At 64.9% G+C, this 54937-nt stretch carries 60 protein-coding genes (1 of these 60 only partly in view); 46 read left to right on the forward strand and 14 right to left on the reverse strand.

The features are described 5' to 3' along the window. Positions 1-63: 63 nt before the first annotated feature. The 4 genes from AC3WUM_RS15030 to AC3WUM_RS15045 form a co-directional block, all read right to left on the reverse strand. Entirely contained in the window at positions 64-360 is a 297-nt protein-coding gene (locus AC3WUM_RS15030; protein ID WP_492411152.1) for a type II toxin-antitoxin system RelE family toxin, read from the reverse strand. Then, positions 350-607, reverse strand: a complete 258-nt coding sequence (locus AC3WUM_RS15035; protein ID WP_492411404.1) for a type II toxin-antitoxin system prevent-host-death family antitoxin — start codon at positions 605-607, stop codon at positions 350-352. Before AC3WUM_RS15035 ends, AC3WUM_RS15030 begins: the two co-directional genes overlap by 11 nt. Before the next feature lie 600 nt (positions 608-1207). After that, positions 1208-1543: a hypothetical protein gene (locus tag AC3WUM_RS15040; protein ID WP_492411153.1), complete on the reverse strand. Its 336-nt coding sequence runs from the start codon at positions 1541-1543 to the stop codon at positions 1208-1210. A 405-nt stretch (positions 1544-1948) separates the two neighbouring features. Further along, positions 1949-4048 carry a TonB-dependent receptor gene (locus AC3WUM_RS15045; protein ID WP_492411154.1) on the reverse strand — a complete coding sequence of 700 codons (2100 nt, stop codon included), beginning with the start codon at positions 4046-4048 and terminating at the stop codon, positions 1949-1951. 204 nt (positions 4049-4252) lie between these two features. On the opposite strand from AC3WUM_RS15045, the gene nikR reads away from it, so the two are divergent. From nikR to AC3WUM_RS15140, 19 genes are all read left to right on the forward strand, one after another. Next, complete coding sequence (gene nikR / locus AC3WUM_RS15050) at positions 4253-4750, forward strand: nickel-responsive transcriptional regulator NikR (RefSeq protein ID WP_492411155.1); 498 nt, start codon at positions 4253-4255, stop codon at positions 4748-4750. 467 nt (positions 4751-5217) lie between these two features. Then, positions 5218-6237, forward strand: coding sequence for an AAA family ATPase (locus AC3WUM_RS15055; RefSeq protein ID WP_492411156.1), 1020 nt, complete (start codon positions 5218-5220; stop codon positions 6235-6237). Positions 6238-6296: 59 nt separating this feature from the next. Next, positions 6297-7199, forward strand: a complete 903-nt coding sequence (locus AC3WUM_RS15060) for a DUF58 domain-containing protein (RefSeq protein ID WP_492411157.1) — start codon at positions 6297-6299, stop codon at positions 7197-7199. Between the two features lie 15 nt (positions 7200-7214). Continuing rightward, entirely contained in the window at positions 7215-8237 is a 1023-nt protein-coding gene (locus AC3WUM_RS15065; RefSeq protein WP_492411158.1) for a VWA domain-containing protein, read from the forward strand. A 192-nt stretch (positions 8238-8429) separates the two neighbouring features. Further along, the gene (locus AC3WUM_RS15070) at positions 8430-9926 is read left to right on the forward strand and encodes a M81 family metallopeptidase (protein ID WP_492411406.1); all 1497 of its coding nucleotides are present in this window, start codon (positions 8430-8432) and stop codon (positions 9924-9926) included. Between the two features lie 174 nt (positions 9927-10100). After that, positions 10101-11606 carry a M81 family metallopeptidase gene (locus AC3WUM_RS15075; RefSeq protein ID WP_492411408.1) on the forward strand — a complete coding sequence of 502 codons (1506 nt, stop codon included), beginning with the start codon at positions 10101-10103 and terminating at the stop codon, positions 11604-11606. Positions 11607-11783: 177 nt separating this feature from the next. Continuing rightward, positions 11784-12749: a threo-3-hydroxy-L-aspartate ammonia-lyase gene (locus tag AC3WUM_RS15080; RefSeq protein WP_492411409.1), complete on the forward strand. Its 966-nt coding sequence runs from the start codon at positions 11784-11786 to the stop codon at positions 12747-12749. Positions 12750-12975: 226 nt separating this feature from the next. After that, entirely contained in the window at positions 12976-14175 is a 1200-nt protein-coding gene (locus AC3WUM_RS15085; protein WP_492411159.1) for a tyrosine-type recombinase/integrase, read from the forward strand. Positions 14176-14322: 147 nt separating this feature from the next. Next, a complete protein-coding gene (locus tag AC3WUM_RS15090; RefSeq protein WP_492411160.1) occupies positions 14323-14685 on the forward strand; it encodes a type II toxin-antitoxin system RelE/ParE family toxin in 363 nt (120 codons plus the stop codon). Then, positions 14685-15005, forward strand: a complete 321-nt coding sequence (locus tag AC3WUM_RS15095) for a helix-turn-helix domain-containing protein (RefSeq protein ID WP_014646104.1) — start codon at positions 14685-14687, stop codon at positions 15003-15005. The genes AC3WUM_RS15090 and AC3WUM_RS15095 overlap by 1 nt, the downstream gene beginning before the upstream one ends. A 24-nt stretch (positions 15006-15029) precedes the next feature. Continuing rightward, positions 15030-16010, forward strand: a complete 981-nt coding sequence (locus AC3WUM_RS15100) for an ABC-three component system protein (protein WP_492411161.1) — start codon at positions 15030-15032, stop codon at positions 16008-16010. Continuing rightward, the gene (locus AC3WUM_RS15105) at positions 15979-16227 is read left to right on the forward strand and encodes an ABC-three component system middle component 8 (RefSeq protein ID WP_094853047.1); all 249 of its coding nucleotides are present in this window, start codon (positions 15979-15981) and stop codon (positions 16225-16227) included. The genes AC3WUM_RS15100 and AC3WUM_RS15105 overlap by 32 nt, the downstream gene beginning before the upstream one ends. After that, entirely contained in the window at positions 16214-18010 is a 1797-nt protein-coding gene (locus AC3WUM_RS15110; protein ID WP_492411162.1) for a DUF2326 domain-containing protein, read from the forward strand. The genes AC3WUM_RS15105 and AC3WUM_RS15110 overlap by 14 nt, the downstream gene beginning before the upstream one ends. Positions 18011-18023: 13 nt before the next feature. Beyond that, a complete protein-coding gene (locus AC3WUM_RS15115; RefSeq protein WP_492411410.1) occupies positions 18024-18254 on the forward strand; it encodes a helix-turn-helix domain-containing transcriptional regulator in 231 nt (76 codons plus the stop codon). A gap of 6 nt (positions 18255-18260) precedes the next feature. Continuing rightward, a complete protein-coding gene (locus AC3WUM_RS15120; RefSeq protein WP_492411163.1) occupies positions 18261-19202 on the forward strand; it encodes a hypothetical protein in 942 nt (313 codons plus the stop codon). Between the two features lie 17 nt (positions 19203-19219). Then, on the forward strand, positions 19220-20038 hold the full coding sequence (locus AC3WUM_RS15125; protein WP_209672971.1) for a TIGR02391 family protein: 819 nt from the start codon (positions 19220-19222) through the stop codon (positions 20036-20038). Between the two features lie 395 nt (positions 20039-20433). Next, on the forward strand, positions 20434-20826 hold the full coding sequence (locus AC3WUM_RS15130; protein WP_492411164.1) for an ATPase: 393 nt from the start codon (positions 20434-20436) through the stop codon (positions 20824-20826). A 775-nt stretch (positions 20827-21601) separates the two neighbouring features. After that, on the forward strand, positions 21602-22426 hold the full coding sequence (locus AC3WUM_RS15135; RefSeq protein WP_011805831.1) for a DUF932 domain-containing protein: 825 nt from the start codon (positions 21602-21604) through the stop codon (positions 22424-22426). A gap of 78 nt (positions 22427-22504) precedes the next feature. Beyond that, positions 22505-24556: a ParB/RepB/Spo0J family partition protein gene (locus AC3WUM_RS15140; RefSeq protein WP_492411165.1), complete on the forward strand. Its 2052-nt coding sequence runs from the start codon at positions 22505-22507 to the stop codon at positions 24554-24556. Positions 24557-24763: 207 nt separating this feature from the next. Here the strand turns inward: AC3WUM_RS15140 and AC3WUM_RS15145 are convergent, their stop codons facing one another. The 8 genes from AC3WUM_RS15145 to AC3WUM_RS15180 form a co-directional block, all read right to left on the reverse strand. Further along, entirely contained in the window at positions 24764-25294 is a 531-nt protein-coding gene (locus AC3WUM_RS15145; RefSeq protein ID WP_003107230.1) for a GNAT family N-acetyltransferase, read from the reverse strand. Positions 25295-25299: 5 nt separating this feature from the next. Beyond that, positions 25300-26529 (reverse strand): chromate efflux transporter, encoded by a 1230-nt coding sequence (gene chrA / locus AC3WUM_RS15150; RefSeq protein ID WP_003107233.1) that lies wholly within the window; start codon positions 26527-26529, stop codon positions 25300-25302. Further along, the gene (locus AC3WUM_RS15155) at positions 26526-26828 is read right to left on the reverse strand and encodes a PadR family transcriptional regulator (RefSeq protein ID WP_003107234.1); all 303 of its coding nucleotides are present in this window, start codon (positions 26826-26828) and stop codon (positions 26526-26528) included. Before AC3WUM_RS15155 ends, chrA begins: the two co-directional genes overlap by 4 nt. Before the next feature lie 98 nt (positions 26829-26926). After that, positions 26927-27349 (reverse strand): arsenate reductase (glutaredoxin), encoded by a 423-nt coding sequence (arsC, locus tag AC3WUM_RS15160; protein WP_013721779.1) that lies wholly within the window; start codon positions 27347-27349, stop codon positions 26927-26929. A gap of 17 nt (positions 27350-27366) precedes the next feature. Next, positions 27367-28452, reverse strand: coding sequence for an ACR3 family arsenite efflux transporter (arsB, locus tag AC3WUM_RS15165; protein WP_013721778.1), 1086 nt, complete (start codon positions 28450-28452; stop codon positions 27367-27369). Between the two features lie 10 nt (positions 28453-28462). Then, positions 28463-28960: an arsenate reductase ArsC gene (locus AC3WUM_RS15170; protein ID WP_013721777.1), complete on the reverse strand. Its 498-nt coding sequence runs from the start codon at positions 28958-28960 to the stop codon at positions 28463-28465. Between the two features lie 12 nt (positions 28961-28972). Further along, positions 28973-29443, reverse strand: a complete 471-nt coding sequence (locus tag AC3WUM_RS15175; RefSeq protein ID WP_003107243.1) for an ArsI/CadI family heavy metal resistance metalloenzyme — start codon at positions 29441-29443, stop codon at positions 28973-28975. Positions 29444-29456: 13 nt separating this feature from the next. Beyond that, positions 29457-29786, reverse strand: coding sequence for an ArsR/SmtB family transcription factor (locus AC3WUM_RS15180; protein WP_003116799.1), 330 nt, complete (start codon positions 29784-29786; stop codon positions 29457-29459). Between the two features lie 785 nt (positions 29787-30571). On the opposite strand from AC3WUM_RS15180, the gene AC3WUM_RS15185 reads away from it, so the two are divergent. Continuing rightward, a complete protein-coding gene (locus AC3WUM_RS15185; RefSeq protein WP_015014848.1) occupies positions 30572-30886 on the forward strand; it encodes a DUF736 domain-containing protein in 315 nt (104 codons plus the stop codon). A 63-nt stretch (positions 30887-30949) separates the two neighbouring features. Here the strand turns inward: AC3WUM_RS15185 and AC3WUM_RS15190 are convergent, their stop codons facing one another. After that, complete coding sequence (locus AC3WUM_RS15190; RefSeq protein ID WP_013721774.1) at positions 30950-31255, reverse strand: helix-turn-helix domain-containing protein; 306 nt, start codon at positions 31253-31255, stop codon at positions 30950-30952. Positions 31256-31495: 240 nt separating this feature from the next. On the opposite strand from AC3WUM_RS15190, the gene AC3WUM_RS15195 reads away from it, so the two are divergent. The 9 genes from AC3WUM_RS15195 (at position 31496) to AC3WUM_RS15235 (ending at position 38895) form a co-directional block, all read left to right on the forward strand. Then, the gene (locus AC3WUM_RS15195; RefSeq protein WP_036193275.1) at positions 31496-31846 is read left to right on the forward strand and encodes a DUF2958 domain-containing protein; all 351 of its coding nucleotides are present in this window, start codon (positions 31496-31498) and stop codon (positions 31844-31846) included. A gap of 308 nt (positions 31847-32154) precedes the next feature. Beyond that, positions 32155-32928: a DUF2285 domain-containing protein gene (locus AC3WUM_RS15200; RefSeq protein WP_492411166.1), complete on the forward strand. Its 774-nt coding sequence runs from the start codon at positions 32155-32157 to the stop codon at positions 32926-32928. An 83-nt stretch (positions 32929-33011) separates the two neighbouring features. After that, complete coding sequence (locus tag AC3WUM_RS15205; protein ID WP_003107109.1) at positions 33012-33293, forward strand: helix-turn-helix transcriptional regulator; 282 nt, start codon at positions 33012-33014, stop codon at positions 33291-33293. A gap of 26 nt (positions 33294-33319) precedes the next feature. Next, positions 33320-34177 (forward strand): replication initiator protein A, encoded by an 858-nt coding sequence (locus AC3WUM_RS15210; protein WP_492411167.1) that lies wholly within the window; start codon positions 33320-33322, stop codon positions 34175-34177. 253 nt (positions 34178-34430) lie between these two features. Next, entirely contained in the window at positions 34431-35069 is a 639-nt protein-coding gene (gene parA, locus AC3WUM_RS15215) for a ParA family partition ATPase (protein ID WP_492411168.1), read from the forward strand. Then, positions 35066-35338 carry a chromosome partitioning protein ParB gene (locus AC3WUM_RS15220; RefSeq protein WP_121428838.1) on the forward strand — a complete coding sequence of 91 codons (273 nt, stop codon included), beginning with the start codon at positions 35066-35068 and terminating at the stop codon, positions 35336-35338. The genes parA and AC3WUM_RS15220 overlap by 4 nt, the downstream gene beginning before the upstream one ends. Further along, positions 35335-35868, forward strand: coding sequence for a DUF2840 domain-containing protein (locus AC3WUM_RS15225; protein ID WP_121428823.1), 534 nt, complete (start codon positions 35335-35337; stop codon positions 35866-35868). Before AC3WUM_RS15220 ends, AC3WUM_RS15225 begins: the two co-directional genes overlap by 4 nt. Next, positions 35865-36461, forward strand: a complete 597-nt coding sequence (locus tag AC3WUM_RS15230) for a S26 family signal peptidase (protein WP_492411169.1) — start codon at positions 35865-35867, stop codon at positions 36459-36461. The genes AC3WUM_RS15225 and AC3WUM_RS15230 overlap by 4 nt, the downstream gene beginning before the upstream one ends. A gap of 448 nt (positions 36462-36909) precedes the next feature. Then, positions 36910-38895, forward strand: coding sequence for a relaxase/mobilization nuclease domain-containing protein (locus AC3WUM_RS15235; RefSeq protein WP_492411170.1), 1986 nt, complete (start codon positions 36910-36912; stop codon positions 38893-38895). A 29-nt stretch (positions 38896-38924) separates the two neighbouring features. On the opposite strand, the gene AC3WUM_RS15240 is transcribed toward AC3WUM_RS15235, so the two are convergent. Then, complete coding sequence (locus AC3WUM_RS15240; RefSeq protein WP_043211263.1) at positions 38925-39854, reverse strand: LysR family transcriptional regulator; 930 nt, start codon at positions 39852-39854, stop codon at positions 38925-38927. A gap of 116 nt (positions 39855-39970) precedes the next feature. Between AC3WUM_RS15240 and AC3WUM_RS15245 the strand changes: the two genes are divergently transcribed. From AC3WUM_RS15245 to AC3WUM_RS15325, 17 genes are all read left to right on the forward strand, one after another. Continuing rightward, positions 39971-40735, forward strand: coding sequence for a 3-oxoacyl-ACP reductase family protein (locus tag AC3WUM_RS15245; RefSeq protein WP_196694144.1), 765 nt, complete (start codon positions 39971-39973; stop codon positions 40733-40735). 106 nt (positions 40736-40841) lie between these two features. Then, complete coding sequence (locus AC3WUM_RS15250; protein WP_492411171.1) at positions 40842-41456, forward strand: NADPH-dependent F420 reductase; 615 nt, start codon at positions 40842-40844, stop codon at positions 41454-41456. Positions 41457-41490: 34 nt separating this feature from the next. After that, complete coding sequence (locus AC3WUM_RS15255; protein WP_492411172.1) at positions 41491-42261, forward strand: alpha/beta hydrolase; 771 nt, start codon at positions 41491-41493, stop codon at positions 42259-42261. A 63-nt stretch (positions 42262-42324) separates the two neighbouring features. Further along, complete coding sequence (locus AC3WUM_RS15260) at positions 42325-43236, forward strand: LysR family transcriptional regulator (protein WP_043211258.1); 912 nt, start codon at positions 42325-42327, stop codon at positions 43234-43236. 29 nt (positions 43237-43265) lie between these two features. Next, positions 43266-43541, forward strand: coding sequence for an EexN family lipoprotein (locus tag AC3WUM_RS15265; RefSeq protein WP_492411173.1), 276 nt, complete (start codon positions 43266-43268; stop codon positions 43539-43541). Between the two features lie 236 nt (positions 43542-43777). Then, the gene (locus AC3WUM_RS15270) at positions 43778-45781 is read left to right on the forward strand and encodes a conjugal transfer protein TraG (protein ID WP_492411174.1); all 2004 of its coding nucleotides are present in this window, start codon (positions 43778-43780) and stop codon (positions 45779-45781) included. Next, entirely contained in the window at positions 45778-46242 is a 465-nt protein-coding gene (locus AC3WUM_RS15275; RefSeq protein WP_492411175.1) for a CopG family transcriptional regulator, read from the forward strand. Before AC3WUM_RS15270 ends, AC3WUM_RS15275 begins: the two co-directional genes overlap by 4 nt. Then, complete coding sequence (gene trbB / locus AC3WUM_RS15280; protein ID WP_492411176.1) at positions 46239-47276, forward strand: P-type conjugative transfer ATPase TrbB; 1038 nt, start codon at positions 46239-46241, stop codon at positions 47274-47276. Before AC3WUM_RS15275 ends, trbB begins: the two co-directional genes overlap by 4 nt. Further along, positions 47273-47665: a TrbC/VirB2 family type IV secretion system protein gene (locus tag AC3WUM_RS15285; RefSeq protein WP_492411177.1), complete on the forward strand. Its 393-nt coding sequence runs from the start codon at positions 47273-47275 to the stop codon at positions 47663-47665. The genes trbB and AC3WUM_RS15285 overlap by 4 nt, the downstream gene beginning before the upstream one ends. Next, positions 47662-47934, forward strand: coding sequence for a VirB3 family type IV secretion system protein (locus AC3WUM_RS15290; RefSeq protein ID WP_041110926.1), 273 nt, complete (start codon positions 47662-47664; stop codon positions 47932-47934). The genes AC3WUM_RS15285 and AC3WUM_RS15290 overlap by 4 nt, the downstream gene beginning before the upstream one ends. A gap of 15 nt (positions 47935-47949) precedes the next feature. Continuing rightward, the gene (gene trbE / locus AC3WUM_RS15295) at positions 47950-50409 is read left to right on the forward strand and encodes a conjugal transfer protein TrbE (RefSeq protein ID WP_492411178.1); all 2460 of its coding nucleotides are present in this window, start codon (positions 47950-47952) and stop codon (positions 50407-50409) included. Next, complete coding sequence (trbJ, locus tag AC3WUM_RS15300) at positions 50406-51131, forward strand: P-type conjugative transfer protein TrbJ (RefSeq protein WP_492411179.1); 726 nt, start codon at positions 50406-50408, stop codon at positions 51129-51131. The genes trbE and trbJ overlap by 4 nt, the downstream gene beginning before the upstream one ends. Before the next feature lie 12 nt (positions 51132-51143). Then, a complete protein-coding gene (locus AC3WUM_RS15305; protein ID WP_492411180.1) occupies positions 51144-51461 on the forward strand; it encodes a hypothetical protein in 318 nt (105 codons plus the stop codon). Next, positions 51458-52843, forward strand: coding sequence for a P-type conjugative transfer protein TrbL (gene trbL / locus AC3WUM_RS15310; RefSeq protein ID WP_492411181.1), 1386 nt, complete (start codon positions 51458-51460; stop codon positions 52841-52843). Before AC3WUM_RS15305 ends, trbL begins: the two co-directional genes overlap by 4 nt. 12 nt (positions 52844-52855) lie before the next feature. After that, a complete protein-coding gene (gene trbF / locus AC3WUM_RS15315; RefSeq protein ID WP_492411182.1) occupies positions 52856-53560 on the forward strand; it encodes a conjugal transfer protein TrbF in 705 nt (234 codons plus the stop codon). Further along, complete coding sequence (gene trbG / locus AC3WUM_RS15320; RefSeq protein ID WP_492411183.1) at positions 53557-54561, forward strand: P-type conjugative transfer protein TrbG; 1005 nt, start codon at positions 53557-53559, stop codon at positions 54559-54561. Before trbF ends, trbG begins: the two co-directional genes overlap by 4 nt. A gap of 2 nt (positions 54562-54563) precedes the next feature. Further along, positions 54564-54937 carry the 5' portion of a TraB/TrbI/VirB10 family type IV secretion system protein gene (locus AC3WUM_RS15325; RefSeq protein ID WP_492411184.1) on the forward strand. 901 nt of this gene lie beyond the right edge of the window, so 374 of the gene's 1275 nt are visible here — the first part of the coding sequence; it begins with the start codon at positions 54564-54566; its stop codon lies beyond the right edge, outside the window.

The raw sequence follows: 54937 nt of genomic DNA on the forward strand, positions 1-54937 counted from the left end.
GCAACTGTTTCGGGGGCAAACAAAAACAGCCGCTGAAAGGGCGGCTGCTTTTGTTGCGGGATGTCACTTCGATGAGTCATCGTCAAGGCGACCGCTAGCGGCGTCATATGCTGCTAGGCGCTCACGCTTTCCGACTGCCATGACCATCACTACGATCGTCGTGTCGAAAACCCGATAGACCAGACGATACGAGCCGTGTTTGAGCTTGTAGCAATCTGGCATGCCATGCAGCGCAGCCTTTGGATTGCGCGGTTCTTCGAGGCGGGCCTCCAGCTTCTTCTTCAATGGCCCTTTGACGCTTTCATCCAGCTTCTTCCACTCCTTCCATGCATCCGCATGGAACTGCAGCTCATAAGTCACTGAGTTTGACCTTCACCGGCGGCTCTTTGGATTGCATGCGGGATTTGACGACAGCCGCCAGCTGTAGGTCTTCGAGGAGTTCGTCCAGATCGAGCTGTTCGAAGAGTTCGGCGGGGACAAGGTAGGACTGCGGCTTGTTGTGGCTCAACACTGCCACGACACGACCGTTGGCTTCCTTCATGACGCCCGATGGGTTCTTCTTCAGCTCGCTGATCGAAACAGCCAGATCCGCACGGATTGCATTGATGTTCATGGGTTCGATTTTGTCGTCAGATCGGCTTACGGGCTACGGGCTTACGGGCTTACAGAGATAATTGGCACTTACTTAAGTGCCAATTAAAGACCCAAATATAGGTCACAGTCAAGGTGCGGCCACTATCTACTTGGCGCAATCCGAGAGGTAAGTGCTAGAAGGCGGGTGGCGCCAGTATTGCCGCTCCACTCTCATCTGCTGAAAGGTATCCGGTAGATTCGGCACAAAACCTTGCGGGACTTTTTTGGAGTTTTGTGAAGCCTTCTGGAGCTTTCAGTCGAAATTGGCTGCGGTCGCCCCACACGGGTTACGACTCGATTTCTACTGAAATATCAGAATGTTGGGAGTCCGATTCATTGCGAATCGTCGGCTCACGCATTCGGTCAATTTTTGACCACTTCCTCATAATGCTGAGGTCGGTGGTTCGATTCCACTCATCACCACCAGTAACCCTTTGAATATAGAAACGCCTTCGGCAGCTTGCGGAGGTTTCCAGGGTTGCTGGTGATTCGCCGGGTTTGTCCGGCTTCTCTTCCTAATTCCGAGTTTTCCGCATCCGCGCCCAGTCGGTGGTGCCGCGAGCCACGTGAGTTTTCAGCTGGGCGGTGCGGCCGTCAGCCATTCGACCAGTGCCTGGGAATCGTCGCCGCTGCGGTGGACCCGAAGCTTCTTGTGCTGCGTCGTCGCGAGTTCGCTTCCGCGAGCAAGCGCCACGCCGCGCCGGGGACAGAGGTCGAGGCAGCCGCACTCGACGACGCGAATGCGCTTTTTGAGTCCCCGGGATTTGAGCTCGCGCTTGAGCCATTTGCGCAGTGATGCAACTTCGTCATCAGTACTGCGATGCGTGCACTCGGTGCAGATGAAGACGATGTCCTGCCAATCGGACGCTGCTCGAATCGGCAGTCGCGGGTGTTCGTCGATCGTTTGCATGCTTCGATTGTGTTGCAGCGGCATGAGAATCGGATGAAGGAAATTTCATCTGCAGGCCTGCGCAAGCGCCAGTATTGAGTTGTGTAGACAATCGATACAAACCGGCACCGCAATCACGAAAACCCGAGTTAGAATGGCTGTGCGTCGAGGAACTCCCCCAGTCCTCACGCGAGCAGCTCAGGACATCCCCCCTATGTGCTCCTGTCTGCGACAGGACACCTGACTATCTCCCTGACGTCAGTGTCCGCGCCGCGGCGACCGCCCCCACGGTCCCGCGGCTTTTTATTGCGCGGAGTTCAGTCGCACGTGCCCGCTGCGCACAAAAAGAATGCCGCAGCGATGATGCCTGCGGCGAAGTAGCGGGTTTCGTTGCCATGGCCAGCGAGATCGAACGCTGGCGACGACTTAAAGACTCGCGCCGATCGTCAGGCGTATGGCGCGCGGCTCTACCGGATGGAAGTGATAGTCCGATACGCCTTCGGCGGGTTCTCCGGGCAGGCGCGATTCGTAGTAGTAGGTGATGTCGTTGTCGTCACTGTCGAACACGTTGAGCACGGCCAGCGAGACCAGGTAGCGCTTCAGGAAGCGATAGCTGCCTTGCGCGTTGACCACCGTGGTGGGCTTGGAGCGTGCACTGTTGTCTTCGATCAGCGCGGCCTCGCCGAGACGGCGCAAGCGCAGGCCGGCGCTCCAGCCGCGAGTTTCCGGCACGGTGATGCCGAACGAGATCACGTCCTCGATCGAGTTCGGAATGCGATCGCCCTCTGCTGCACGGACCTCGGATGGAACATCGAGCCGGCCGTGTGAATACGCATAGTCGGCGTCGATCGCGAGCCAGGGCAGGGGCTCGTAGTAAGCGGAGAGTTCGACGCCCCGGCGCGTGCTCGGTGGCCCGGCTTCGCTGTTGCCGGCGTCACCGACGTACACCAGTTCGGAGTCCGACTTGAGCTGCCAGAGCGTGGCGGTGAGCTTGGTGTGCGGAACCATTGCGCTGGTCAGCCCGATTTCGGCTCCGCGCACGCGCACCAGTGGAGTGACGCGATCCGCGGGTGTTTGATGGGTCGGGTCGGTGGGGTCGAGCGTGATGGTGGTTCCGCGTGCGTCGTTGCTGTGAAAGCCTTCGCCGTAGTTGAGGTAGAACTCGGTGCGCTCGAACGGGCCGAAGATCATCGCGGCCTTGGGCGCGATCAGATGATCATCGGCCTTGCCGGAGTTCGCGGCCAGATCGCTGCTGACGTCGAAGTCGTAGAAATCCGCTCGTGCGCCAAGCTCGGTTCGATACCACGGGCTCCACTGCTGGCGACTGCTCACGTACCAGCCGATGCTCGCCTCCTTGACCTCGTCCTGGCGGACGGTCTCGGTGCGCTCGCGACGCTGGGTCAGATACAGGCCCACCGGAGAAATGCGGTCATAGCGGCTTTGCAGGCCGGTTTCGATGTCGATCGGAATCTGCGTCGGCAGCTGCCAGTAGCGCAGCAGGCTGGCTCCGAACACTTTGCGATCGTCGTACTGCTCGAACTGATCGTCCGGCAACGCATCGGTGTCGTTTGTGTCGGTGAAGTAGTACGTGAAATCGGAGTACAGCTGCATCTTGTAGCTCAGCGTGTAGGCGGCGGCCTTCCAATGACCGAGCGCGGCGGGCTTGCGCAGCTCGGCGTTGAGGCTGAAGCGGCGCACGTCGCCGCCGTCGGTGGGATCGATGAAGCCGAGCTCATCGATCTGCCCGCTTTGAACCGCACGCAGCGGAATCTGGTCGGGGGCGAAGTAATCGATGGCGTAGGCCTGGAAACCGAGCGTGTAGCCGTCCTCGTCGCTGCCGCGGTTGTAGCGGGCGATGCCCTTGTAGATCTCGGCGTCCTGCTTCAGGTCGTAGGCGCCGTCATAGTGCGTGGCTTCGCCGCCGAGCAGCAGCGTTCCGCCGGCGAGCTTGGGCGAAGCCGCGACGAGTGCGCTGCGATAGCCGTATTCGCCGATCGTCGCGCGCGCCATCGGCGCGGGCAGCTCGTCGACATAACGCAACTGGGCCGAGCCCGCGGCGCCGAAATCACCGACGTCGGCGTAGTAGGGGCCCTTGCGGTATTCGAGCGAGCCGATCAGCTCCGGAATCATGAAATTGATGTCCGCGTAACCCTGACCGTGGCCGTGCGTGCGCATGTTGACGGGCAGTCCGTCGACCTCCGAATAGAAGTCGGTGCCGTGGTCGAGATTGAAGCCGCGCAGGAAATACTGGTTGGCTTTGCCCTCGCCACTGTGCTGGGTGACGATGAGCCCCGGCACGAATTCGAGCAGCTCGCCGGCCCGCGATATCGGGCGCTCGGCGAGCTGATCAGCCGTGACGAAGCCTTCGGTCGACGAGCTTGCCGTGTCTTCGAGCGTGGTTTCGCCGGTGACCTGCAGGGCGGGCAGCTCGACCACGGGAACTCCGCCGGCCCATGCAGCGCTGCAGCAGACCAAATGGGCCAGCGTGAAGCTTGCGACGAGCCGCTGCTGCATGGTGTTTTTCATTGTCGCGATGGTTGTAAGAAGAATTATGCCTTCTTCATATTAAGGGTCCGGTGTCAGTCCTCGCGCCAATGAAAGATGAGGTGGCGGGCATAACCGGGCGTTATCGGTCGACCGCCCGGTCGGCAGCGGTCGCTGCACGTCGGCCGCGCCTCGTGTCTAATTCGTGCTGCCGTCACTTCAACTCCGCCATACGGAAGGCTCTGCATGCAGCGCTACACGATCTCGCTCGAAGATTCTCTGGCCGAGAAGTTCGACGAGTGGATACGCAAGCATCGCTACGAGAATCGCTCCGAAGCGATTCGCGACCTGCTGCGCAACCGTCTCGGCGAGGAAGCGCTGGGCGAGACGATGAGCTCGGGCGAATGCGTGGCCTGCGTGTCATATACCTACGATCATCACCAGCGCGAGCTCGGCCGTCGGCTCACCGAAGACCAGCACGCGCACTACGACCTCGCGGTGTCGACGCTGCACGTGCACCTGGATGCCGATCAGTGCCTCGAAGTCACGCTGCTGCGCGGTGAAGTGGGACGCGTGCGTGAGCAGGCGGAAGGCATGATCGCCGAGCGTGGCGTTCAGCACGGCAAGGTGAACCTGGTGCCGGTGGCCGCGAGCAAGGCTCATCATCATCACGGGCATTCGCATCACCATCACGGCGCCGATCACGTCAACGTCCGTCTTCCTGCCAAGAAGCCGGCGCGCTAGCGCGTTGCTGACGATCCCGTAAGTTTGGAGATCGTCAGCTGACGATCCCGTAAGCCGACTATGCCCGGACCCGATCCGGCGCAGCGTCCGCGCTCCGTAAAGCTACGGAAAAGACGCGCGATTACCTGGCTGGTTTGCTTGTTGCCAGGCTAGTGCCGTGCTTCGGAAAGGTCTTAAAAAAACATTTAAAAACAGGCTTCAGGCCATTTTTGGGATTAGGCTTGCCAGCGAGCGCCGCCGGTCGCCGCCACCCGTCGAGCTCTCGCTACAATCCACATAACTTCCAGTTATGCGGACTCCGGATCAATTCATTAGCTACCGCTGTTTTCGCTTCATTATCTTTAGGATCAGTCCAACCGAAGAAGATCGATGAGCCTTGCTTTCGATCGCTTCTCTCCCGCATGCATGGGCCCTCGTGCCGGTCATGTTCTTGTTCGTGCTTCGCCTCGAAACCACATCAGAAACCGATGAGCGCAACCTCAGTTGATACCGTATCGAACGCTTCCGTCGGAGCGCAGTGGGCCAGCAAGCTGTCGACCGAGATCGGCAAGGCCGTCCTCGGTCAGTTGCACATCGTCGAGCGCTTGCAGATCGCGCTGCTGACCGGCGGCCACGTGCTGCTTGAAGGCATGCCGGGTCTGGCCAAGACGCTGCTCGTGAAATCGCTCGCCGATTCGCTCGGCGTGAACTTCGAGCGCATCCAGTTCACGCCCGATCTGCTGCCGAGCGACATCGTCGGAACGATGGTCTATTCGCCCGGCGACGGTAAGTTCTCGCCGCACCTGGGCCCGATCTTCGCCAACCTCGTGCTCGCGGACGAAATCAACCGTGCGCCGGCCAAGGTGCAGAGCGCCCTGCTCGAAGCGATGCAGGAGCGCCAGGTGACGCTCGGCGGCTCGACGTATGCGCTGCCCAAGCCCTTCCTCGTGATGGCGACGCAGAACCCGGTCGAGCAGGAGGGCACGTACCCGCTGCCCGAAGCGCAGCTCGATCGCTTCCTGTTCAAGCTGCTGCTCGATTACCCGAGCGTCGAGGAAGAAATCGAGATGGTGCGCCGCTGGGGTTACGTGACGAGCAAGCCCGAGCTGTTCGCGGTGTCGAGCGGCGAAGAACTGCTGAGCCTGCGCGGGCAGGTCGACTCCGTGCACGTGGCCGAGTCGGTCCAGGCCTACGTGGTCACGCTGGTGCGCGCCACGCGCGACATCGCGACCGGCAAGGGCGCCGCGGCCGGCGCCCTGCGCACGCTGACCTACGGCGCTTCTCCGCGCGCCTGCCTGGGCCTGTTCCAGGCGAGCAAGGCGCTGGCCTGGCTGCAGGGCTCCGACTTCGTCACGCCAGCGATGGTGCAGGCCGTGTTCGCGGACGTCATGCGCCATCGCATCGGCCTGACCTATGAAGCCGAGGCCAACGGCATGACGGCCGACGCGGTGCTCGCCGAAATCCTCAAGAAGACCCCGGTCCCCGAATCCGCCAAGGCTGCGGCCTGAGCCGCGATCCGGTGATCAATTCCGTGCTTCGCACCGCAAGCCATTCGACGACTCCGGCCGTGGCGCCCGCCTCGTTGCCGAGCGCATCGCCGGCGGTGTTGCGGCGGCTCGAATGGCGCGTGCGCCATGCGGTCAACACGAGCCTGACGGGCGACTATCGCTCGTCGTTCCGTGGCCGCGGCATGGAGTTCGATCAGGTCGTCAAGTATCAGTGGGGCGACGATCTTCGCGACATCGACTGGAACGTCACCGCGCGTCTCGGCGAACCGTATCGCAAGAAGTTCGTCGAAGAGCGCGAGCTCGCGCTGATCTTCATGTTCGAAGATTCGCCGGCGCTGCAGTTCGGCTCGGCGGGCCGCACGCGACGCGATACGCTGCTCGAGATGGCCGCCCTGCTGATGCTGGTCGGCTCGATCAACCGCGACCGCGTCGGACTGCTGTACAGCTCGCCGGTGACGTCCTGGTATCAGAAGCCGCTGCCGGGACACAAAGGCGTGATGCGCACGGCAGCGCGCCTGCTCGGCCAGGAGCCGCCTCCGCTCGACGGTCCGTCTGAATGCAAGCTGCCGTGGCAGTTCCTGCGCACGATCGCGCCCAAGGGCAGCATCCTGCTGTGGTTCGGGCCATTCACCGCGGCCCCTGAACAGCCCACGGGCTGGAAGGGTCTGCAGCAGCGCTATCAGACCGTGGGCGTGCGCGCCGACGATCCCTGGGACAGCAGGCTGCCCGAGCGCGCGAACTTCACGGCCTACGATCCGTTGCAGGGCCGGCTGGTGTCGATCAACACCTCGTCGCCGGCCGAGCAGGCCGCGCATGCGCGCTGGCGCGACAGGCGCGAGACCTATTTCACCGAGTTGTTTCCGCAGCTCGATGATCGCCTGCTCGTCAACAACGCCGACGATTCGCTCGACACGCTGGTCGCTTACTTCCATCGCCATTCGCATCACGGCATCCGAGCCTGAGATTCCGCCAACGCCATGACAGGCTGGACTTTCCACGATCCGCTTTGGCTGTGCCTGCTCGCGCTGCTGCCGCTGATGGCCTTGTTGCGCCGGCGCCGCAGCGTCACCGCGCTCGTCGTTCCGAGTGCGGCCGAATGGCATGCGCCGGGCACCACGCCGACCGCGGCCTGGCCGGTGCTCTGCGTCTACGCGGGCCTGGCGCTGCTGATCGTCGCCATGGCGCGGCCGCAGTTTCTCGAGCCGATGAAGGATCACAAGAAGAGCGGCTACGACTTCATCATCGCCATCGACTTGTCGACGAGCATGTACGCCGAGGATTTCCAGCGCGGCGATGTGTTCGTGAACCGCTTGCAGGCGATCAAGCCGATCATCTCGGCCTTCATCAACGAGCGTCCGGACGATCGCATCGGCATCGTCACGTTCGCGGGCCGCGCTTACACGTTCGCACCGCTGACCTTCGATCACGAATGGCTGCGCAAGCAGACCTCGCGGCTGTCGATCGGCCTGATCGAGGACGGCACGGCCATCGGTGATGCGATCGGCGTTTCGCTCAAGCGTCTGGCCGAAGGCTGGAAGGAAACCGAGCGGCCGCGAGAAGGTGCCTTCATCGTGCTGCTGACCGATGGATCGAGCAACAAGGGGTCTCTCGATCCGCGCCAGGGCGCGAAGTTCGCGGCCGACGAATCGGTGGCCATCTACACGATCGCGGCGGGCGCCGAGGGCAAGGTGCCGATGCCGATCTACGACTACCAGGGCAACCGCACGGGCATCGAGATGCGCGAGTCCGACATCGACGTGCTGCTGCTGCGCGACATCGCCGAAACCACCGGCGGAGCCTTCTTCCGCGCCACCGACCAGAACGGTGTCGCCGAGGCGTTCGAAAAGATCAACCAGGCCGCGAAGGTCGATTTCGATGCGCCGCCTCCGCTCGTGAGCCACGAGGCGTTCTACATGTTCGCCTTGCTCGGGATCGCGCTGATGGGCCTGGGGCTTTATGCCGCCAACTATCGGCCGGGTCAGGAGCAGGCGGTTGCCTGAGGCCAAGTGCCATCACGGGTGTCGCCTCCCGGCGCACCCAGCAGAACGGGGTTGCTCAAGATGGAAATGAAGATCGACAAGGGCCGGCGTTCGCTGCTCAAGGCGGCACCCGCCGCCGCCTTGCTGCCGGCGAGCGTCGCTGCCGAAGCCGCTACCGCCACCAGCGGCAAAACGGGTTCGAGCCAGAAGCCGATCCGCATCGCGGTGATGACGTTCATTCACGAGACCGTGACGTTCCTGCCGTACGACACGGTCACCGACGACTTCATCTACGAAGGCTCGCCGGCCCGCGGCGAAGCCTTGCTCAACTCGATGCCCAAGAACTACATGGGCGGATTCGTCAAAGTGGCGCGCGAACATGCCAACGTCGAACTCGTGGGCATCGAATCGCCGCTGTTTCCCAAGCGCGGCACCGCGACCGGCTGGATCACCAAGGAGGCCTTCGAGCTGTTCGTCGGCAAGATGATCGCCGAGCTCAAGGCGCAAGGCCCCTGGGATGGCGCGTATCTGTCGCTGCACGGCGCCATGGGCGTGCGCGACGTCGCCAAGCCAGAAGTCGAGATCGCGCGCCGCGTGCGTGCCGTGATCGGCCCCAAGGCCTTCATCGCCGGCACCTTCGATCCACACGGTAACGAGGATGCGGACTGGTTCAAGTACGCCAACCTCGCGTTCTGCTCCAAGTACTATCCGCACTACGACGTCTACCTGCAGGGTGAGCGCGCGGCACGCACGCTGATCCGCTGCATTCGCGGCGATTACAAGCCCACGGCAGCGACGCGCAAGCCCAAGATCATCACGCCGTCGGTACTGCAGTGGACCGGCCAGTCGCCGTGGATGGATCTGGTGCAGCGCGCGCTGGTCTGGGAGGCGCGTTCGCCCGATGTCTACGTGAATTTCTATTACGGTTTCGCGTTCATGGATTCGTCGGAAGCCGGCATGACCTTCCAGGTCATGACCAACGGCAATCCGGAGCTGGCGACCAGCATCGCCGACGACATGGCCAGAACCGCCTGGCGCCTGCGCGAGCAGCTCGTCTCCGGCACCAAGGTTTACTCGATGGCCGAAGGCGTGAAGCTCGCCAAGGACGCGATGAAAGCCGGCAAGACGCCGATCGTGCTCGCCGACCACAGCGATCGCACCGGCGCGGCCACATGGCTGCTCGAAGAGGGGATCAAGCAGAAGCTCGGCAATACGCTGTTCGGTACGATTGCGGATTTCGACGCCATCGAAGCGCTGCGCAAGAAGGGCGTGAAGGTCGGCGACAAATTCGACATGGAGATCGGCGGTCGGCTCGAGGCTTCGGCCGGCAAGGCGATTCGCATCACCGGCGTGGTCAACACGGTGAGCGGCGGCATGTCGGCGGGCATCGGTTCGACCGCGGGTCAGATGTGGGTGAGCGTCAAGTTCGGCGACGGCAACGTGGTGATCATCAGCCCGTATCTGTCCCAGAACACCGATCCCGAAGCCTTCATGGAGATCGGCATCAACCCGGCCGACTTCAAGGCCATCGCGATCAAGTCGCGCGTGCACTTCCGCCGCGGTTATCACGACAACGGCTACGCCAAGACCATTCTGCTGGTGGAGCCGGACCAGCCGTTCGTCGGCACCGTGCGCCTCGAAGCGCTCGACTACAAGCACATGAAGCTCACGGATTTCTATCCGTACGGCAAGAACGTCAGCTATCCCTAGCGGTTTCCATAGAGATTCATAGAGGCGAATCACAGAGAGATGACAATGAAAATTTCAAGACGTGGAATATTCACGCTCGCGATGAGCGTGCTGGCGATGCTGCCTTTCGGAGCCGAAGCACAGCAGACGGCGAAGAAGGCGGCCTCATCCTCTTCGGGCTCCAACCAGAAGCCGATCCGCATCGCGGTCATGCAGTTCTCGCACGAGACCGTGACCTTCCTGCCGTACGAAACCACCACCAACGACTTCATCTACGAAGGCTCGCCCGCGCGTGGTGAAGCGCTGCTCGAATCGTCGCCCAACGGTTACATCGGCGGCTTCGTGAAGGTGGCTCGCGAGCATGCGAACGTCGAACTCGTCGGCATCGAATCGCCGCTCGGTTCGAAGAAGGGCTCGGGCTCGGGCTGGATCACCAAGGAAGCCTTCGATCACTTCGTCGACAACATGATCAAGGATCTGAAGGCCCAGGGCCCGTTCGACGGCGCCTATCTGTCGCTGCACGGCGCCATGGGCGTGAAGGACGTGGCCAAGCCCGAAGCGGTGATCGCGCGTCGCGTGCGTGAAGCGATCGGTCCGAAGGCTTACATCGTCGGCACCTTCGATCCGCACGGCAACGAAGACGACGAGTTCCTCAAGTACGCGAACCTCGCGTTCACGATCAAGTACTACCCGCATTACGACGGCCAGCTGCAAGGCGAGCGCGCTGCGCGCACGCTGATCCGCTCGATCCGCGGTGACTACAAGCCGACCACCGCGACGCGCAAGCCGCCGATCATCACGGCGTCGGTGCTGCAGTGGACGGGCGCTTCGCCGTGGATGGACCTCGTGCAGCGCGCACTGGTCTGGGAAGCCCGCTCGCCGGACGTCTACGTGAACTTCTACTACGGCTTCGCATTCGCCGACGTGGTCGATGCAGGCATGACCTTCCAGGTGATGACCAATGGCAATCCGGAGCTCGCGAACAAGATCGCCGACGACATGGCCAACACCGCCTGGCGCCTGCGTGAGCAGCTTGTCTCCGGCACCAAGGTCTATTCGATGACCGAAGGCGTGAAGCTCGCCAAGGAAGCCATCGCCAAGGGCAAGACGCCGTTCGTGCTGGCCGATCACAGCGACCGTTCGGGCGCCGCGACCTGGCTGCTCAAGCAGGTCATCGACCAGAAGCTCAGCAAGACCCTGATCGGCACGGTGGCCGACAACGATGTGATCGAAGAGCTGCGCAAGAAGGGCGTCAAGGTCGGCGACAAGTTCGACATGATGGTCGGCGGCAAGCTCGACGAGTCGGCTGGTGAGCCGGTGCGCGTGGTCGGCACCGTCAACACGGTCAGCGGCGGCCTCGGCCGTCGTGGCAGTGCCGCGGCTTCGCAGCTCTGGGTCAGCGTCAAGTTCGGTGACGGCAACGTGCTGATCATCAGCCCCTACCTGCACCAGAACACCGATCCCGAGGATTTCATGAACCTCGGCATCAACATCAAGGACTTCAAGGGCTTTGCGATCAAGTCGCGCGTGCACTTCCGTCGCGGCTACGACGACAACGGCTTCGCGCCGACGATCCTGCTCGTCGAGCCCGACCAGCCCTTCCTCGGCACGGTTCGCCTCGAAGGCCTGAAGTATCAGCACCTGAAGCTCAACACCTTCTATCCGTACAACAAGAGCATCGTCTATCCGGCGAAGAAGTAAGCGCTGCTTCGTGTTGCGATAGCTGTTGAGGTTTGAAGCGGGGGCGGTGTCGGACGAACTTCTCGGTTCAGTCCGGTACCGCCTCCTTCGTTTGTGGCTGCGTCTGGCATGCACGCAGGCGAGTATCATGATGCGTTCTCCTCGAGCGGAGTTTTGATCGTGTCCAGTATCGATAGCCTGCGGGCACTCCCCACTTATGATGATGTCGTCGCGGCCTCGGAGCGCTTGCTCGGCCATGCGCATCGCACGCCGGTGATGCGTTCGCGCCTGCTCGATGCCGAGCTCGATGCGCAGCTGTTCTTCAAGTGCGAGAACCTGCAGCGCATCGGCGCATTCAAGTTTCGAGGTGCGTTCAACGCGCTCTCGCAATTCGACGAGCGCCAGCGCAGGGCAGGCGTGGTCGCATTCTCGTCGGGCAATCACGCGCAGGCGGTCGCGCTGTCCGCTCGTTTGCTCGGCATGCCCGCCACCATCGTCATGCCGCACGATGCGCCGCCGAACAAGATCGCCGCGACCAAGGGCTATGGCGCGAGCGTGCTGATCTACAACCGCTATACCGAGGACCGCGAGCAGATCGGGCGAGAGCTCGCGCAGGAGCGTGGCATGACGCTGATTCCGCCTTACGATCATCCGAACGTGATCGCGGGGCAGGGCACCGCAGCCAAGGAATTGTTCGAGGACGTCGGACCGCTCGATGCCTTGTTCGTGAGCCTCGGCGGCGGCGGCCTGCTGTCAGGTTCGGCTTTGTCGGCACGGGCGCTCGCGCCGGCGTGCAAGGTCTACGGCTGCGAGCCCGAAGCCGGCAACGACGGCCAGCAGTCGTTTCGCACCGGCGAGATCGTGCACATCGAAACACCGAAGACGATCGCCGATGGTGCGCAGACCCAGCATCTCGGGCATTACACCTTTCCGATCATCCGTCGAGACGTCGACGACGTGATCACCGCGACTGACCCTGAACTCGTCGACGGCATGCGCTCGTTCGCGACGACGATGAAGCTTGTCGTCGAACCGACCGGCTGTCTGGGCCTGGCGGTCGCGCGCAAGATGAAGGCGCAGATTCAGGGCAAGCGTGTCGGCATCCTCATCAGTGGCGGCAATGTCGCCATCGAGCGGTTCTGCAGTTTGCTGATGACGGGCTGAAATTGCAGCTGCCGTAACGAAAAGGGCTGCATTTCTGCGGCCCTTTTTCATTTCACCATGACTCCCGCACCGTCTTCCGCTGGATTACGCCTGAACCCGCTCTACTAGGTTTATCAACAACTTAGGCGAGTCCAAGATATGCCGGTGCTTTCCGAAACTTGACCCAGTTCCCTGCCGCGTGGCTCCCACGTGGCCCCTGGAAACCGGGGTCGTTCAAGGAGTCATCATGGCAAAAATCAAACTCACCAAGTCCGCTGTCGATGCGGCACAACCCCAGGCGCAGGCCGTCGAACTGCGCGACACCTTGGTCCCCGGCTTCCTGTGCAAGGTTACACCGGCGGGTCGCAAAGTCTTCATGCTGCAGTACCGGACTAATGCCGGCGAGCGGCGCAAGCCGGCCTTGGGCCTCTACGGCGAGCTGACGATCGAACAAGCCCGCTCGCTGGCTCAAGAATGGCTGGCCCAGGTCCGCCGGGGCGGCGATCCCGGCGCCGACAAGGCCGAGGCGCGCAAGGCACCCACGGTCAAGGAACTGTGCGCGAAGTTCATGGAGGACCACTCCAAGCAGCGCAACAAGCCCAGCACCCGCCGAGGCTACCAAGGCGTCATCGACCGTTGCATCGTTCCGATGCTGGGCCGCATGAAGGTGCAGGACGTGAAGCGGCCGGACGTGGCGAGCGCGATGAAGAAGATGGCCCACAAGCCCGCCGAGGCGAACCGCGCGTTCAGCGTCATGCGCAAGATGTTCAACCTGGCCGAAGTGTGGGGCTACCGGCCCGACGGCACGAATCCGTGCCGGCACGTGCCGATGTTCCCCAACGGCAAGGCGACCCACCTGATCAGCGACGAGGACATGAGCAAGCTGTTCCGGCACCTCGACCGGATCGAGGTCGAGGGGCTGGAGAACTACGTCATCCCGCTGGCGATCCGCCTGCAGTTCGAGTTCGCCGGTCGCCGCTCCGAAATCGTCACGCTCGAATGGACCTGGGTGGACTTGGAGAGCCGGCGCGTGGTTTGGCCTGACAGCAAGACCGGCGGCATGTCCAAGCCCTTGAGCGAGGAGGCTTACCGGCTGCTTTCGACAGCGCCGCGCCAAAAAGGCATGCCCTACGTCCTGCCGTCGCCGCGCCATCCCGGCAAGCACCTGACCACAGGCGAGTATTACGGGGGCTGGTGCCGTGCTCTCAAGGCCGCCGGTGCGACGCACGTCGGCACGCACGGCATCCGCCACCGCTCGGCGACCGACATCGCCAACTCGGGCATCCCGGTCAAGGTCGGCATGGCGCTGACGGCGCACAAGACCGTGGCGATGTTCATGCGCTACGTCCACACCGAAGACGACCCGGTGCGTCAGGCCGCCGAGCTGGTGGCGAACCGGCGCAAGACCATCACCGGCGCGCGTCGCGCAGAGGAGGCCACGGCATGAGCAAGCGTTGTGCATCCGCTGCGTCACGCGCAGCGCCGGTGACGCTGCTAGGCGACATTCGGGTGGTACCACGGGAGCGCAGAGGGGGAGCCTGCTGGTGCGGGGTTGGGGCATCCATTGCGTCATATATCCGAACGGGTATACTTCATGTCTGAGAGACGCAAGCTTCTGTACTGGGAGGGTTCCTCGAAGAAGGACTTCAAGGAATTTCCTGTCCCTGTGCAGAAGGACATGGGTGTCGCGCTGTTCGTTGTTCAGTTGGGCCGAACCCCTGAGTCGGCCAAGCCCTGGAAGGGGCTGGGGTCGGGGGTCTATGAACTGGTGGAGGACCATCGCGGCGATACCTTCCGCGCGGTCTACACCGTGCGGATCGGCGATGCCGTGCATGTTCTGCATGCGTTTCAGAAGAAGTCCAAGTCCGGCATCGCCACACCGCAGCCGGACGTGGAGTTGATCGAGAAGCGGTTGAAGGCAGTGCTCGCCCGATATGGTGCGAGCGGGAGATCGTGATGACGCGCAAAGACCATCCTCAAGGCACCGACAACGTGCTGGCCGACCTCGGATTCGCCGACGCGGAAGAGCTGTCGGCGAAAGCCGTCTTGGCGGTCAAGCTGAACGAGCTGATCGACAAGCGCAGCCTCAGCCAGACCGAAGCCGCTCACATCACCGGCATGACACAGCCTAAGGTGTCTCAGGTGCGACGCTACAAGCTGCAAAACATCTCACTTGAACGCTTGATGCAGGCGCTTGTCTCGCTGGACCAGCACGTCGAGATCGTCGTTCGGCCGGCGCGGCGTGCGCACGCCGCCGGCATCACGGTCGCAGCTTAACGATTCGAGCGAGCCAGAACCGCAATGAAATTTGCATACGAAGACCTCAGTGATGGCCAGTTCGAGACACTGATCGTTCTCCTATGCCAGCGTTTGCTCGGGGTTTCGGTCCAGGGATTCGCAAAAGGGCCTGATGGCGGGCGCGATGCCAAGTTCATGGGAACGGCGGAACTGCACCCGAGTAAGACGGCCCCGTGGGTCGGGACAACCATCGTCCAGGCCAAACATACCAACGGCTATAACCGTAACTTCTCCGAGTCCGACTTCTTCAGCACGACAGCCGCAAACACTGTGCTGGGCAAAGAAATTCCCCGTGTCAAGAAACTGCGTGAGGTCAAGCAGCTCGATCACTACATGCTGTTCGCCAACCGTCGGCTGGCAGGCAATGCCGAAACCGAGATACGCGACTACATCGCGTCTCAGTGCGGCATTCCCGCCTCGTCGATCTATCTCTGCGGACTGGAGCAACTGGAAATCTGGCTGAAGCGCTTCCCTGAGGTTGCGAGGGAAGCAGACCTTGATCCGGTCGATTCGCCGTTGATCGTCAGCCCCGATGATCTGGCCGAAGTAGTGCAGGCATTGGCGCGCCAGAAAGACGGCGTGGTCGCACTGCTAGACGATCCACCGACTGCGCGCGTGACCTACGAGCAGAAGAACGCACTCAACAACATGAGTGCCGACTACGCCAAGGCGCAGCGGCGGAAGTACCTGAAGGAGACGGCTCAAATTCGGGCTTTCCTGGCAGCACCGGAAAACCTCGACCTGCTGCGCATGTACGAGTCGGTGGTCGATGAGTTCCAACTCAAGATCATCGCCAAGCGCAAGGACTACCAGACCTTCGACGAGGTCATGGAGTATCTGGTGGACCTGTTGTTCAACCGCGATCCTGTCTTGCGGCAGCACGCCCACAAGCGCTTGACTCGCGCCGTGCTGTTCTACATGTACTGGAATTGCGATATCGGGGAGGTGGGCGATGCTGCGGCCGACCAAGCACTCTCATCCTGATCGCACGGTCATCAACGTCTCGTTGCTGCTGCTGGCTCGCCTGAAGGCCCGGCGCGTGGATGAGTACGACGTGCTGCGCAAGTTTGCGAAAAAAAGTGTCGTCGGCGGGGACGTGCTGTTCCTGCCGGCACTGAATTTTCTGTATCTCATGGGCCTGATCGAATATCGCCCCAAGACCGACGCCGTGGAGTACATGGGGCCAAATGAAGCTGTCTAGACTTTATTCCAGCAAGCCTGACTTGTTCGAGCCTGTGGAGTTCGTCCAGGGCCTGAACGTCGTCATGGCTGAAATTCGCCTGCCGGAGAACCGAAACAAGGACACCCACAACCTCGGCAAGACCACGCTTGGGCGTTTGCTCGACTTTGGCTTCCTTGCCAAGCGCGATCCCAAGTTCTTTCTTTTCAAACACGTCGAATTGTTCAAGGACTTCATCTTCTTCCTAGAGATCGAGCTGGAAGATGCTTCGTTCGTGACGATTCGGCGCGGTGTGGAAGAAGCCACCAAGATCAGCTTCAAGCGCCATGAGGCCGGGCATCAGGACCTGTCGGGGCTACCGCTGGTCGAATGGGATCACCAGGACATGCCCTTCGAGCGGGCGCGTGACCTGTTGGATGGATTGCTTGACTGGCGCGCACTCAAGCCTTGGGCGTTCCGCAAAGGCTTGGGCTACCTGCTGCGCTCCCAGGATGATTTCCGCGATGTGTTTCATCTGCGCAAGTTCGCGGCTGCGCATTCGGATTGGAAGCCTTTCCTGGCTCACGTTCTCGGCTTTGACGCTCAACTCGTGGCGAAGCACTACGAGAAGGAAGAGCAGCTTGCGGAGAAGCAGTCCACCGCGCAGACCATCAAGAACGAGCTGGGCGGGTCCATTGAGGACATCAGCAAGATCGAGGGCATCCTGCTGCTCAAGCAGAAAGAGGCTGAGAAAAAGCAGAAACTGCTCGACGCCTTCGACTTCCGCGCCCAGGACAAGGACAGCACCAAACAGTTGGTCGATGACATCGACGAACGCATCGCGTCGCTCAATGCCGAACGCTACTCGCTCAACCAGAACAAGAAGAAGATCATCACCTCGCTGGAAGAGGATCAGATCCTCTTCAACCCTGACGAAGCGCAGCGCCTGTTCGAGGAAGCCGGCGTCCTGTTCAAGGGGCAGATCAAGAAAGACTTCCAGCAGTTGATTGCCTTTAATCGGGCAATTACCGATGAGCGCCGCGGCTATCTGCAGGAAGAACGCGCAGAGGTCGAAGCTGAGCTTAAGCGCATCAATGCAGAACTGAATACCTTGGGCAAAAAACGCTCGGAAATGCTTTCATTTCTGAGTGGAACCGACATCTTTGGCAAGTACAAGCAGGTCTCGGACGAGATGGTGACGCTGCGCGCTGACATCACTTCCCTGGAGCGTCAACGCGGCTTCCTGCATCGTTTGCAGGAGTTGCGAACCGAGATCAGGGCGTTGACCGAAGAGCGTGGGCATCTACAGACCCAGATCGAGGCGGATGTCGAGAAGCAGAACTCCGATCAGAACAGTTTGTTCTCAGCAATCCGCGTGTTCTTCAGCGAGATTGTCGAAGAGGTGATCGACCGCAAGGCGCTGCTGAGCGTATCGCCGAACCAAGCGGGGCATCTGGAGTTCAGGGCGGAAATTCTTGACGAATCAGGCAACGCAACCAGCGCCGACCTTGGGCACACGTACAGGAAACTGCTGTGCATCGCCTTTGACTTGGCCATCCTGCGAGCCCACTTGGACGACAAGTTCCCGCGCTTCGTTTACCACGACGGCGTATTCGAGTCCCTGGATGATCGCAAGAAAGAGAATCTGCTGGCGGTCATTCGCCGGTATGCCGACTTGGGGCTTCAACCCATCATCACGCTGATTGACTCAGACCTGCCTTTGCGACCTCACGACGATGAAGCTGTATTTGGCGCCGACGAGATTGTCGTGACTCTGCACGACGAGAGTGAACAAGGGCGACTGTTCAAAATGCGTGCGTGGTGACTTCGAGGTGACGATGAGAAGCAAACCCCATGACGAGGCGATGGCCGAGTTGTACCGCAACGATCCGGCGTTTGCGCTCGAAGTCATCAACGGCACTCTGGAAGACGGCAACCGGGCCGAACTGCTCACCGTGCTGCACCACATGGCGCAGGCGTTCGGCGGCGTGCCGGCCATTCTCAAGGCAATGGGACTGCGGCTGGCCGTGCAGCCGATGCCATCGTCGCCCCCTGTCCACGCAGCGTGATGCCCAATGCCTATGGCGAGTACCGTTCATCCGATCCACTTTGAAGACTACAGCGGCGTTCAGTTTGAGCGCCTCGTCTTTGCCTACCACGTGCGTGCTGGCTGGCGGGAACTGATCTGGCATGGCCAGTCGGGCGGCGACCAGGGGCGAGACATCTCCGGGGTCGAGGAGTTCGACGACCTGCCTGCGCGCAAGACAATCATCCAGTGCGCCAACCGCGACACGCTGACGTTGGCGAAGGCCCGCGCCGATATGGAAAAGGCTGTCGCGATTGCCAGAGGCAAGCCGGATACCTTCAAGTTCGTCTGCCGCGGTGCTGTCTCCGACGCTAGCCGAACACGGATCGCCGACGCCGCTGCGGCGCTCGGCGTCGAGCATGTGACGATCTGGTCCAGCGTCGAGTTTGAGGAGAACCTGCGCCTGCGCGGCGAATACCTCTTGCATCGCTTCGTTCGGGGCGTCGAGTTCCCCGAAGCCGAAGCGGAGATCCGCAAGTTCGTTGACGACTTCCCCGACCTGTCCGACGCCGATGCGCTGGGCCTGATGGCTGCGGTGTTCGACCGGCCGGCCTTTCGCACGCCGTTCCAGCAGGAGAGTTCGCTTCCAGCTTTCCAGCAAGCCGTCGAGGACACCATCGGCGCCCTCAACACCGGCGTTTGGCGAACCCGCGAAGGCACGGAAATCAGGCGCATCCCCTCGATCCATCACATCCGGGACCAGCGCGTTCGCACGGTGCTGGCGCAGGTCGTGCGCCAGGTCGATGAATTGCGCCGCATCTTCGTCTCGCGCCTTCGGGAAGGCGAGATTCGCCACTGTGGATGCGGCAATAAGGACTGCCCCACTTACATTCTCAGCGATCGCGTCGCCTATGAAATGGATGCAGCCCGCGACCGCATCCTCACCACGTTTCGCTCGGTGCATGCGCCGTTCGATGTTGCCCTTCGATAGACACGGAAGCATCGGTCGTGGCTGCGCGCATCGTCCCTTTTAGCTCACAGCACCTTGAAGCCGCCTGCCGTGTTCTTGCCGACACCGAGCGTGGCCTGAGTGGCACGCAGATCGCGCGGCTGCTTCAAGAGATGGAGATTGCCGACCCATCGCCGGGCATGACGAAGTGGAAGCGATTGTTCAACGCGCTCGCCGAGGTACAGAACAAGCACCAGATCGGCAATCACCTCATCATGTTCATCAACCGCGCGATGAATCCGGTGAACTACGCGCGAGATCCTGGGACGTTCGCCTGGCGGCGCGATGAACTCAATGTCGTGCTGGCCTTCTCGGGCTTCTATGTCCGCGACGACGGCCAGGTGGGATATGCCGATAAAGCGACGACGCTGGATGCGGCCCGCGCACGCGCAGGCCGCCTCAAGGCTGCGCTCGAAAGCCGCGTCGTGCATGCTGAGGTCTTGAACTACTGCCGCGCCGAGTTGCTGGACGAGAACTACTTTCACGCAGTCTTCGAGGCCAGCAAGGGTGTTGCCGAACGAATTCGCACGCTGTCGGGCTTGACCGGCGACGGTGCTGAGCTGGTGAACAGGGCGTTCGCTGGTCAGCAGCCGGTGCTGGTCTTGGGCCCACTGAGCACCGAATCCGAAAAGAGCGAGCAGAGAGGCTTTGCCAACCTGCTGATCGGACTGTTCGGCGCTGTGAGGAACCCCTTGGCCCATGCACCGAAGACGAATTGGCCCATATCTGAACAAGATGCGTTGGATATCTTGACGCTGGTGTCGCTGATCCATCGGAAGCTGGATGGCGCGCAAAGATCGACAACGACTTGTCCGTAGGCATCGCAGCGCCGCTCCGCGCGATGGCCGTATCGGTGATACGCGAACCAGCTTTCATTTACAGAGCATTGCGTCCCGGCGTGCCGCCGTCGCGCTGCGCATCGAGCCTCGCTGGGCGAGTCTCGCCCCATGCGGGCTTCCATCACTGACGCCTCCGGCCCGGCTCGCTGATCCGGGCCTGCGCGCTCCGCTTGCCGGAAACCCCGCGTGCGTGAGGTGGTGTGAGGGGGCGGTCTTGCTGTGTCCCTTCACCGTATCACGGCGTTCTCGCCGTGCAAGGGCTGCGCGCGCCTTGCGCGCTTGCGTCCTGGCGGCCGTCTGCGACCCCTGACTGCTGCGCTGCGCCGTGAGGGCGACGGTTCCGGGCAATTCCGCCCGTGCAACCGGAGATCGTCATGAACAACAAATCACACGTTTCCCTCGAACAGCATGTTTGCCTCGTTTGCGGCACGGCGTTCGATACCGGCGCCATCCTGCTGGACAAGCGCCTGCGCGCGAGCATGGAGCGCCACACGGCGACCGGCTGGGGCCTGTGCCCCGAGCATCAGAAGCTCTCCGACGATGGCTTTGTCGCACTGGTCGAATGCGATCCGCAGCGCAGCGGCTCGCAGGCCGGTGGCCGCATGAAGCCCGACCAGGCGTACCGGACGGGCCGGCTGGCCCATCTGCGGCGCACGGTGTTCGCGCAAGTGTTCAACGTGCCGATCGCAGACGAGCAGGTTTGCGTGTTCGTTGAACCTGGCGTGATCGACCAGTTGCAGTCGATGACGGCGCCGGCGGCGAGCTGATCGCGCCGCGTTGACTTCGGTGAGTCGTCCCTTCGGGGGGCGGCGCACTATTTTTCTGCTGCGCCCGGTGCCGATGCCTTCGCGCCTGCGGCGCTGCGCGCTTCGCTTGCCTCCAGGGGAAAGCCCTGCGGGCTATCCCCGCCGCACGATGCTTGGCGCCCCTCAAAGACCGCCGACCCGGCTACGCCGGATCGGCCAGACCGCATCCGCAGCAGATCCACGATGCCTTGCGTGTGCTCGTCTTGATCCTTTTATTTCTTTGGCGTTGAAGTTCGGGCGTCCCCGGCCACTGGGAGATGGCCGGTCGCGCTGTCGTGCTTCGCATCGAGCCGCCTGCGGCGTCTCGCCCTTTCGGGCTTCCATCGTTCCCTCGCTCCGCTCGGCTGACGCCTCCGGCCCGGCTTCCAGCTTCGGGCCTGCGCGCTTCGCTTGCCGTGCGGTCGGCGTGTTGAGGGGCCGTTGCCTTGTCCAGCCGTCTCCCCTGACTTCATCACCTTCACCGCGACTGTAGCCCGCGCCCGTGTGCCGTCAAGGCGCGCAGGGCCGTGTCCTCGCTTCGCTGCGGGCCGCACCAACCCTGCGCTTGCCTCCTTGACGGCACCCGTTCGCGCGCTCCTGACCGTCGCGGGCGATGAACTCAGGAAAGACGGTGGCAACAGGGCCAACCGGGTTCCTCGTGCCGACCGCACCAAACAGCCGAAAGGCTGGGCTCCGAATCTAGGAATCCGGTGTGCGGTGAACAGCAAACCCTTCTTTCTTTGTCAGGAGAAATGCCATGCAACTCGCATCCCGCTTCGCTTCCCGTTCCCCGGTGCTGCGTTCGGAACGTCCCTTGTCCGACGACCAAATCCGGGCCGTGGCCCCGTCCATCTTCGCGGACGCCCCGCACGAAAGCCGCTCCGAGCGGTACAGCTACATCCCCACCGCGACCGTGCTGCAAGAACTGCGCGGAGAAGGCTTCGAGCCTTTCATGGTGACGCAGACCCGCGTGCGCCACGACGACCGCCGCGACTACACCAAGCACATGATCCGGCTGCGCCACGCCAGCCAGATCAACGGCCGCGAGGCCAACGAAATCATCCTGCTGAACTCCCATGACGGCACCAGCAGCTATCAGATGCTGGCCGGGATGTTCCGCTTCGTTTGCAGCAATGGCCTTGTCTGCGGCGACACCGTGGCCGACGTGCGCGTGCCGCACAAGGGCGACGTGGCGGCGCAGGTCATCGAAGGCGCTTACGAAGTCCTGCACGGCTTCGACCGGGCGCAGGAATCGCGCGATGCCATGCGAGCCATCACGCTGGACGCAGGGGAATCGGAAGTGTTCGCCCGCGCTGCGCTGGCGTTGAAGTACGACGAGGACAAGCCTGCACCCATCACGGAATCGCAAATCCTGATGCCGCGCCGCCATGACGACGACCGCCGCGACCTGTGGAGCGTGTTCAACCGCACGCAGGAGAACTTGACCAAAGGCGGCCTGTCCGCCCGCGCCGCGAATGGCCGCCGCCAGACCACCCGGCCCGTGCAGGGCATCGACCAAAGCGTGCGCCTGAATCGCGCCCTGTGGCTGCTGGCCGATGGCCTGCGCCAGTTGAAAGCCTGAATCCCCACGCGGCAGGGGCAGGCAGCAGCCCTTGCCGCTTCTCTCGCTGCTGCATCCCAACCGCAAGGAGTTATCACCATGAACGCCGTACTCAAAACCGAAACCGTCGCCATCGAAGCCGCCGCACCGCTGGAAGTGGCCGACCCGACCAAGAACCTGATCTTGGTTCCGCTGTCGCAGTTGCTGCCGCGCCGTTCCAAACGCAATGTCCGCACTACCCCGCGCCAGTCCATCCCCGAACTGGCCGCGAGCATTGCCCGCATCGGCCTGTTGCAAAACCTGATCGTCATTCTTGCCGCCGATGGCGAGGCTTACGAGGTGGTGGCAGGCGACCGCCGCCTGACCGCCTTGAAGCTGCTGGCGAAGAAGAAGCGCATCCCCGCCGACTACGAAGTGCCGTGCCTGCTGGTGGCCGACGCTTCCGCCCGCACCGTCAGCCTTGCGGAGAACGTGCAGCGCGAGAACATGCACCCCGCCGACCAGTTCGCGGCCTTCGCCGCGCTGGTCAAGGAAGGCCGGCCCATCGAGGACATTGCCGCCGACTTCGGCGTGTCCCCGCTGGTGGTGCAGCGCCGCTTGAAGCTGGCGAATGTCTCGCCGCGCCTGATGGTCGACTACCGGGCCGGTAGCGTGACGCTGGAACAGTTGATGGCTTTGACCATCACCGACGACCACGCCGCGCAGGAGGCCGCGTTCTATGGTGCGCCGGAATGGCAGCGCAGCCCGTCCAAGCTGCGCGAGCGCCTGACCGAGCGCGAAATCGACGCCACGCACGCGCTGGTGCGCTTCGTCGGGCTGGACACCTACCGGCAGGCAGGCGGTGGCATCCGCCGCGACCTGTTCGCCGAAGGCGATGCCGGAACCTACCTCACCGACGCCGGAGTGCTGGAAACGCTGGTGCGCGACAAGCTGGCAACGCTGGCCGAGGACGTGCGCGCCGAGGGCTGGGCATGGGTGGAGGCCGTGCCGCATCTGGCCTACGAGGAACGGCAGGTGTTCCAGAACGCCCCGCGCCACCGCCGCGAGCCGACCACCCGCGAGGCCCGCCGCATCGCCTCGCTGGAAACCCGCCTCGAAAAGATCGACGCCGAACTGGAAGAAGCCTGCGACGCCGAGGACGAGGCCAAGGCCGAGAAGCTGGAACAGCGGCGCGATCAGGTGGTCAGCGAACTGCAAGACGCGGAGGACGCCTTACAAGGCTATGCCCCCGAGGTGCGCGAGGTGGCCGGTGCCATCGTCACCATCGACCGCAACGGCGAGGCCGTCATTCATCGCGGCCTGCTGCGCGAAGCCGAGGCCAAGGCGCTGCGCACGCTGGAAAAGCTGCGGCGCGGTTTCGGCAGTACCGAAGGCGAAGCCGCCAACGACGAGCACGAGGATGCCGACGACGCGCCCAAGACCGCGAGCCTGTCCGACCGGCTGGCGCAGCGGTTGAGCGCCCACCGCACGGCGGCGCTGCAAATCGAAGTCGCCCGGCATCCGCAGGTCGCGCTGGCCGCGCTGGTGCATGGCATGGTGCAGAAGGTCTTGCAGCCCGACGCCTACGGCGATGGACTGCCACTCGGCGTGCGCCTCACGGCGCAAGACCGGCTGGAAGGCATGGCCCCGGACTGGCCGGAATCGCCTGCCGCCGTGGCGCTGCGCGAACTGCAACAGGTAGCCGGTGAAGCCTTGCCGGAGGACAGCGCCGAACTGTTCGCCGCGCTGCTGGCGAAGTCGCAAGACGAACTGGTGCGGCTGCTGGCCGTGTGCGTGGCTTCCACGGTGGACGTGGTGACGCCCCGTGCCACGCCGCACCAGCCCGGCAAGGAACTGGCGCAGGCCGTGGGCCTCGACATGGCCGCATGGTGGAAGCCGACCGCAGAAGGCTACTTCAAGCACGTTTCCAAGGCCGTGATTCTGGATGCCGTGGGCGCGTTTGCACCGGAATTCGTCACCCGGCTGGCGAAGCTCAAGAAGGCCGACATTGCCAGCGAGGCCGAGCGGCTGGCCGATGGCACCGGCTGGATGCCCGCCATCTTCAAGGCCGAAGGCCCGCAGGAGGCCGCGCAGGAAGAAGGCCCGGAGCAGGACGCCCCGGAGGATACCGAGGCAATGGCGGATGAACCCGCCGAGGCACTGGCCGCTTGACCCGCGCCGAAGGCAAGCGCCCCGGCCTCGACCGGGGCGCTTCGCTTTGTGTGGTGGCGCATCGAGACGAAGGAATAACCGCGATCAGCACCGCGCCCAGGCCGTTCCGCCCTGGGCGCGGTGGACGCGAAATCCGGGTGCGACAGTGGCCGCGCCCGGTGTTCAAGGCCAATAGCCGAATTAAAACGCCGCCGCCTTCGCGCTGGCTCAGGCGGCGGCGTTGAAGGCATCGCTGTAGTGCGCGATGCCTTCCGGCACTGTCCCATGCAGGGCCAGCGCCATGAAATAGCCGGGCGGCACGCCCGGCAGTTGCAAGCCCGCATGGGCCTGGAAGCCAAAGCGCGTGTAGTACGTTGGATCTCCCAGCAGCACGCAGCCTGCGGCCTGCATAGCCCGCAGTTCAGACAGCGCCTGTTCCATCAGGCGCGAACCGATGCCTCGCCCCTGCCTTGGCGGCAGGACGGAGATCGGCCCCAACCCATACCAGCCCTCGGTCTTTCGCCTGTGCTCATGGGTGATCGTTACTGGCGACAGCGCGACGTGACCGACGACGCGCCCATGTTCTTCGGCCACGATGGAAAGCGTCAGTTCGTTGGCGGCACGCAAGGCGCGCACGATGAATTGCTCGGTGTGGCTGGTGTGTGGTGCATCAGCGAAGGCGGCGGTCGTGACCGCTTCGATGGCGGCAATGTCGTCGGCGGTTTCGTGTCGGAGCTGGATGGTCAGGGTGTGCCACATGAGATTCAGACGCCCATCGCCATGACCCAGCCCACCAGCCCGGCTAACAGCACCACGAGCGCCGGCGGCACGCGCCCCACCGTCAGCAGTCCGAACGAGAGCAGCGCCAGCCCAAAATCCGCCTTGCTGTGGATGGCACTCGTCCATACCGGGTCATAGAGGGCGGACACCAGAATACCGACCACGCCGGCGTTGATGCCGGCCATGGCCGTCTGGATGCCCGCGCGGTGGCGCAGCCCTTCCCAGAACGGCAGTGCACCGACCAGCATGAAAAAAGCGGGGAGGAAGATCGTGCCCAGGAGTGCCAGCCCGCCGATCCAGCCATGCAGCGGTCCGTGGGCGACCGCGCCGAGGTAGGCCGAGAAAGTGAACAGCGGCCCCGGCACGGCCTGCGCCGCACCGTAGCCGGCCAGGAAGTCGGCATTGCTCACGACGCCGCTGGGCACCACCGAGGCCTGCAGCAGCGGCAGCACAACGTGTCCACCGCCGAAGACCAGTGCACCGGAGCGGTACACCCCTTCCAGCAGGGCTATCGTGGACGAGTCCGTGGCTGCCGCCCACAGGGGCAGCCCGACGAGCGGTGCGGCAAACAGCAGCAGCGCCACGATGCCCAGCTTGCGCGAGACGGGGTAGCTGTGGGCGTGGCCGCCGCCGGGTTGCGCGATCTTCAATGTCCACCAGCCCAGCAGCCCTGCCACCGCGATGGCGGCAAGCTGTCCCGCGGCCGAGGGCAGGACCATGGTCAGCAGCGCCGCCAGAATGGCCAGCGCGGCGCGCGGCCGGTCCGGGCACAACGACTTGGCCATCCCCCAGACCGCTTGCGCCACGATGGCCACGGCGACGACCTTGAGCCCGTGCACCCAGCCGGACTGGGCCAGCCCCTGGTACTCGGCGATGCCAAAGGCGAACAGGATCAGCGCAATAGCCGATGGCAAGGTGAATCCGGCCCAGGCCGCCAGCAGCCCCAGCCAGCCCGCGCGGCCCAACCCCAGCGCCATACCGACCTGGCTGCTGGCCGGCCCCGGCAGGAACTGGCACAGGGCGACCAGATCGGAGTAGCTGCGGTCATCCAGCCAGCGGCGACGCTCGACGAACTCCGAGCGGAAATAGCCCAGATGCGCGATCGGCCCGCCGAAGGAGGTCAGCCCCAGCTTGAGGAAGGCGCCGAAGACTTCGACGGGTGAGCCGCGCGCGGCAGCGGCCTCATGCTGCAAGGTGTTGGTGGAATCTGTCATTTGTGCATCGCCTCCCCGGTGAACTCCCGGATGCGGTCCTTGGCCAGCGCCAAGCCTTCCTTGCCCTTGGGCGTGATCGTGTAGAGCTTGCGCACGGTGCGCCCTTCACGCTCCTGGCGGGAGACGAGGTAGCCGTCGCGCTCCATCTTGTGCAGCATCGGGTACAGCGTTCCGGGGGAGAGGCGGTAGCCGTGGTGGGCCAGCTCGTCGATCATCCATTGCCCGTAGATCTCCTGCTCGGCTGCGTGGTGCAGCACATGCAGGCGGATCAGCCCCGACAGCAGGTCGTGGTGCTCCATGGCACGTGGAGTAGGTTTCTCTTTCATATCGAATATCGATAACGAAATTCGATAATACCAGCCTCACTTCAGATTGCCTGCCGCTTGTGCGGGAGGTCTCAGACCCTGCGACCCTCCGCATCCACCACGGCTTCGCCGTCTTCCTTGCGGAACGCGCCGCGCTGCGGCTGCGGCAGGATGTCCAGCACGGCCTCCGAAGGCCGGCACAGGCGCGTGCCCAGCGGCGTGACCACAATGGGCCGGTTGATGAGGATGGGATGCTGGAGCATGAAGTCGATCAACCGGTCATCGCCCCACTGCGGGTCGCCCAGGCCCAGTTCGGCATAGGGCGTGCCTTTCTCGCGCAGCACGGCGCGCGCCGATACGCCCATTGCGGCGATCAGCACCATCAGCGTCGCCCGATCGGGCGGGGTCTTCAGGTACTCGATGACCGTGGGCTCCTCGCCGCTGTTGCGGATCAGGGCCAGCACGTTGCGCGAGGTGCCGCAGTCGGGATTGTGGTAGATCGTGACGGTGCTCATGGGAGTGACCTGGTTGGTTATCGGGTGGCGGAGTTCGGGCCGCATTCGTACCAGCCGCGCGAGCGGTTGACCACGCGCACGACCAGCAGCATCACGGGTACCTCGATCAGCACGCCGACCACGGTGGCCAACGCCGCGCCGGACTGGAAGCCGAACAGGCTGATGGCGGCGGCCACGGCCAGCTCGAAGAAGTTGGAGGCACCAATCAGCGCCGAGGGACAGGCAATGTTGTGCTGCTCGCCCAGCCGACGGTTGAGCCAGTAGGCCAACCCGGAGTTGAAGAACACCTGGATCAGGATCGGCACCGCCAACATGGCGATCACCAGCGGCTGGCGGATGATGGCCTCGCCCTGGAAGGCGAACAGCAGCACCAGCGTGAGCAGCAGCGCCGCGATCGACAGAGGGCCGATGCGCTCCAGCGCCCGGTCGAAGGCGGCTTGGCCCTTGCTCAGCAACGCGCGGCGCCAGAGCTGGGCCAGGATGACCGGAATCACGATGTACAGACCGACCGATACCAGTAAGGTGTCCCACGGCACCGTAATGGACGATAAGCCCAGTAGCAGGCCCACGATTGGGGCGAAGGCGAAGACCATGATGGTGTCGTTCAGCGCCACCTGCGACAGCGTGAACACAGGATCGCCCCCGGTCAGCCGGCTCCAGACGAACACCATTGCCGTGCAGGGTGCGGCGGCCAGCAGGATCAGGCCCGCGACATAGCTGTCGAGCTGGTCGGAGGGCAGCCACTGCGCGAAGACCTGGCGGATGAAGATCCAGGCGAGTAGCGCCATCGAGAAGGGTTTGACGGCCCAGTTGACGAACAGCGTCACGCCGATGCCGCGCCAATGCTGCTTGACTTGGCCGAGAGCGCCGAAGTCCACCTTGAGCAGCATGGGAATGATCATCACCCAGATCAGCAGGCCCACCGGCAGGTTGACCTGCGCGATCTCCATGCGGCCGATGGCATGGAACACGCTGGGCGCGAACTGGCCGAGCGCGATACCGGCGACGATGCACAGCAGTACCCACACGCTCAGGTAGCGCTCGAAGACGCTCATGGTGGGGGCGGCCGGCACGCGGCTGGCCGTTTGGGTTCCAACACTCATCGCGCAGACCTCACTTCGTGCCGATGCTGCGCAGCTCGTGCTGCAGCGACATGGCATCCAGGCGTTGCATCGGCAGCGACAGGAATAGCTCGATGCGCCGGCGCAAGGTCAGCGCCGCATCCGTGAATGCCTTGCGCTTCTGTTCGTCGGTGCCCTCGACGGCTGCGGGATCAGGCACACCCCAATGCGCCGACATCGGGCGTCCCGGCCACACGGGGCAGACCTCGCCGGCGGCGTTGTCGCAGACCGTGAAGATGAAATCCAGCTCCGGCGCACCGGGCGCCGCGAACTCGTCCCAGTTCTTGCTGCGGTAGCCGGCGGTCGGCATGTGCAGCCGCTCCAGCGTGGCGAGCGCCAGTGGGTGGACTTCGCCCTTGGGGTGGCTGCCCGCCGAGTAGGCGCGAAAGCGCCCCTGGCCCAATTCATTGAGGATGCCTTCGGCCAGGATGGAGCGGGCCGAGTTACCCGTGCAGATGAACAGGGCGTTGTAGGTCTTGTCGGTGGTCATGGGTATCTCACATCAGCAGCAGGAGGAAGCCGGCTTCACCGCAACGCCCACCGGCTTGCCGCGCACCGGGGTACAGCACGCTGCGGCGGAAGTCGCTGCAGGCGCCGCTTCGTTAAAGACCGGAATGTTGCCCAGCGTGTGGAAGTGCTCCCAGGCCACGCCCTGCGGATCGGTGATCCAGTGCTTCTCGCTGCGCGCGTAGCAGCAGGTCGTGGTGCCCTCGTCCAGCAGCGTCATGTCGGCCGCCTCGGCGCGGGCCTTCAGCACCGCCAATTCCTCGGCATCGTCGGTCTGGATACCCAGGTGGTCGATGCCCGGCTTGTTGCCACGTGTGGAGATGGCGAAGTTGACCGGCGGGTCTTCGAGCATCCATTTGGCGTAGTCGCCTTCGACGCGCGCGGGCTGCGCGGCGAACAGTTGGGAATAGAAGCCGATGCTGCGGTTCAGGTCATCGACGTGCAGGTGGACGTGAAAGCGCTTCATGGGGGTGATCCTTTCAGCAGGAAGTACAGGCAGAGGAGGATTCGGTGACCTCGCACGCGCCGCCCTGGCAGCAGTGCTCGGTCAGATAGCCGAGCAGCCCATTCATCTGGGTGAAGTCGGCGCGGTAGATCAGGTTGCGGCCCTGCTGCTCGATGGTGACCAGGCCGGCATGGGCCAGTTCTTTCAGGTGGAAGGACAGGGAGTTGCGGGCCACGTCGAGCTGGTCGGCGAGGACGCTGGGTGTCAGCCCTTCGGGGCCGGCGACCACCAGGGCGCGGAACACGCGCAGCCGCTGGGTATGGGCCAGGGCGCCGAGGGCGGAAATGGCTTGGGTCTCGTTCATGATTCGATAATACAACATTTATTGAATCATTGGCAAAACGCTTCAATTGAATGGAGCCTGCGCGCTTGCGAGGCTTGACTTTCAAGACAGTTGCTCACGCCTTCGCGCCTGCGGCGCTGCGCGCTTCGCTTGCCTCCAGGGGAAAGCCCTGCGGGCTATCCCCGCCGCGCGCAGCTTGGCGCCCCTCGATGTGGCCGAACCGGCTGCGCCGGATCGGCCCGTCCAGCGCCCCGCCGCGATGAACGGGGCGCTGGCGAACACGCTGGCGCTTGCTGCGGCAGGTTGTGCAGGTGCGTGCCGTCCTCAACGCTGGCGGTTCCTGCCCATCACGTCACGAAGGACGGTTCACGGACAACCCGCCCGGCATCGCTAGGGAGCTTCCACGCCACGCCTCAAGACCGGCGCCGCAAGGTGTGGTGGAGGCGTTCTCGCCTGTCGTTGCGGGGTTGACCTCGCCCGCGTCAGCGGGCGAGCCGGAGAAGCCTTCGAGCGGGGATGCCGAGCAGGCCCTATCTCCTTTCGGAGCGGTTCGACCCAAGGCGTCCTTGCCTCGTTGTGAATCCTGGCGGTGGCGCGGCTGCGCCTCGGGCTTCATGGCTGCAACCGTCCGGCGAAAACAATTTCCCCGCCGCTGCACGGCTTCCTCGCGCAGCAAATTCTCTTCGCCTCCCGGCTCTCCACTGCGTTTCGACCGCAAGCGGTGCGGCCAGCCCGTCCCCTGCCGGCCGGATCACAACAAGGACGCGATGGGCGCGAACCTTGTTCAACCGAAAGGAGAAAACATCATGGCCAACATCGGCACCTTCACCGCAGACAAAGACGGCTTCACCGGCACGCTTCGCACCCTGACACTCAACGTCAAGGCCAAGCTGGTTCCCAACGACAAGGGCAGCAGCGAGAACGCCCCCGACTTCCGCCTCCAGGCCGCCGGCCACGACATCGGCGCGGCGTGGAAGAAGACAAGCGAGGCCGGGCGCGATTACCTGTCCGTGACCCTCGACGATCCTTCGTTCCCGGCTCCGGTCTATGCCCGCCTGATCGAAGGCGAGGACGGCACGCACGACCTTATCTGGTCGCGCAGCAAGCCCCAGGCGGCGTGACCGCCGCAGCGCCCCGCCCATCGCGGCGGGGCGCTGTGCTGCTGGTCGCAGCACATCACAACGTCACGCGCGCGGCTTCGCCGCGTCGCGTTCCTTCAACACCGCCTCCAGCTCCTGGCGCACCTGCGCCAGCAGTTCGTCGGCCTTGTGCGGGCTATTGCCCGCATAGGCCAGCGTCAGCAGTGTGAGCGGGTGGATCTCCATCACCTCGCACAGCTCGGCCAGCTTGTTCAAGGTCGGGCTTTTCAGGTCGCGTTCGAGGGTACTCATATAGGTACGGCTGGACACGTCAGAGAAGGCTTCCTGGCTCAAGCCACGGGCCTTTCTAACTGTCTTCAACGCCTTCGCCAATGAGTTCCCAGCCGCCACCTATGGTTTCCCTCGAAAAACCAAGATGACAGCCCATTGCGTCCTATAGAGCTACAATCTATAGTGTACATTTGGTGTTCTACGTTTTTGTGCCTTTACGGAAATCCGCATCGGCGGGTTCCAGCAAAGCCACGCAAGCGCATCCGCGCTTGCGCACGAAGGCGTAAATCCGGTTTGGCGGTTCTGCGCTTGGGCGTGAAACCGCATCCGTGCATCATTGGATTTGTGGGATTGCCGACCATGCCCCAGCCACTCGCCACCGTCCCGGAGCGCGCGCAACTGCTCGCCAACGGCGAGGCCCGCGCCGCTGGCCGGGCCATCGACCCGGTGCCCGTGGTGCGGCTGTTCACGCCGGACGCGCATGTGACCTGGCTGCTGGCTGCGCTCGATCCCGCCGATGGCGACACTGCCTGGGGCCTCATCGACCTGGGGATCGGCATGCCGGCCCAGGGCACCGTCAAGCTGTCCGAACTGGCCGGCATCGTCGGGCCGCATCAGCAGCCCGTGATGCGCGACCTCTTCTTCCGACCCACACGCACGCTGTCGGAGTACACCCGGCTGGCCGAGCGCGACGGGGCTATCCCGGACTGAACACAGCCTACTGTGACTTTTTCAGTCCGGTGTCATACCAGATAGGTCTCAATCGAGATTCTTGCGGCGTAGCCGCACCAATCTGATCCAAATAGACATGATGCCCGGCGCGGGCTGCGGCAGGCTGGCTTGTATGGCGCCCCACATCGGGGCGCTGCCGCCGCAGCATTGAGACGAATACCGCAACGCATCGGAGCCAATCGGTCTTGACAGCCCCAATCCACTTTTTAACCCATGACGTTCTGACGATGGCGATGTAGCGCGTAGCCCTGCCGTGGCGGCGAGTCCTGTTCGCGGGAGGTTGCGTCATGGTCGATCCCCATCACGTCGTGCATTGGTATCCAACTGCGGCATACCTATACGTCTTGTGGCTGGATGCGCTCGCACTGGCTTGGGAATACCTGCGCAGGCATCCCGACTACCGGCTCGACTGGCTGCGCTGTCACCGTCGGCCACAGGCGGCACAGGAAGCGGCGCACCGCTGGGGCTTGCGCCTGCTGGAAGACCCGATACTGGATGCACGCGACGCGCATCCGGCTTGGCTGCCTGGCCATGCAGCCGTAGTGCAGCTCTATCCCGACGCTGACCCGCCACAGGATGCCGCCGCTTTCGCGTTCTGGCGCATCCCCGGCCACAAGCAGTTGCTCCACGACGGCAAAGGGCTGGCGTTGATCGCGCGCAGCCCAGGCCGTTGCCTGCGCTTCGCGCTCGCGCCTGGACTGGAAGACGGCATGGCTGTCGCCTATGCCCACCGCGGCGGTGCTGCAGCGCCTGCGCGCAGCCAAGCACCCGGTGCGGCCCTGGTCGATGCCAAGCCCAGGCCAACACCTTCCGCGCTGCTGGAACTGCATACCCTGCAGGCGCTCGACGCGACCCTGGCGGGCGCGTCCTTGCGCGATGTCGGCGAAGGCTTGTTCGGCGTGGACGCCGTGGCCGATTGGTACAGCGACGGCGGGCTGCGCTCGAAGGTGCGCCGCCTGGTACGGCGTGGCGATGAATTGATGCGCGGCGGCTATCGCCGATTAGCACAGCTTCCGCCGCCTGAGAAGGGCCGTTTTGAGGACGACGCAAAACGGCCCTGAGCAGGACAGCTTGGTTTTCTGAGACTGCCTCCATCCGGTCGCGCTGTGTGGCCGGGCGTTTTCAACCGATGGAGGTTCACGCCATGCGTCCCGCTCCCTTGCGGCCTGCCGCCACTGTCTCGACCGCTGCCGCGCAGCCTCAACGCTATCTCACCAACGACGAAGCCGCCGAGTACCTGCGCCTGTCGCCGCGCACGCTGGAAAAGCAGCGCGTGATCGGCGGCGGCCCGCGCTTTCGCAAGTTCGGCCGCCGCGTCATGTACGCCGTGGCCGACCTCGACGCCTGGGCCGCCGACCGCAGTTTCGAGACGACTTCCGATCCCGAATACGCCGAGCACCACTCGGCCGACAGCCGTGCGCGCTGATCGGCGGCGCGCGGCAGGCCATCGCTATGTACAGCATCGCGCTGCCGTCCCGGCAGCGGCCGTTGCAGGAGCGCGAACAGCTCGACCTGTTCCGCGCCTTGCCCGGCGACATGGCACCGCGCGACAGCCAGGATTTGATGGCCTATCCGTTCTTCTCGCTCGCCAAGTCCAAGCGGGTCAAGCCCATCGACTTCCGCGCGGGCAACGTGACGATCCGCGTGGAAGGCACGCAGGAACATGGCATCGCCACGATTTGGGATGCAGACGTGCTGATATGGGCGGCCTCGCAGATCGTGGAGGCAAAGGACGCAGGCCTGCGGCCGTCGCGGCTGATGCGCGCCACGCCCTACGAGATCCTGCGCTTCATCGGGCGCGGCAAGTCGCTGCGCGACTACCAGCGCCTCAAGGCCGCGTTGGATCGCCTCCAATCGACCACGGTGGCCACGTCCATCCGCGAGACGACCGGGCGGCGCCTGCACCGCTTCTCGTGGATCAACGAATGGAAGGAACTGGCCGACGCCCGCGGCACGCCGCTGGGCATCGAGCTGATCCTGCCGGACTGGTTCTTTGCCGGCGTGCTCGACGCCGCCCTGGTGCTGACCATCGACCCGGCGTACTTCCGGCTCACTGGGGGCATCGAGCGGTGGCTGTACCGCCTGGTGCGCAAGCACGGCGGCAAGCAGGCATACGGTTGGCAGTTCGACTTTCGCTACCTGCACCGGAAATCGGGCAGTACCGCGAAGCCCTACGACTTCGCCTGCGACCTGCGCGCGCTTGTAGCGCGGCAGTCGCTGCCCGGCTACGTCCTGGGCATCGAGCGGATGCCGGACAACGGCATGGAGCTGCTGACCTTCCGGCCCGTGCCGCATACGGCACGGGGATAACTCCGGGAAAGCCTGTGGATGGCGTCGTGCTATCAGGCGTGCGGGGTATCGTGCTATCAGGCGTGGGCCTATCGTGCTATCAGGCGTGCCGATCGGCCGCAAATCCGCGCCAGCATTGGGTTTGCGCGCGCTCTAACTTCCCTAACTTAATTTCTCTAACTTTTAGTAGAGAAACGCCGCTGCGGTGGACAACCATCACTCGGCTCCAAGCGCAGCAGCAAAAGTCCGGCTTTCCAGCATGGGGGGCCGTGCCATGATCGTCGCTCTGCTCAATCAAAAAGGCGGCGTGGGCAAGACCACGCTCGCCACGCACATCGCCGGGGAGCTTGCGATGCGCGGCCAGCACGTCGTCCTGCTGGACGCCGACCCGCAGGGTTCATCGCTGGACTGGACGCAGCGCAGAAGCCAGCAAGGCTTGCCACGGCTGTTCAGCGCCGTGGGCCTCGCGCGCGAAACGCTGCATCAGGAAGCACCAGAACTCGCCAGACGGGCCGATCACGTCGTCATCGACGGCCCGCCGCGCATCGCCGCCTTGGCGCGCTCCGCGCTGCTGGCGGCTGAGCACGTGCTGATCCCCCTGCAGCCCAGCCCCTACGACCTGTGGGCCAGCGCCGAGATGGTGGCGCTGATCCGCGAGGCGCAGGTATTCCGGCCTGCGCTGCGCGCGGCCTTCGTCATCAACCGGCGCGTCAGCACCACCGTGATCGGGCGCGAAGCGCGCCAGGCGCTGGCCGACCAGCCGCTTCCTGCGCTGCGCTCTGAAGTGCATCAGCGCATCGTGTTCGCCGACAGCGTGGCCGCTGGCCGGCTTGCACGCGAGACAGCGCCGGACAGCGCCGCCGCGCGTGAAATCACCGCGCTGGTCGATGAACTGCTGCGGTGGCCGACATGACAGCGAAGCCACCGATACGCGCCAAGCGCGTCGGCATCGGCGCGCGTCCGCCCGCGAATCCGCACGCCGAGGCGTGGATTCGCCAGGGCGACGCCGACGCGCTGGGCAAGGGCGACCTCTACACCGCCCGCCTGACCCTCGACATCACGCCCGCGCTGCGGGCGCGCATCAAGGTGTCGGCCTTCACGCAAGGCGTGACTGTGGCCGACCTGCTGCGCGGCCTGCTGGAGCGCGAGTTTCTGGAGCACCGCAAGGAGAGCACGCCATGACTGCATCCGCTTCGCCTGCCGCTGGCGCGGCCACGGCTGCGCTCGCAGCACCTTCCGGTCAGCCTGCCAGTGCACCGCTGACGCGCGTGGCGCTGGCTTACATCGAACCGCGTTTCAAGCTCTATCTGCGCTTCGGTGAACCCACACGCACCCTCCAACTCGACCGTTGGCGGCGCTGCGCGGTGTTCACGCCGGGCGCCGTGTTCTGCCGCATCCGCTGGCAGGCCAATGACTACGGCACCGTGCGCTGGCAGCTCATGGTGATGCAGGCTTGCACGCCGTTGGACGCGGCGCAGCGCATCCCCGGCGTGCAGCCGGGCGCGCGCCTGCTGCTGCACGCCGAGGGCGAGAACGCAGTGCGCGCCGTGCTGGAGCGCATCGACGCCATCGAGGCGCTGGGTATCGCGCCTGCCGCTGCCTCGCCCGTGTACTGGCGCACGCTCGCCAACCGGCTCGCTGCGCGCCTGCCGCTGCCCGAATACAACGCCGAGCGGCACGCCGCCTGGCTCATCGGGAGGGCCCTGCCATGACCGCCGTTTCGACTGCCGGCACCGCGCCGCGTGCTCGCTCGCCCCGCGCACGTTTGCGCGCTCGCATCGTGCTGGCAGGCCTGTCCGCCTGCGGCCTCGCTGCGCTGGCCTGGGCGTCCTTCGTGCATCCGCTGCCGCGCCTGATCTACAACCCGTCCGACAGTGTTTCGGTCGGCTGGTATCGCGTTGATCCGCTGGGCCACGGCACCGGCTCGCTGCCACGTCCTTTGTCTGTGGGCAGCATCGTCCTGACCACGCTGCCGCCAGATGCCGCTGCGCTGGCTGCGCAGCGCGGCTACCTGCCGGCGCGCGTGCCGCTGCTCAAGCGTGTGGGCGCCGTCGCGCCGCAGGAAGTGTGCATCGCGGGCGGCATCGTCCGCATCGACGGCGTGCCTTCGGCCGCCGTGCTGCCTGCTGACCACTGGGGCCGGCCGCTGCCATCCTGGCAGCAATGCCGCCGCCTCGAACCCGGCGAACTGTTCCTGCTCAGTGTGACCAACCCGGCGTCGTTCGACAGCCGGTATTTCGGGCCGGTCAGCGCATCCGCCGTGATCGGCATTGCGCATTCGGTCTGGTTGGAGTCTCGCCCATGATGGCCGCCGACTCGCTGCACGTTGCCGTGCATCTTGTCGTGCCATCGGGCGTATCGTTCTGCTGGCCGTCGCCGTGTCGTCGCGCGTGCAGTGCGAGCGCATACGCGCAGCACTTCGCGCAGCCTTCCTATGTGCAGGCGTCTTGCCTCGAACGCCCCCGGCCTGTGGCCCTCATTGCCGTGGTTCGCGCGTTCGCCGGCGCGCTGGCTGCTCACGCAGCAGCGCCGCCGGGCCGCCGACGCCCGGAACGACAGCGAGGGGCAAAGGCGGAAGGCAAGACAAAAGGACGCGGCACCGGGCCGCGTCGAAAGCCTGTCTGCACATGGGGGTGGCGCGGCACGGAGCGGCTTCGCCGCCGTGCCGCGTGGGGCGCGAGGCCCGCGCCAATGCAGGCATGTCCGCGTGCTTCGCACGACAGGACACGCCAGAGCTTGCAGGGAGCGCAGCCATGACCGATCGCCGCGACGACGATTTCCGGGTGCGCCCCAGCGCCCCGAAGAACCGGGGCAAAGGCCAGGGCCAGAGCTTCGTTTCCAAGGTGCTCAAGCAGGCCGGCAAGGCCAGCGGCGGCAAGTCCTCGATGCGCCATTCCGCAGCCGGCGGCAGCGGCGCACGCGCCGGCCAGCGCCCCGGTTCACGGCTTGGGCGCGGCCACACGGCGGCGCGCTTCGCCGGGGCGAAGCTGACGCCCATGTCGCGGCGCGTGACCATCAAGACCCTGCTGGTCAATCAACGCAACGCCAGCCCGCAGTCGCTCGCCAAGCACCTGCGCTACATCGAGCGCGACGGCACCGGCCGCGATGGCGAACCGGGCCGGGCCTACGGGCCGCAGACTGACGATGCCGACCTCGATGCCTTCAAGGAGCGGGCCGACGACGACCGGCACCATTTCCGCTTCATCGTCTCCCCGGAGGACGGGGCCGAGCTGGACGACCTGCGCACCTACACCCGGCACCTGATGAACCGCATGGAGGCCGACCTGGGGACGCGGCTGGATTGGGTGGCAGTCGATCACTGGAACACCGACAACCCGCACACCCACCTGATCGTGCGCGGGCGCGACGACACCGGCAAAGACCTCATCATTGCGGGCGACTACATCGCCCACGGCTTCCGCCATCGGGCCGCCGAGTTGGCGACCGAATGGCTGGGACAGCGCACCGAACTGGATATTCAGCAGACCTTGGGACGCGAGGTGGAACAGGAGCGGTGGACGAGCCTCGACCGCACATTGCAGCGTGAGGCCGGCGAGGATGGCCGGGTGCAGATCGAACGCTTCAATGAACCCCGGCTGCAACGCCAGCGGCGGCTGCTGATCGGCCGCCTGCAACGCTTGCAGCGCCTGGGCCTAGCCGACGAGACGCAGCCCGGCACCTGGGCCGTCCATGCGGACGCGGAGAAGACCTTGCGCTCCCTGGGCGAACGCGGCGACATCATCCGCACCATGCAGCGGGCCATGAGCGGCCAGCCGCGCGAGCTGGCGGTGTTCGAGCCTGGCGACGACGGCCGCACCATCGTCGGCCGCGTGGCCGGCAAGGGGCTGGCCGACGAGCTGCACGACCGCGGCTATCTGGTCATCGACGGCACAGACGGCAAGGCCCACTACGTCGCGCTCAATGCCCGCGACGAACTGGCGAACTATCCCACGGGCGCGGTGGTGGAAGTGAAGGGTTCGGCCGACGTGCGCGCGGCCGACAAGAACATCGGCGCGTTGGCTAGTGATGGCCTGTACCGCACCGATCATCACCTGGCGATCGAGCAGGGCCGGGCCAAGCCCGACCGCGACCCGCAGGAAGTCGTCGCGGCCCACGTCCGCCGGCTGGAAGCCCTGCGCCGGGCCGGCATCGTGGAACGTGTGGCGGATGGACTATGGAAGGTGCCGGACAACCTGGCCGAGCGTGGCCGCCAGTACGACGCGCAACGGCTGGGCGGCGTGGCTGTGGAGCTGAAATCTCACCTGCCGATCGAGCGGCAGGCCCGCGTAATCGGCGCCACCTGGCTTGACCAGCAACTGATCGGCGGTGGCCGGGGATTGGGCGACCTGGGCTTTGGTGGCGATGCCAAGCAAGCCTTGCAGCAGCGCGCCGACTTCCTGGCCGAACAGGGGCTGGCCGAGCGGCGAGGACAGCGTGTGATCCTCGCCCGGAGCTTGCTGGGTACGCTGCGCAGCCGGGATCTGGCGCAGGCAGCCAAGGACATTGCCGCCGAAACCGGCCTGGAGCATCGGCCCACGGCAGACGGGCAGCGCGTGGCCGGCATCTACCGGCGCTCCGTCATGCTCGCCAGCGGGCGCTACGCGATGCTGGACGACGGCATGGGATTCAGCCTGGTGCCGTGGCGGCCAGTGATCGAACAACGGCTGGGACAGCAGCTTGCCGCGACGCTGCGCGGCAGCGGAGTGTCATGGGAATTCAACAAGTCTTTGGGACGTTAATTTCACAACGCCGGAACATCCATGCACTGCTATCCCAAGCTGCCCGCGAAACGCCGTGCATAGTCTTCACGCTTGAATGCTTCGATCACGAAGTCAATGAAGACCCGCGTCTTGCCCGGCAGCAGATCGCGGCTGGCATAGTAAAGCGAGATCGCCCCGGCATCAGCCCACCAGCGCGGCAGAACCCGCACCAGCTCGCCCGACTCCAGCCACGGCAGAACATCGGCCACGGCGAGCATGGCAACACCTAAGCCCAGCCGCGCCGACTCTCTCAGCGCGGCAGGATCATTGACCACCACGGCCTCGCGCATCACTGCGGCAACTTCATCGCCCTGCGCATTGCGCATGTTCCAAGTACGGATGCGGCCCGACGAAAGCGAGCGCATAACGACACCATCCAGCTCTATCAGACCAGAAGGATCGGCTGGTAGCGTGTGTCGGGCCAGATACGCGGGAGATGCAACGGCGATGATGTGCGCCGGCGCCAGTGTTCGGGCGACCACGCCCGGCGCCAGCTCGAATCCACCACCGATTGCGGCGTCGTAGCCTTCAGCGATCAGGTCTACCGCACGGTTCTCGAAATGCCACTCGGGTCGGATGCGGGGGTAGCGTTGCAGGAACTCCGGCAGTAGCGGCAGTAAATGGCTCATCCCGAAGGTTGGCGCCAGACTGATCTTGAGCACGCCTGCGGGCTGGCCGTCTTCTGCCGATACCGCCGCGATGGCGTTCTGCAAAGACTCCAGATTGCCACCAATCGCGGTCAGGAATGACTCACCAGCCTCGGTCAGCGTCAGCTTGCGGGTCGAACGCTGGAACAGCCGCACTCCCAAATTGCGCTCCAGCATGGCCACGTTGCGACTCACCGCAGCCGGAGTGAGCGCAAGCCGCCGCGCCGCAGCCGAGAAGCTGCCGCTCTCGGCACTGCGCACGAACGACTCTAGGTTTGCCAGCGTCTCCATTTCCCAATATTAAACGAACACTTGAAAATAATCCAAGCGATTTGCCACTAATCAAGAGGCAATGAAAGGGGGAAAGTCACTCCACCGAATCCCTCGGCAACCAACCGGAGTGAACCATGAGCAACGTAACCCCTTCCCAATCCCTTCCCCTGGCCGGCAAGACGGCTCTCGTGACCGGCGGCTCGCGCTCGATCGGAGCGGCCATCGCCAAGCGTCTGGCAGCCGATGGCGCCCAGGTCGCCTTTACCTATGTCGGCTCGCCCGCGCTGGCCGAAGAAACCGCCGCCGCCATCGAGTCGGCTGGCGGTCGGGCGCTGGCCATCCTGGCCAACTCGGGTGAACCCGACGCCGTGCGTGCCGCCGTCACCAAGACGGTCGAAACCTTCGGTGGCCTGGATATCCTGGTGAACAACGCCGGCATCGCGTTGGGTGGCCCGATCGAGCAGATCAAGTTCGAGGACTACCAGGCGATGATCGCCGTCAATGTCACCGGGGTCTTCGTCGCCACGCAGGAGGCCGTGCGCCACATGAAGGACGGTGGCCGCATCGTCCACATCGGCAGCTCGATGACGAAGTACGCCTCGTTCCCCGGCGCTTCGCTCTACACGCTGACCAAGGGTGCCGTCACCGGCTTCAACCGCAGCCTGGCGCGCGATCTGGGGCCGCGCGGCATCACGGTCAATACCGTGCATCCCGGCCCCACGAACACCGACATGAACCCGGCCGATGGCGACCTGGCCAAGGCGCTGATCCCGCACATGGCGGTCGGTCGCTACGGCCAGCCGAACGAAATCGCCAACGTCGTGGCGTTCCTTGCCAGCCCGCAAGCCGCGTTCGTCACCGGCGCCGACATTCTGGCCGACGGCGGCTTCACGTCCTGAGTGACCTTGGAGCGGGCCGCTGGCCCGCTCCATAGCCCAAGGGCGGCTTCAAGTCAGAGCACACCCGTAATCACCCACATCGTCACATTTCTTCGAGGAAATCATCATGAGCAAGTCGTCTTCTTCCATCGGCATCATTGGCGCGGGCAACATCGGCACCGCCTTCGCCCGTGCGCTGGCACGCCGGAACATCCCTGCCATCCTGTCCAACAGCCGCGGGCCGGACAGCCTGCAAGCGTTGGTGCAATCCATCGGCCCCAGCATCCGCGCTGGCACCCGCGAGGAAGCTGCTGCACAGCCCGTCGTGCTGGTCGCCGTGAACTGGTCGAAGCTCCCGGGCGCTCTTGCCGGGTTGCCGGACTTCGGCGGGCGCGTCGTCATCGACGCCAACAACCCGATCGAGGCGCCGCTGTTCAAGCCCGCCGAGTTGCATGGCCGAGCATCGAGCGAGGTGTTCGCTGGTTTGGTGCCGGGCGCGCGCGTGGTCAAAGCGTTCAATCATCTGCGCCCCGAACTGCTCGCCGCCGATCCGGCGGAACGCGGTGGCCAGCGTGTGCTGTTCTTCGCTGGCGATGATGCGCAGGCCAAGGCGGAAGTGGGCGCGCTGATCGGTCGGCTGGGCTTCGCCGGCATCGACCTCGGCACGCTGGCCGTGGGCGGTCGCCTGACGCAATTCCCGGGCGGGCCGCTGCCAACGCTCGAACTCGTGCGGTTCGGCTGAACCCTGCGAGATGGATACAACCAAGGAGTCCATCATGTCCAAGACAATTCTTTTCATTCATGGCGCCTGGCTGACCCCGACTGTCTGGCAACCCTGGCAGCAGCGGTATGAGGCTCTCGGCTATCGCACGCTCGCACCGGCATGGCCGCTGCTGGATCGTTCGGTACAGGCTCTGCGCGACACGCCCGACGGTGCTATCGGCAAGCTGACACTGGGACGCATCGCCGATCACTATGCAGCCATCATCGCCACGCTGCCCGAACCGCCAATCCTCATCGGCCACTCCTACGGCGGACTCGTGGCGCAAATGCTGCTCGACCGTGGTTTGGGGGCAGCGGCTGTTTCGATCTCGCCGGCACCGGCGGCGGGTATCAAGCCTGGCTCCAAAGCCTTCCTGGCAGCCCTTCCGGTGTTCCTGGCCTGGCGTGGCTGGAGCCGGGCACTGAGGATGAGTTTCAAGGGATTCGCACGCGACTTCACCAATGGGCTCAGTCCTGAAAGGCAGCGCGAGGCGTTCGACCGTCATGTTGTGCCGGCGCCGGGCCGCATCTACTACCAGTCGGTGCTTGGTATTGGCTCCTCGATCCAGTGGAGCAAACCCGACCGCGCGCCCCTGCTGCTGGTCAGTGCGGAGAACGACCGTACCGTCGAACCCGGCATGGTGAAGCAGCACTTCAAGCGCTACCGCGCTTCCACTGCAACGACGGAACTGCGCGAGTTCGCAAACCGTGGGCACTGGTTGATTGCCGGAGATGGCTGGGAGGAAGTTGCGGATGCCGCGCTGCAATGGGTGCAGTCACGTTGAAAGTCAGAAAAATCGGATAGACAGGGAGCAACGGTAACGCTGCTCCCTGCAAAGGAGCAGGTTATGGAGTTTCGCCATCTTCGTTGCTTCATCGCAGTCGCAGAGGAGCTGCACTTCGCTCGCGCGGCCGAGCGGCTGCATATGGAACAGTCACCGTTGTCACGTGCCATCAAGGAGCTGGAAGAGGAGCTTGGCGTTACGCTGTTTGCCCGCACCACTCGCAGCACCAGGCTAACCCGCGCAGGCGAGCTTTTTCTTGAGCATGTTCCCCGCGTATTTACCTCTCTCCAGCAGGCCCGAGACAGCGTGCAGGCAGCAGTCAATGGCTTTCATGGACAGTTGCGTATCGCGCTATCCGACGGCATCACCCCTTCACGCTTACCCGCACTGCTCGCACTGTACCGACAGGAGGAACCGGAAGTTGAGATCCGGCTATTCGAGGTGCCGCTATCGCAGCAGATCAAAGGACTGCAAAGCGACCTGTATGACATGGGATTCGCACAGTCTGATGAGGTAGGTGACGAGATCATCGCCGAAGCTGTTTGGGGCGACCCGCTGATGGTGGCGATTCCGGCACGGCATCCGTTGTTGAAGCACAAGCGAATTCCACTGGATGAAGTTCTGCGCTTTCCCTTGGTGTTGGGCGATCCGCATGTTTGCGAGGGCTATGCGCGCCAGATAGATCGCCTGCTCCGGCGACTGGATCAGGAACCTTTGGTAGCGGAACGGGTGGCCTCATTCGATCTGATGATGGCGCTGGTGTCGGCAGGATTCGCTCTAGGGCTTGCTGGTGCATCGCAGTTCGCCACCTGCCGAGAGACGGGCATTGTGGCCCGCCCATTGGCGGGAAGCCCGCCAACGCTAACGACATACCTGCTACGTCCCGGCGCCAGCACATCAGAGACCCTTTCTCGCTTCATAGCACTGGCCAATTCGATTGAGTCGCCTGACGACAACAAGCCCGCGCCACTTTGATGAATCATCACCTTGGAGGACACCCAGCCATGAAAGTGCTTATCTCGCTATTGATCGCCATGACCCTGGTTGCCTGTGGTCAATCCGAAACGCCTCAGAAGACCACTGATTCGACAGCCATCCCGACAGTGGAGGAACTCGCGGCCAACCTTGAACGGCTCAAGGAACTGCGTCGGCAGTGCAAGACGGATCGCCCCAAGCTGGGTGACGTACTGTGCAACCGGGTCGCCGAAGCCACGCGCAAGCGGTTCTACGGCGACGGCGAAACGCCCTATACACCGCCGAAAGAGTCGCCAAAGTTCTGATTGTTGGCCGCTCGCCGATTCGCCTTCACTTTATTTCTCGACACGCCGCAATGCGCCCGCGCTTGCGGCGTTTTTCTTTGGCTCGCCACCGCACTCATTCTTTCTTTTTCCTCGACCTTTCTGCTCTAAACGGTCTTTGACCGGCACTGACCCGGCACCGATCCTGACGCCTGCGGCACGCCTTTGTGCCGCTTCTTCCATGAGGAATCAGCGCAGGAGAAATCGGAGGCCAGGTCATGCAAGGGACGAACGTGCTGTTCGGTCAGATCGCCGTGGTGTTCGGCATCGTGATCGCCGGAGTGTGGGGCGCCACACAATGGACAGCAGCCGCCCTTGGCTATCAGCTACGCCTTGGCTCGCCCTGGTTCGATTTTCTTGGCACGCCGATCTACCACCCGTGGAAGCTGTTTGAATGGTGGTTCTTCTTCGGTGCCTATGCGCCGGAGGTCTTCGACACGGGCGGCGCCATTGCTGGCGCCAGCGGCATGGTCGCGGTGGTCGTCGCCATTGCCATGTCGGTATGGCGCTCCCGCCAAGCGCGCCTGGTCACGACCTACGGCTCTGCGCGCTGGGCGAACGCGCAGGACATTCGCAAGGCCGGCCTCACGCAGCCTGCCGGCGTGTTCCTGGGCCTGCACGATCGCCAATACCTGCGGCATGAAGGCCCGGAACACGTCCTGACCTTCGCGCCCACGCGCTCGGGCAAAGGCGTGGGCCTGGTGGTGCCGACCCTGCTGTCATGGCCGGCCTCGGCCGTCATCCACGACATCAAGGGCGAGAACTGGCAGATCACCGCCGGCTGGCGCAGCCGATTCAGCCACTGCCTGCTATTCAACCCGACCTATGCGAAGTCGGCGGCCTACAACCCGCTGCTGGAGGTGCGGCGCGGCGCGCATGAGGTGCGCGACGTACAGAACATCGCGGACATTCTGGTCGATCCCGAAGGCGCACTGGAGAAGCGCAACCATTGGGAAAAGACTTCGCACGCGCTGCTGGTCGGGGCCATTCTGCATGTCCTCTACGCAGGCGAAGACAAGACGCTGCGCGGCGTCGCCAACTTTCTGTCCGACCCGGCCAGCCCGTTCGAGCTGACCTTGCACCGGATGATGACCACGCCGCACCTCGGCGCTGGGCCGCATCCGGTCGTCGCATCGGCGGCGCGTGAAGTGCTCAACAAGAGCGACAACGAACGCTCGGGCGTGCTGTCCACGGCCATGTCGTTCCTCGGCCTGTACCGCGATCCCACGGTGGCCGAAGTCACTTCGCGCTGCGACTGGCGCATCGCTGACCTGATCGCGGCCGAGCATCCGGTATCGCTGTATCTGGTGGTGCCGCCTTCGGACATATCGCGGACGAAGCCGCTCATTCGCCTGATCCTCAACCAGATCGGGCGGCGCCTCACCGAATCGCTCGATGGTTCCGATGGCATCGCGCGCCGCCACAAGCTGCTGCTGATGCTCGATGAGTTCCCGGCGCTGGGGCGCCTGGACTTCTTCGAGACAGCGCTGGCCTTCATGGCGGGCTACGGCATCCGCAGCTTCCTCATCGCGCAGTCGCTCAACCAGATCGACAAGGCGTATGGGCAGAACCACTCCATCCTCGACAACTGCCATGTGCGCGTGACGTTCGCCACGAACGACGAGCGCACCGCCAAACGGATCTCCGAGACGCTGGGCACGGCCACCGAGTTGCGCGCGCAGCGCAACTATGCGGGCCACCGGCTCGCGCCGTGGCTCGGGCATCTGATGGTGTCGCGCCAGGAAACCGCGCGGCCACTGCTGACGCCGGGCGAAGTCATGCAGCTTCCGCCTGACGAGGCCGTGGTGATGGTGTCCAGCGTGGCGCCGATCAAGGCCAAGAAGCTGCGCTACTACGCGGACAGCAATTTCAAGCGGCGCGTGCTGCCGCCGCCTGCGCTGGCGGACGGGCAGTACGCGGACGCGCCGCCGTCGCGTTCGGACGACTGGAGCGGCCTGGCTATTCCCGCTGTGCCCGTCGCGCCTGCGGCCGATGCCGCCGAGGGCTTCGTTGCCTCTGCCGACGACGGAGGCCCGCGCCGTCAGCCCGAACTCTCGGAAGCCGTCGTCTACGCCCCCGAGTTGGCCGTGCCTGCGGCCGACCTCGCGCTGCTCGATGACGACGACGACCTGCCGCTTCCCCTTCCTCGCCAGCTCGACCCCGCCATGCAGCGCACGGCGCGGCTGGCTTCCCTCGACCCCAACGACGGAATCGAGCTATGAGCCACTACCGCCTCAATCTGTTCATCCAGCCCGAGCACGCCAAGCGACTGGACGAGCTGGCCGCCAAGAAAGGCGTGTCCAAGTCGTCCATCGTCGCCGCTGCCTTGGCGTGCTGGTTGTCGCCGGACGCAGCAGATCAGCGCGAGGCGGCCATTGCCAAGCGGCTGGATCGCCTGTCGCGCCAAGCCGAGCGCCTGGAGCGCGACCAGAACATCCAGATCGAGACGCTGGCGCTGTTCATTCGCTACTACCTCACGGTCAGCACGCCAGTCCCCGAAGCGCACCAAGAGGCCGCTCGCGCCCAGGGCAAAGCGCGCTTCGAGCAGTTCGTTGAACAGTTGGGTCGCCACCTGCTACGGGGGCGAAGCCTGGTGCGCGACGTGGTGGAGGAGTTGCATCCCGACCCGATGCGGATGGAAGACGCGGCGGCAGCCGCGCAAGCGCGGGAGCGTGCGTCATGAGCGCCGCTCCGCAGTCCATGAGCGCCACGTCGCTTGACCGCCGCATCCAGATGCTGCGCACGGCGATGGGGCCGCTGATCGCCACCGCGCTGGAAGACCCGGACGTGGTGGAAATCATGCTCAACCCCGATCGCACCCTTTGGGTGGATCGGCTTTCCAGTGGGCGCGCACCAATGGACGTGGAACTGCCCGAGGCAGACGGCGAACGAATCATCCGCCTGGTCGCAGCCCACGTCGGCGCGGAAGTCCATCGCGGCCAGCCACTGCTGTCCGCCGAGTTGCCCGAAACGGGCGAACGCTTCGAGGGCATCTTGCCACCGGCAGCGCCAGGGCCGGCCTTCGCGCTGCGCAAGCGCGCCATCGGCGTGATCCCGCTGGAGCGGTACGTCATCGACGGGATGATGACCAACGCCCAGGCAGGCTTTCTCGTTCGCGCCGTGCGCGAGCGGCAGAACGTGCTGATCGCCGGCGCCACCAGCAGCGGCAAGACCACGCTCGCCAATGCTTTGCTCGCCGAAATCGCCGCTACCGGCGACCGCGTGTTGGTGCTCGAAGACACGGTGGAACTGCAATGCGCGGCCCGCGACCACGTTCCGCTGCGCACCCGCGCAGGCGTGGTGTCGATGACCGAGCTGGTGCGCTCGTCCATGCGCCTGCGGCCTGATCGCGTCGTCGTTGGCGAAGTGCGCGGCGCCGAGGCACTGGATCTCATCAAGGTGTGGGGCACCGGCCATCCGGGCGGTATCGCCACGATCCATGCTGGCTCCGCGCTCGGCGCGCTGCTGCGCCTGGAGCAACTGATTCTCGAAGTGGCGGTGAACCCGCCCCGTGCGCTGATCGCCGAGGCGGTCAACGTGGTGATCCACATCGGCGGGCGCGGACGCAAGCGCCGCATCGAGAGCATCGCCCGCGTTATCGGCTTCGACGGCGTGGGCTACCAACTGGCGGACGCGATGGATGCGCCGTTTCCCGAGCCGCCACCGCCATCCCACCTTCCTTCCCCGTCGCTCAACCACCCTGGAGAACTGCCATGACGCAGATGCACGTTCCTGCTTTCCGTGTTTCCGTAAATCCGCTTCCGCGCCCGTCCGGCTTGGCCCGGCTGCGCAACCTGGCCCGCCCTGCGGAGCAAGGGCTGCTGCTGGCCGCGCTGCTGCTGTTCCTGGCCGGCACCGCGCAGGCCGCCGGTTCCTCGATGCCGTGGGAGGGGCCGCTGCAATCCATCCTCGAATCCATCCAGGGGCCGGTGGCGCGCATCGTGGCCGTCATCATCATCATCGCCACGGGCCTCGCGCTCGCCTTCGGCGACACGTCGGGCGGATTCCGCAAGCTGATCCAGATCGTGTTCGGTCTGTCCATCGCCTTCGCGGCTTCGAGCTTCTTCCTGTCGTTCTTCAGCTTCTCCGGCGGGGCAGTCGTATGAGCGCCCCGGACGCCTTTGCGGACGGCTTCGAGGTGCCGCTGCATCGCTCGCTGACCGAGCCGATCCTGCTGGGCGGTGCGCCGCGCACCGTGGCGATCGCCAACGGCACGCTGGCCGCTGCTGTCGGGCTGGGCCTGCAACTGTGGATTCCCGGTGTGGTGCTCTGGATCGTCGGCCATTCGCTGGCGGTATGGGGTGCGCGCGTCGATCCGCAGTTCATGCAGGTCTTCGCGCGACACATCAAGCACCGCCCGCTGCTGGACGTGTGAGGGGAGGACGCCGCGATGCTGAACCTCGCCGAATACCGCCAGCGCCCGGCCTTGCTTGCGGACTGGCTGCCCTGGGCCGGACTGGTCGCGCCGGGCGTGGTCTTGAACAAGGACGGCAGTTTCCAGCGCACGGCCAAGTTTCGCGGGCCTGACCTCGACAGTGCGACGCAAGGCGAGCTGATCGCCACGTCGGCGCGATTGAACAACGCGCTGCGTCGCATGGGATCGGGTTGGGCGCTGTTCATCGAAGCCGAACGCTGCGCAGCCGCCGACTATCCGCACTCGGAGTTTCCCGAGCCGCTGTCGTGGCTGGTGGACGAGGAGCGCCGCGCCACCTTCGAGGACTCGGGCAGCCACTTCGAGAGCGGCTATCACCTGACGCTCGTGTACCTGCCGCCCGAGGAATCGCGCGCCCGCGCGGCGGGGATGCTGTACGAGAACCGGCCCACCGAAGGCGTGGACTGGCGCGAGCGGCTGCAAGCCTTCATCGCGGAGACGGATCGCGTCTTTGACCTGCTCGATGGCGTGATGCCGGAAATCGCCTGGCTCGATGACAGCCAGACGCTGACCTACCTGCACACCACCATCTCGACGCGGCGCTATCGCGTGGGCGTGCCCGAAGTGCCGTTCCACATCGACGCGCTGCTGACCGACTCCGCGCTCGTCGGCGGCCTGGCGCCCATGCTGGGCGACCAGCACCTGCGCGTGGTGTCGGTGCGGGGCTTCCCGACCTCGACCTGGCCGGGGATTCTGGACGACCTCAACCGCCTCGGCTTTGCCTACCGCTGGAGTACGCGCTTTCTCTGCCTGGACAAATCCGAGGCGGAAAAGGAACTCGCCCGCCTGCGCCGGCAGTGGTTTGCCAAGCGCAAGAACGTGGTGGCGCTGCTGCGCGAAACGATCTTCCAGCAGGAAAGCCCGCTGGTCGATACCGACGCGAGCAACAAGGCGGCCGACGCCGATGCCGCCTTGCAGGAGCTGGGCAGCGATCAAGTCGCCTTCGGCTACCTCACCGCGACGGTGACGGTGCTCGATGCCGATCCGGCCGTGGCCGACGAGAAGCTGCGCATGGTGGAGCGCGTCATCCAGGGACGCGGCTTCGTCACCATCCCCGAAGCGCTCAACGCCGTGGATGCGTGGCTGTCCTCGATCCCCGGCAACGCCTACGCGAATGTGCGCCAGCCCATCGTCTCGACGCTGAACCTGGCGCACATGATGCCAGTGTCGGCGGTGTGGGCCGGGCCAGAGAAGAACGCGCACCTCGACGGGCCGCCGGCCATCGTCACCCGCACCGATGGCGCGACGCCGTTCCGCTTCGTCACGCACATCGGCGACGTGGGGCACATGGCGGTGGTCGGCCCGACCGGCATGGGCAAGTCCGCGTTTCTGGCCGTGCTGGCGATGCAGTTCCGCCGCTATCCGCGCTCGCGCATCTTCGCGTTCGACATGGGGCGCTCGATGCGCGCCACCATTCTCGGGCTGGGCGGCGAGCACTACGACCTGGGCGTCGACGGCGGCATCGCGTTCCAGCCGCTCGCGCGCATCGACCGCGACGGCTACCGCACTTGGGCCGCTGAATGGATCGAGGGCCGCCTGCTGCACGAAGGCGTGACGGTTGGCCCCGATGAGAAAGCGGCCATCTGGTCGGCAATCGGCAGCCTTGCCGGTGCGCCGGTGGAGCAGCGCACGATGACCGGGCTTTCCGTGCTGCTGCAATCGAACGCGCTGCGCCAGGCGCTCGCGCCCTACGTGCTCGGTGGCGCCCACGGCAAGCTGCTGGATGCCGATCACGACCGCCTGGGCACGGCGGACGTGCAGTGCTTCGAGATGGAAGAACTGATGGGCGGCCCGGCCGCCGTGCGGTCGGTGCTGGGCTACCTGTTCGCGCGCTTCGATGAGCGGTTCGACGGTGCACCGACGCTGCTGATTCTCGATGAGTCCTGGCTGTTCCTAGACGACCCGATGTTCGCCGCGCGCATCCGCCAGTGGCTCAAGACGCTGCGCAAGAAGAACGTCAGCGTCATCTTCGCCACGCAGAGCCTTGCGGACATCCAGAACTCCAGCATCGCGTCCGCGATCATCGAGAGCTGCGCCATCCGCGTCTTCCTGCCTAACCCGCAGGCGACCGAGCCGCAGATTCGCACGATCTACGAGGGCTTCGGCCTCAACAGCCGGCAGATCGAGATCGTCGCCACCGCGCAGCCCAAGCGCGACTACTACTACCAATCCCGCCTCGGCAACCGCCTGTTCGACCTCGACCTGGGGGCGGCGACGCTGGCCTTCGCCGGTGCTTCCACGCCGCAAGACCAGCGCGACATAGACCGCGTGCTGCTGGACGCCGGCGCACCCGGCTTCGCGGGCGCCTGGCTGCGCCATCGCGGCCTCGATTGGGCGGCCGACCTGCTGCCCTCGTTCCCCGGCTTTGCGCCGGGTTCCCTCCGTACCACCGACCACCCACAGGAGAGCCTGTCATGAAGAAGCGTCTTATCGCCGCCGCCGTCGCGGCCATGCTTTGCACCGCCACCGCCCATGCGCAATGGGTCGTGGTCGATCCCACGAACCTCGTGCAGAACACGCTGACCGCGATCCGCACGCTGGAGCAGATCAACAACCAGATCCAGCAGCTCCAGAACGAAGCGCAGATGCTGATGAACCAGGCGCGCAACCTCGCCAGCCTGCCGTCCAGCGTGGTGAACCAGTTGCGCGCCAACCTGGCGACGACCGAGCGGCTGATCGCCCAGGCCCGAGGCATGGCCTACGACGTGACGAACTTCGATTGGGAGTTCGCGCGCCTGTATCCCGAGCAGTACGCCGCCACCGTCAGCGGCGACCAGATGTACCGCGACGCGCAGGAGCGTTGGAGGAACACGCTCCACGGCTTGCAGACCACCATGCAGATGCAGGCGCAGGTGTCGCAGAACCTGGGCGAAGACGAAAGCGTGCTGGCCGACCTTGTGGGCAGGAGCCAGTCGGCCGAAGGCGCGTTGCAGGCGATGCAGGCCATGAACCAGTTGCTCGCCTTGCAGGCCAAGCAGTCGATCCAGTCGCAGCGGCTCCAGATCACGCAAGACCGGGCGGCGTCATTGGAACTGGCGCGGCAGGCGGCGGCCACGGAGCGCGCCCGCGAAGTGCGGCGGCGCTTCCTGGGCGAAGGCACGCCGTACACGCCACAGCGCGTGGACTTCTACGGTAACTGACGGGAGGCCGCCATGCGATGCGTCCTCGTCCTGTGTGCCGCGCTGCTGGTCGCTTGCAGCGAGCAACCGGCCGACCATCTTGCCGATGCCCTGGCCGACGATCCCGTGCGGCTCAAGGCATTGCGCGCGCAATGCGCAGCCGACCGGCAGGCCACGGGCGAGGACGCTTGCCGCGCAGCCGCCGAAGCCTTCCGGCGGCGCTTCTTCTCCGGCCAGGCCGGGCCGGACGAATACCAAACGCTGGCCGATTTGCCGCCGATCCCACCGAGCTTCGATGAACCGGCCGATGGCGAATCGCCGGCTTCATCCGATCAAGAGGACGCGAAATGAATGACGTGACCATCATCGACCGCTTCCTCAACATCTTTTCCACCTATATCGACTCGGGTTTCGGGCTGTTGCAGGGCGAAGTGGCGTTCCTGACCGCGACGCTGATCGTCATCGACATGACCATCGCCGGGCTGTATTGGGCGATGAGCCACGCCACCGGCCAAGGCGAGGACGTGATCGCCAAGCTGCTGCGCAAAGTGCTCTACGTCGGGGCGTTCGCTTACATCATCGGCAACTTCAACTGGCTGGCCGGCATCGTGTTCCGCTCCTTCGCCGGCCTGGGCCTGACCGCCACCGGCTCGGCGATCACGATGGAGAACTTCTTGCAGCCGGGCCGGCTGGCGAAAACCGGCATCGACGCTGGAGCGCAGATTCTGGAGCAAGTCGGCGAGATGGCCGGCTTCCCCGAGGTGTTCGTGAACCTCGACGCCATCACAGTGATGTTCCTCGCCTGGCTGGTCGTGGTCTTGTGCTTCTTCGTGCTGGCGATCCAGCTTTTCATCACGCTGATCGAGTTCAAGCTGACCACGCTCGCCGGCTTCGTGCTGGTGCCGTTCGCCTTGTGGAACAAGACCAGCTTCCTCGCCGAAAAGGTGCTGGGCAACGTGGTGTCGGCCGGCATCAAGGTCTTGGTCTTAGCTGTGATCGTCGGCATCGGTTCCGGCCTGTTCGCCGAGTTCCAAGTTCATCCCAACGAGCCTTCCATCGACCACGCGCTGGTCATCATGCTGGCCTCGCTCACCTTGCTGGCGTTGGGGATCTTCGGCCCTGGCATCGCCACGGGCCTTGTGTCCGGTGCGCCGCAGCTTGGCGCCGGCGCGATGGCTGGCGCCGCCATCGGCGCTGCCGGGACAGCGGTGGCCGTTGGCGCTACCGCGACGGGCGTAGGTGGTGCCGTCATGGCCGGGGCACGCATGGCGCCGGCCGCCGCCAAGCTCGCCGGCAGCGGCGCGCGTGCCGCCGCCTCGACGGCCAGCAGCGCGCGGTCGGCGTTCCAGGCCGGTTCCGCCGCCGCAGGCGGTGGCGCGAAGGGCGCGATGGCCGGCTTGGGCAACGTCGCCAAGACCGGCGCGCAGTCCGCCGGGCGCGGGATCGCATCCCGTGCTTCCGCTGCTGGGCAACGCATGGCAGCTCCCTTCCACTCCGGCTGGAACGGCTCTGCTGCTGACGATGGCGCGGCGGCCGGTGGAGCCGGGGCATCCGGCCAGGCCGCCGCAGGCGAGGCCACTTCCGGCGCAGCCAATGCGCAACCCGCTTGGGCCAAGCGGCTGCACCGCCGCCAGCAACTCACGCATGCCGCGACCACCACCGCGCACACGCTGCGCGGTGGCGATGGCGGCGGCTCGGGCCAAGGCCCGAGTCTGCGCGATTCCGATTCATAAGGAGAACTGACCATGCGATTCAAGCGACCGCAGGTGCGCTATGCCGACACGCCGCAGCCTTCCACGCCGTACCAAGCTGCCGGCCAGGTGTGGGACGAGCGCATCGGCTCGCCGCGCGTGCAGGCGAAGAACTGGCGCCTCATGGCCTTCGGCTGCCTGACGCTCGCGTTGCTGATGGCTGGCGGCCTGGTGTGGCGCTCGGCGCAATCCATCGTGACGCCCTACGTGGTGGAGGTGGACAACGCAGGCCAGGTGCGCGCCGTGGGCGAAGCGGCCACGCCGTACCGGCCCAACGATGCGCAGACCGCGCACCACATCGCGCGCTTCGTGACGCTGGTGCGCTCACTGTCCATCGACCCGATCGTGGTGCGGCAAAACTGGCTGGACGCCTACGACTACACCACCGACAAAGGCGCGGCCGTGCTCAACGACTACGCACGGGTCAACGACCCGTTCGCGCGCATCGGCAAGGAATCGGTGACGGTGCAGATCACCAGCGTCGTGCGCGCAAGCGATACGTCCTTCAACGTGCGCTGGACGGAACGCCGCTACGTCAACGGCGCCGCGGCCGGCCTGGAGCGGTGGACGGCCGTGGTGTCCATCGTGCTCCAGCCGCCGCGCACCGAGGAACGCCTACGCAAGAACCCCCTGGGCATCTACGTCAACGGCTTGTCGTGGAGCCGCGAGCTGGATTCTTCCGAAGGAGCCAAACCATGAATGCACTTTCCCGTATATCCGCCTTGCCGGTAATCCTGCTGGCTTCGACTGTCTTGTTCACGGGCTGCGCCACGCAAGGCAAGCCGCCGCCAATCATCTCGCTCGATGAGCCGGTGCAGGCGCAGCCGCTGCCCGAACCGCCCGCGCCGGTTGAGGTGGTGGCCGTGCCCGAGGTGCTGCCGATGCCGGCGCAGTTGAAACCGGTGCCCGAGGCCGAGGACGCCAAGCCCGTGCCGGAGCCGACAGACGAGAAGGTGCGCGTTTCGCGCGCCAATGCCGAGGCCCGCGTCGCGCCCACGCGCGAGGGCTACGTCAACGCGATTCAGGTGTGGCCCTTCACGGATGGCGCGCTCTATCAGGTCTATGCGGCCGTGGGCCGCGTGACCGTGATTTCGCTCCAGCCGGGCGAGGAACTGGTGACGGTGGCCGCCGGCGATACCGTGCGCTGGATCGTGGGCGACACGTCCAGCGGCAGCGGCGCCGACCTGCGCGTGAACGTGCTGGTCAAGCCGATCCGCTCGGGACTCAAGACCAATCTCGTCATCACGACCAGCCGCCGCACCTATCTGCTGGAGCTGACCTCGACGGAAAAGACGTGGATGGCATCGGCGTCCTGGGAGTACCCGCGCGACCGGATGCTGGCCTTGCAGCGCCAGGCGCAGGCGGCCAGCGCCGCAGCGCCGGTCGATACCGGGCTGGCGCTGGAGAACCTGCGCTTCCGCTACGCGATCAGCGGCAGCAATCCGCCGTGGAAGCCGCTGCGCGCTTTCGATGACGGCGAGAAGGTCTATATCCAGTTTCCGGCGGGCATCGCACAAGGCGAGCTGCCGCCACTGTTCGTCGTCGGCGCGCAGGGCGATGGGCAACTCGTGAACTATCGCTTCCGCTCGCCGTACTACATCGTGGATCGGCTGTTCGGCGCGGCCGAACTGCGCCTGGGCGGCGACAAGGGCGACGTGGTGCGGATCGAGCGCGCGGACGGCGTTGCGCGGAGGAACTGACCATGAGCCAGGACGACACCCCCGACTTTGCCACGCCGCAGGCGGGCAAGGTAGCGCCCGAGGCGGTGGCGTTACGCGCCCAGCCGCGCCCGGTCACGCGCCTGAATCGGCGCACGCTGGCCATCCTCGCCGGCGGCCTTTCGATCGCCGTGCTCGGGGCCACGATCTGGTCATTGCAGCCACAGCGGCGCGGAGCCAGCGAGCAGGCCGAGCTTTACAACGTCGATCGCGTGTCGAAGTCCGAAGGGCTGGACGCGCTGCCAACCGATTACTCGAAGCTGCCGGCCTTGCCGCCCGCCGCACCCGAGCTGGGGCCGCCACTACCGGGCGATCTTGGCCCGGCCATCGTGAACTCGCAGCAGCCGGTGACGCCGTC

Source organism: Hydrocarboniphaga sp. FW305-C-57, assembly GCF_058783045.1.

Excerpts from the sequence above, each read along its gene's own strand:
- AC3WUM_RS15130 (WP_492411164.1), top strand. The coding sequence starts at position 20,434 with ATGAACAACAAATCACACGTTTCCCTCGAACAGCATGTTTGCCTCGTT.
- AC3WUM_RS15090 (WP_492411160.1), top strand. The coding sequence starts at position 14,323 with ATGTCTGAGAGACGCAAGCTTCTGTACTGGGAGGGTTCCTCGAAGAAG.
- trbB (WP_492411176.1), top strand. The coding sequence starts at position 46,239 with ATGAGCGCCGCTCCGCAGTCCATGAGCGCCACGTCGCTTGACCGCCGC.
- AC3WUM_RS15140 (WP_492411165.1), top strand. The coding sequence starts at position 22,505 with ATGAACGCCGTACTCAAAACCGAAACCGTCGCCATCGAAGCCGCCGCA.
- AC3WUM_RS15265 (WP_492411173.1), top strand. The coding sequence starts at position 43,266 with ATGAAAGTGCTTATCTCGCTATTGATCGCCATGACCCTGGTTGCCTGT.
- AC3WUM_RS15155 (WP_003107234.1), bottom strand. The coding sequence starts at position 26,828 with ATGGAGCACCACGACCTGCTGTCGGGGCTGATCCGCCTGCATGTGCTG.
- AC3WUM_RS15170 (WP_013721777.1), bottom strand. The coding sequence starts at position 28,960 with ATGACCACCGACAAGACCTACAACGCCCTGTTCATCTGCACGGGTAAC.
- AC3WUM_RS15045 (WP_492411154.1), bottom strand. The coding sequence starts at position 4,048 with ATGAAAAACACCATGCAGCAGCGGCTCGTCGCAAGCTTCACGCTGGCC.
- AC3WUM_RS15065 (WP_492411158.1), top strand. The coding sequence starts at position 7,215 with ATGACAGGCTGGACTTTCCACGATCCGCTTTGGCTGTGCCTGCTCGCG.
- AC3WUM_RS15235 (WP_492411170.1), top strand. The coding sequence starts at position 36,910 with ATGACCGATCGCCGCGACGACGATTTCCGGGTGCGCCCCAGCGCCCCG.
- AC3WUM_RS15055 (WP_492411156.1), top strand. The coding sequence starts at position 5,218 with ATGAGCGCAACCTCAGTTGATACCGTATCGAACGCTTCCGTCGGAGCG.
- AC3WUM_RS15240 (WP_043211263.1), bottom strand. The coding sequence starts at position 39,854 with ATGGAGACGCTGGCAAACCTAGAGTCGTTCGTGCGCAGTGCCGAGAGC.
- AC3WUM_RS15110 (WP_492411162.1), top strand. The coding sequence starts at position 16,214 with ATGAAGCTGTCTAGACTTTATTCCAGCAAGCCTGACTTGTTCGAGCCT.
- arsB (WP_013721778.1), bottom strand. The coding sequence starts at position 28,452 with ATGAGTGTTGGAACCCAAACGGCCAGCCGCGTGCCGGCCGCCCCCACC.
- AC3WUM_RS15230 (WP_492411169.1), top strand. The coding sequence starts at position 35,865 with ATGACCGCCGTTTCGACTGCCGGCACCGCGCCGCGTGCTCGCTCGCCC.
- trbL (WP_492411181.1), top strand. The coding sequence starts at position 51,458 with ATGAATGACGTGACCATCATCGACCGCTTCCTCAACATCTTTTCCACC.
- AC3WUM_RS15040 (WP_492411153.1), bottom strand. The coding sequence starts at position 1,543 with ATGCAAACGATCGACGAACACCCGCGACTGCCGATTCGAGCAGCGTCC.
- parA (WP_492411168.1), top strand. The coding sequence starts at position 34,431 with ATGATCGTCGCTCTGCTCAATCAAAAAGGCGGCGTGGGCAAGACCACG.
- AC3WUM_RS15200 (WP_492411166.1), top strand. The coding sequence starts at position 32,155 with ATGGTCGATCCCCATCACGTCGTGCATTGGTATCCAACTGCGGCATAC.
- AC3WUM_RS15210 (WP_492411167.1), top strand. The coding sequence starts at position 33,320 with ATGTACAGCATCGCGCTGCCGTCCCGGCAGCGGCCGTTGCAGGAGCGC.
- AC3WUM_RS15195 (WP_036193275.1), top strand. The coding sequence starts at position 31,496 with ATGCCCCAGCCACTCGCCACCGTCCCGGAGCGCGCGCAACTGCTCGCC.
- AC3WUM_RS15180 (WP_003116799.1), bottom strand. The coding sequence starts at position 29,786 with ATGAACGAGACCCAAGCCATTTCCGCCCTCGGCGCCCTGGCCCATACC.
- AC3WUM_RS15255 (WP_492411172.1), top strand. The coding sequence starts at position 41,491 with ATGTCCAAGACAATTCTTTTCATTCATGGCGCCTGGCTGACCCCGACT.
- AC3WUM_RS15120 (WP_492411163.1), top strand. The coding sequence starts at position 18,261 with ATGCCTATGGCGAGTACCGTTCATCCGATCCACTTTGAAGACTACAGC.
- AC3WUM_RS15205 (WP_003107109.1), top strand. The coding sequence starts at position 33,012 with ATGCGTCCCGCTCCCTTGCGGCCTGCCGCCACTGTCTCGACCGCTGCC.
- AC3WUM_RS15115 (WP_492411410.1), top strand. The coding sequence starts at position 18,024 with ATGAGAAGCAAACCCCATGACGAGGCGATGGCCGAGTTGTACCGCAAC.
- AC3WUM_RS15245 (WP_196694144.1), top strand. The coding sequence starts at position 39,971 with ATGAGCAACGTAACCCCTTCCCAATCCCTTCCCCTGGCCGGCAAGACG.
- AC3WUM_RS15145 (WP_003107230.1), bottom strand. The coding sequence starts at position 25,294 with ATGTGGCACACCCTGACCATCCAGCTCCGACACGAAACCGCCGACGAC.
- nikR (WP_492411155.1), top strand. The coding sequence starts at position 4,253 with ATGCAGCGCTACACGATCTCGCTCGAAGATTCTCTGGCCGAGAAGTTC.
- arsC (WP_013721779.1), bottom strand. The coding sequence starts at position 27,349 with ATGAGCACCGTCACGATCTACCACAATCCCGACTGCGGCACCTCGCGC.
- AC3WUM_RS15260 (WP_043211258.1), top strand. The coding sequence starts at position 42,325 with ATGGAGTTTCGCCATCTTCGTTGCTTCATCGCAGTCGCAGAGGAGCTG.
- AC3WUM_RS15185 (WP_015014848.1), top strand. The coding sequence starts at position 30,572 with ATGGCCAACATCGGCACCTTCACCGCAGACAAAGACGGCTTCACCGGC.
- AC3WUM_RS15290 (WP_041110926.1), top strand. The coding sequence starts at position 47,662 with ATGAGCGCCCCGGACGCCTTTGCGGACGGCTTCGAGGTGCCGCTGCAT.
- AC3WUM_RS15085 (WP_492411159.1), top strand. The coding sequence starts at position 12,976 with ATGGCAAAAATCAAACTCACCAAGTCCGCTGTCGATGCGGCACAACCC.
- trbF (WP_492411182.1), top strand. The coding sequence starts at position 52,856 with ATGCGATTCAAGCGACCGCAGGTGCGCTATGCCGACACGCCGCAGCCT.
- AC3WUM_RS15275 (WP_492411175.1), top strand. The coding sequence starts at position 45,778 with ATGAGCCACTACCGCCTCAATCTGTTCATCCAGCCCGAGCACGCCAAG.
- AC3WUM_RS15285 (WP_492411177.1), top strand. The coding sequence starts at position 47,273 with ATGACGCAGATGCACGTTCCTGCTTTCCGTGTTTCCGTAAATCCGCTT.
- AC3WUM_RS15250 (WP_492411171.1), top strand. The coding sequence starts at position 40,842 with ATGAGCAAGTCGTCTTCTTCCATCGGCATCATTGGCGCGGGCAACATC.
- trbJ (WP_492411179.1), top strand. The coding sequence starts at position 50,406 with ATGAAGAAGCGTCTTATCGCCGCCGCCGTCGCGGCCATGCTTTGCACC.
- chrA (WP_003107233.1), bottom strand. The coding sequence starts at position 26,529 with ATGACAGATTCCACCAACACCTTGCAGCATGAGGCCGCTGCCGCGCGC.
- AC3WUM_RS15105 (WP_094853047.1), top strand. The coding sequence starts at position 15,979 with ATGCTGCGGCCGACCAAGCACTCTCATCCTGATCGCACGGTCATCAAC.
- AC3WUM_RS15175 (WP_003107243.1), bottom strand. The coding sequence starts at position 29,443 with ATGAAGCGCTTTCACGTCCACCTGCACGTCGATGACCTGAACCGCAGC.
- AC3WUM_RS15220 (WP_121428838.1), top strand. The coding sequence starts at position 35,066 with ATGACAGCGAAGCCACCGATACGCGCCAAGCGCGTCGGCATCGGCGCG.
- AC3WUM_RS15270 (WP_492411174.1), top strand. The coding sequence starts at position 43,778 with ATGCAAGGGACGAACGTGCTGTTCGGTCAGATCGCCGTGGTGTTCGGC.
- AC3WUM_RS15100 (WP_492411161.1), top strand. The coding sequence starts at position 15,030 with ATGAAATTTGCATACGAAGACCTCAGTGATGGCCAGTTCGAGACACTG.
- AC3WUM_RS15305 (WP_492411180.1), top strand. The coding sequence starts at position 51,144 with ATGCGATGCGTCCTCGTCCTGTGTGCCGCGCTGCTGGTCGCTTGCAGC.
- trbG (WP_492411183.1), top strand. The coding sequence starts at position 53,557 with ATGAATGCACTTTCCCGTATATCCGCCTTGCCGGTAATCCTGCTGGCT.
- AC3WUM_RS15135 (WP_011805831.1), top strand. The coding sequence starts at position 21,602 with ATGCAACTCGCATCCCGCTTCGCTTCCCGTTCCCCGGTGCTGCGTTCG.
- trbE (WP_492411178.1), top strand. The coding sequence starts at position 47,950 with ATGCTGAACCTCGCCGAATACCGCCAGCGCCCGGCCTTGCTTGCGGAC.
- AC3WUM_RS15225 (WP_121428823.1), top strand. The coding sequence starts at position 35,335 with ATGACTGCATCCGCTTCGCCTGCCGCTGGCGCGGCCACGGCTGCGCTC.
- AC3WUM_RS15095 (WP_014646104.1), top strand. The coding sequence starts at position 14,685 with ATGACGCGCAAAGACCATCCTCAAGGCACCGACAACGTGCTGGCCGAC.